The following is a 56,015-nucleotide window of genomic DNA, read 5'->3' as shown; positions in this document are numbered from 1 at the left end:
TAAATGCATATAAGAAAATAAATAATGAAGTGAAACTTCTATCAGTGGATCAATAAGTTAGAAAAGGAAGGGTGTGGAATATGCCAGATTTAGTGAGTGATGTAAGCCATTATATGAATTATTTAGTGACGAAACGAAATACGGTTTCTAGTAATATTGCAAATGCGAATACACCTGGCTATAAAGCACAAGATGTAACATTTGCTGAGCAGATGAATAAAAGTAGTGCATTATATAAAAACAATGCGGCTGATTTAAAGAGTAATCCAGATTTATATCAAACGAATGAAATGCACTTGCCGACAGTAAATACGAAAAATACATATGCAAAGATTCAAACAAAATCAATGCAAACGAATAAAGACGGAAATAGTGTGGATGTAACGACAGAAATGCTAGATTTAATGAAAGCAAATCAGTTATACGGTATTTCAGTTAACGCAATTAATACACAATATGCAATTAACCAAGCGGCACGCGGACGTTAAAAGTAGAAGGAGAGACAACGGATGTTTCAGGCAATTAATGCAAGTGGCTCAGGGCTAACAACAGCGAGAAAGTGGATGGAAGTTACTTCTAACAATATTGTAAATGCAAATACGACGGCGGCTCCGGGGGCAGATTTATATGAGCGTCGTAGTGTGGTGCTAGAATCAAACAATAGTTTTGCAAGTATGTTAGATGGGGCTCCTACTAACGGAGTAAAAATAAAAAGTATTGAAGCAGACAAAACGGAAAATTTAGTGTATGATCCGACGCATCCGCACGCAAATGAAGAAGGATATGTACGTTATCCCAATATTGATGTAACTGCTGAAATGACGAATGTAATGGTTGCTCAAAAAATGTATGAAGCGAATACGAGTGTATTAAATGCGAATAAAAAAATGCTTGATAAAGATTTAGAAATCGGCCGAGGATAAGGGGGAAGATAGTAATATGAAAATTCAACCAATGTTACATACACAACCATTTGGAGCAATTCAGTCAATTGGTGCACCGAAAACTTCTCAAACATCTGTAGTTGAGGGGAAAAAGTTTATTGATTTATTGGAAGATATGAATCAAACGCAAAACAATGCGCAAACAGCAGTATATGATTTACTAACTAAAGGGGTAGGAGAAACACATGACGTTTTAATTCAGCAAAAGAAAGCTGAGTCTCAAATGAAAACAGCTGCTCTCGTACGTGATAATCTTATTGAAAATTATAAGTCACTAATTAATATGCAAATTTAGGAAAGTGGACGGGTGTGTTTAAATGGAAAAGATGAAAAATGTTATCCAATCGTTAAAAACGTGGCATAAGTTAGTAATCGGTGCTGCGCTTTTAGCGATTGTAACAGGAGCACTTTTATACTTCACCTTGCCAGATAAATATGTTGTTGTATATCAAAATTTAAATGATGCAGATAAACAAGAGATTACAGCAGAATTATCGAAGTTAGGTGTCGATTACCAATTAGCGGCCGATGGTTCAATTCGTGTGCAAAAGAATGATGCTCCATGGGTTCGAAAAGAAATGAATGGGATGGGCTTACCGTTTAATTCGAAAAGCGGTGAAGAAATTTTATTAGAAAGCTCTCTCGGTTCAAGTGAACAAGATAAAAAAATGAAGCAAATTGTCGGTACGAAGAAGCAATTGGAGCAAGATATTGTAAGAAACTTTGCGACAGTTGAAACGGCAAATGTTCAAATTACATTGCCTGAAAAAGAGACAATTTTTGATGAAGAAAAAGCAAAAGGAACAGCGGCGATTACGGTTGGAGTGAAACGTGGCCAATTGTTAACAGCTGATCAAGTTGCAGGTATACAGCAAATGATTAGTGCAGCAGTTCCTGGTGTGAAGGCAGAAGAAGTAAGTGTTATTGATAGTAAAAAAGGTGTTATCTCAAAAGGAGCAGATGAAGCACATTCTAGTAGTTCCTCTTCTTACGAGAAAGAAGTAGAGATGCAGCACCAACTTGAAGGTAAATTAAAGCAAGATATTGATGCAACGTTAATGACGATGTTTAAACCGAATGAATATAAAGTGAATACGAAAGTATCTGTAAACTACGATGAAGTTACACGTCAGTCAGAAAAGTATGGTGATAAAGGTGTACTTCGTAGTAAACAAGAGCAAGAGGAAAGCTCTACTGCGCAAGAAGGGGCAGATACGAAGCAAGGTGCTGGTATTACAGCGAACGGTGAAGTGCCAAACTACGGTACGAACAATAATCAAAATGGTAAAGTTGTCTATGATAATAAAAATGGTAACAAAATCGAAAACTATGAAATAGATAAAACAGTTGAAACAATTAAGAAACACCCAGAATTAACGAAAACAAATGTTGTTGTATGGGTAGATAATGATACGCTAGTAAAACGTAGAATTGATATGACAACTTTTAAAGAAGCAATCGGAACAGCGGCAGGACTTCAAGCTGATCCGAACGGTAACTTTATAAATGGTCAAGTTAACGTTGTAACTGTTCAGTTCGATCAGCCGAAAGCCGAAAAAGAGAAAGAGCCAGAAAAAAGTGGTATGAACTGGTGGTTATTCGGTGGAATTACAGCTGGCTTATTAGCGATTGGTGGCCTAGTATGGTTCTTATTAGCAAGACGTAAGAGAAAGAAAGAAGAAGAGGAGGAATATGAAGAATACTTAGCAGAAGAGGAAATTGCTGCAAGTAATGAAAGTATCTTGGAAATTCCTGAAGAAAAAATAGTGCCAGAGCCAAAACCTGAACCAGAAGAACCGAAAGAACCAACGTTAGATGAACAAGTGCAGGATGCTACGAAAGAACATGTAGAAGGAACTGCAAAAGTAATTAAAAAATGGTTAAACGGACAGTAAGGGAGGAACAACGATGTTAGATGAAATCTCCTCCAAAGAAAAAGCTGCCATCCTTATTCGTACATTAGAAGAAGGGGTGGCAGCAAAAGTCATTGAATATATGACAGCTGAGGAAAAAGAAGTATTACTTCGTGAAATCGCAAAGTTTCGTGTATACAAACCAGAAACGTTAGAAAATGTACTAGGAGAGTTCTTATATGAACTAAATGTAAAAGAATTGAACTTAGTCACTCCAGATAAAGAATACATTCGTCGCATATTTAAAAACATGCCAGAAGACGAACTGGAAAAATTATTGGAAGATCTTTGGTATAACAAAGATAATCCGTTTGAGTTCTTAAATTCACTTACAGATTTAGAGCCACTTCTTACAGTGCTTAATGATGAGTCACCACAAACAATTGCAATTATCGCTTCTTATATTAAACCGCAACTTGCGTCTCAATTAATTGAGAGATTGCCAGATCATAAGCGCGTTGAAACGGTAATGGGTATAGCGAAACTAGAACAAGTTGATGGTGAGTTAATTAATCAAATTGGTGAGTTGTTAAAATCGAAATTAAATAATATGGCATTTAGTGCAATTAATAAAACTGATGGCTTGAAAACAATCGTAAATATTTTAAATAATGTTTCACGAGGTGTTGAAAAAACAGTCTTTCAAAAGCTGGATGAAGTCGATTATGAGTTATCTGAGAAAATTAAAGAAAATATGTTTGTCTTTGAAGACTTACTTGGTCTTGAAGATCTTGCGCTTCGCCGTGTATTAGAAGAAATTACAGATAACGGTGTTCTTGCGAAAGCACTTAAAATTGCAAAAGAAGAAATTAAAGAGAAATTATTTACATGTATGTCTTCAAACCGTAAAGAGATGATTCTAGAAGAATTAGATGGCTTAGGACCGCTTAAGATGACGGATGCTGAAAAAGCGCAGCAAACGATCACTGGTACAGTGAAAAAGCTAGAGAAAGAAGGAAGAATTATCGTTCAAAGAGGTGAAGAGGATGTCCTTATTTAAAAACAGAATTCCGAAGAATTCTGTTTCTTTTTCTGAAGAAACGTATGAATTACAATTTCCAAAACCAGCTTCAGTTCAAATAGAAGAGGAAGAATTACAAGCTGATCATGCAGAACTTCGCGCCCAGCAAGAATCATTACATATGGAAATGAGTCAGCTAAGGCAAGAGAAGCAAATGCTAGAACGAGAGCGGCAGCAGTTATTACAAGATAAAGAACAATTTCAAATGCATATTCATGAGCAAATGGAACAGATGGAAGCAGCGCGTGTGCAATTTCAAAAAGAACAACAAGAAACAGCATATGAATGGACAGAGTTATTATGGGATCAATCTTTTCATCTAGCAGAAAAAATCGTGAATCAAGCGGTAGATTCACGATTGCTTGATGTGTTACCTATTTTAACTGGCATCGTGCAAACATTGCCAACTTCGTTTGAAAAATTAATCATTACAGTACATCCAGAAACGTTTGAACGTATTCAAGAAGAGAAGGAGAATACGAAAGAATATTGGTTACTACAATTAGTAGAATGGAAATATGATTTCTCCTTGCAGTTTGGTGAATTTGTTCTGGAAGAAGAGAAAGAGTTCTTTGAATTTAAATTTGCACCTATATTTGCAAAACTTCGTCAGAAATGGGAAGAAGAGAAGTTATTTGAGGAGCAAAATGTATGAGCCGCCTGTTAATGAATGAGAACGAAAAATGGAATAAGTTTATTAAAACACCGCTGTATACGAAAGTAGGCAAAGTTCATAGTGTACAAGAACAGTTTTTCGTAGCAAAAGGGCCGAAAGCGAAGATTGGAGATGTTTGCTTCGTTGGAGAACATAACGTCTTATGTGAAGTGATTGCCATTGAAAAAGAAAATAATATGCTACTTCCATTTGAACAGACAGAAAAAGTATGTTATGGAGATTCAGTGACATTAGTTTCAGAAGATGTTGTTGTACCACGTGGTAATCACTTGCTCGGAAAAGTGTTAAGTGCAAATGGTGAAGTGTTAAATGAGGAAGCTGAAAACATTCCATTACAGAAAATAAAACTAGATGCACCACCTATACATGCATTTGAACGTGAAGAGATTACCGATGTATTTGAAACAGGAATAAAATCAATTGATTCTATGCTAACAATTGGTATCGGTCAAAAGATTGGTATTTTTGCTGGGTCAGGTGTTGGTAAATCAACTTTACTTGGAATGATAGCAAAAAATGCAAAAGCTGATATAAATGTTATTAGTTTAGTAGGGGAACGTGGCCGGGAAGTAAAAGACTTTATTCGAAAAGAGTTAGGCGAGGAAGGTATGCGAAAAAGCGTCGTTGTTGTAGCGACGTCAGATGAAAGTCATCTTATGCAACTTCGTGCAGCGAAACTCGCAACGTCTATTGCTGAATACTTCCGTGATCAAGGTAATAACGTATTACTTATGATGGACTCTGTTACTCGTTTTGCCGATGCACGAAGAAGTGTTGATATTGCTGTTAAAGAGTTACCGATTGGTGGTAAAACACTGTTAATGGAAAGTTATATGAAGAAGTTGTTAGAGCGGTCCGGAAAAACACAAAAGGGATCTATAACAGGTATTTATACGGTGCTTGTTGATGGGGATGATTTAAATGGTCCTGTACCAGATTTAGCACGTGGTATTTTAGATGGACATATCGTATTAAAGCGTGAGCTTGCAACGCTTAGTCATTATCCTGCAATTTCAGTATTAGATTCAGTAAGTAGGATTATGGAAGAAATTGTTTCGCCACATCATTGGCAACTTGCAAATGAAATGAGAAGGATTTTATCAATTTATAAAGAAAATGAATTGTATTTTAAGCTAGGAACGATTCAAGAAAATGAAGAAAATGCTTATATTTTTGAATGTAAAAATAAAGTAGAAGGCATAAATACATTTTTAAAGCAAGGTCGATCGGATAGTTTCCAATTTGATGATATCGTTGAAGCGATACAGCATATAGTATAAGGCCTCTGCCCAAGAGGTCTTATTTTTTTGTTTTTTAATATTTCACAGATTTTTTTGGAAAAAAACTATATAATAGAAAAAGAGAACGTTATAATAGAAAGGGGCTATGAAAACAGGTGGATAAACAGCAGTACGACACAATAAAATTGCAAATAAACCAAGAAAAAGAACATATTTTAAAAGAAGTGTATGAATTAACAGCTGAAAAAAGAAAAATAGAACAAAAAAAAGAATATGATTTATATGTTGTGAAATCGCGTAGTAAAGTCGTACAAACTGGGCAGCGTATTATGGCTGGCATGCTTTCTTCACATACGTTTTCACCTGAAAGAATAGAAGAATGGAATCGAAAAATTAAAAAAACGGAAGGTTTTATTCAAAAAAATGAAAGCCTTTTAGAGCAAGTAAAAGAAAAAGAACGTGTCATTGATGAGATGTATCAAGAAGATTGCAAAAAGCTTGCGAAAGCACAAGAAAAGCTGGAAGAAAAAATGCTTCTGGATTTGAAAATGTGTATGAATGGATGAGGTGAATGTAGTGATACAGTCTGTATTACCGGTGCAACAAAGTTTACCTCCGCAAAAAGAAAAAGGGCTAGAAGTACAATCAAAAAATGAAGATTCTTCATTCGATCGTACGATGAGAATGGAAAATAAAAAACAGCCGCAAACGGAGAAAACGAACCGAGAAGAAGCACCAAAAGAAGAGAAAAAAGAATATAACCTTTCTAAACCATCGGTAACGAAAGAAGAACCAATTGTAAAGAAAGAAGAAAAAAAAGAGACAGAACAGTTGTTATTAGCTGTATCTGAGCAAATGGTTGCAATTGAGCAATTACATGTGCAGCCGGAATTGTTATATCAATACATACAAAAAATACAAGAGCTATATAAAGAATATGGCAATATTAAACTTAATGAATTACCTGTAGCTGAATTACAACAATTACAAGAACTTCTTTCAAATATGAATATCAAAAATGCTATATGTTTAGAAGATACAATGCAAATGGTATTAGACAAAATGAAGATGCCAGAGCAAGCGATGCAAGCATTGAAGGCTGTAGAAACAGAAACTTGTAATATTGCAAAGAAACAAGAAGAGTTTAAAGACGTAGATCTTCCGAAAGCTGAGAGCGATGATGCAAAGATAGAGTTGCCAGAAGTTGATGCATTAAACGATTCGAGCTCTGCAGGTGCAGAATTATTAAATAAAACAACGAGTACCGAACAAATAGGGAAATCAAATAGTGGTGCTGAGAAAGTTTCATTACCTGACTTAGGAAAGAAAATGGAAGCGCAAGTAGAAGCGCTGCAAAAATTTGTAGTGAAACAAGAACGTGTTTTATTTCAGTTAAATCCAGAAAAACTTGGTACATTAACAGTGTTTATGAAAAAACACGGAGATCAAATTGACGTTCACGTAGAAATGGAAAAACACGATGCGAAAAAACGTGTTGAAATCATTTTTGATGAATTGAGATTAAAGTTAAAAGAAAAAGAAATCAATATTCAAATTAGCTATTCAGATAAAGATGAAAATCGTAAAGAACAGCGAGAACAAGAGCAAAGGCAAAAACAGAAATTAGCAAATACAAATCATGAAAAACAACAATCAACAGAATTTGCGGGATTATTGGAGGAATAAAGCGTGCCAACAGTTGGATTAAATACAACGAGTACAAATCATATTCCGTTACAAGCAGGAGCGCAAAAAAGTAATGTACCTGTTAATGGTGTACAATCGCCAGTGCAACAAAGTAATGGAGTTTCAGCAGGAGCGCAAAAGACTCCTGGGGTAATGGGGAAAGATGATTTCTTAAAATTGTTTTTATCAAGTTTCCAACAACAAGATCCATTTAATGCGATGGATATGAATCAAATGATGAATCAGACAGCGCAGTTATCTCTTATGGAACAAGTACAGAATATGACGAAAGCAGTAGATAAGCTGCAATCAACGATGTATTCAACAGCACTTGATGGTGGAATGAAGTTTTTAGGGAAATACGTAAGAGGTGTTGACGGTGACGGAAACAAAGTAACCGGTCAAGTAGAAACAGTTCGTCTTGCGGAAAATAACGATGTACAGCTCGTTATTAATAATAAAGTTGTCTCTCTTCGTTTCGTTGAGAGAGTGTCTGATAAACCGATTGGGGAAACGAACCCAGAAGACGCAAAGAAAGACGATCAAAAAGTAACTGAAGAAGTAAAAAATACAAATTCATAAGGAGTGTCCATACGTTATGATTAAAGCGTTATATACAAGTATTACAGGGATGAATGCAACACAAAATGCATTAAGTGTAACTTCAAATAATATTGCCAATGCACAAACAGTAGGTTATAAAAAACAAAAAGCAATGTTTGATGATTTACTATATAACAATTCGATTGGTGCAAAAGCCGATGATAAATATGCTGGAACAAACCCAAAAAGTATCGGTAACGGTGTAAAATTGAGCGGAACGGTTACCGATTATAGTGATGGTACAATTACGTTAACAGGTGGTAAAACACAAGCAGCAATGGAAGGTAATGGTTTCTTCGTTGTAGGTGATTCAAAAGGCGGAAATATGGAATTTACTCGTAAAGGTACGTTTGGGATATCTTCAGATTACTATATTACGAATACTGAAGGTCAATACGTATTTGCATACCCTGCAAATGAGGCAACTGGTGAAGTTGATTTATCTGGAATTCCAGGACCGTTGCAAATTCCAATGGGAACGGCAATTGGTGGTATTCGAACATCAAAAGGTGTAGTTGGAGGGAATATTCCAGCTGATGCAAAAGCAATCTCACAAGAGATACCTATATATGATAATGCTGGTAACACTTGGACGATGCGTGTGGAGTTTACACAAACGAGCGAACATAATTATTCATATAAAGTACAGATGCGCAATGATTCGAAAAAAGAAGGGTTTAAGGATGTTGAAGGTGCAGGCGGTAATATGGCATTTGATGCTGTTGGAAATCCAAGTCCGAAAGAGCAAGCAGCTAATATTCCATTTAATGGCGGCAATATAAAACTAGACTTAAGTAATTTAACGAATCATCCAACAGATAAAACATTATCAGTAACAGGCGTAGATGGTAGAGCGGCGGCGACTGTTAAAGATTGCTTCATTGCTGATGGTGGATATGTGATGGTAAAATATTCTGATGGAAGCATGAAAGCTGCTGGCCAATTAGCTGTTGCGATGTTCCCGAACGAAGGCGGACTAATGAAAACTGGTAATGGTAACTATACAGCGACGAATACGACGGGTATTTTAGCTCTTGGTGCATCTGGACAAAATGGAGCAGGAAAAGTACGTGGTAGTGCACAAGAAGGTGCAAACGTAGATTTATCTGTAGAATTTGTTGACTTAATGTTATACCAACGCGGATTCCAAGGAAATGCGAAAGTAATTAAAGTTTCAGATGAAGTATTAAATGAAGTTGTAAACTTAATTCGATAATATATCGCATGGAAAAAATGTAATGGAGTAGAAAGGGTTTTTTATTCGTATGACAAGACAAGAGCGAATTTTACAATTGCCTTTTTTCGAAAATAAACGTGAACTTGCCGAGCAAGTATTAAAAATAGAACGAGAAGAGCATGTATATTTACCAGATCAATTTGAAATTAAGCAAGTGCCTCCGTATTCATTTGGCGAAAAACAAGCGATCATTGGCCGTATCCATGAGTTTTATTTCATAAGTGTTGGTAGCGATAGTGTTTGGAAGTATCAACTGTTTAAGGATGAGATGAAGTGTCGTGAGTTTTTTGTTATGTTGCCAAATATTACGGATCAGCAAATAGCGTTTTGGTTTAATAACATAGAGTTATTGAAAGGTTCTTAAAAGCACTTTTTAGGTTTTGAGAGAGGACCTGGCGATGTTTTGGAGCGGTTAGTGCCTAATAGAGTCCCGACCGATGTGTAAGACCAGAGATATGTAGCGTTACTAGAGTAGTGTGGTAGTGTAAGAAGTGGTAATATAAAATAGTTTTAAATTAATTTAAGGTAGTTGTATATACAATTAGACTGAATTTCTATAAAAGGAGAGGTGAGGAGGATGGCGCAAAATAAGTATCGCGTTACATTCATTTCGCCGAGTGAGGTTGAGCAGCGGACTGTAATGGCGGCGAATAGTTTGCCAGATTTAATTCGTAAAGTAGAGAGTATTATCGCAGATCCAAACGGTTATTTTGTGAATGATAAAAAAAATAATTGTTATTTTAAAGTGATTAAAGAAAATGTTACGTTTATTCAATATGAGTTACTATTTTCGGATAAGGAAATTCATATTGAAAAATTAAAACATATAGCACCGGTGGTATTAAAACGATTATTCGAAAAAATAAATGATCCGGAATTATATGCACTCGCGCTACTTGATGTTGATATAGCAACGAAAGAATATGTGCTAGCAGAAATGAATTCTGAACTGAGAATAAGAGTAGAGACAGAGCTTTCGAAAAAATGGGAAGCAATGCCGACGGAAATTGTAGGTGCACAAGAAGTTTTATTAGAGGCACTTGCTTCGTTTATACAAGATTAATTGTTTTTTAATAAAATGAATCGTTCGACTATCTATATTTTTTATATAGGTAGTTGACTTTTTCTCTTTTATAAAGCTTAATAATTAGATATACGGAATTAATGGAAGGGGAGCGACACCTTTATGTCACAAGCACAAAGTATTTTATTAGAAAGCGGAACAAATGAATTAGAGATTGTTACGTACACTGTTGGTGAAAACCTATTTAGTATTAATGTAATGAAAGTACGTGAAATCATTAATCCATTTCCTGTTACAACTGTGCCAGAATCTCATCATGCAGTTGAAGGTGTTGTTCAAGTACGTGGTGAAATTTTACCTGTTATTAACTTGGCAATGGCTCTTAATTTAAAGTCAACAAAGCCACTTGATCAAACGAAATTTATCATCTCAGAATTAAACCAAATGAAAGTTATTTTCCGCGTTGATGAAGTGCATCGTATTCAACGTATTTCGTGGGAACAAATTGATGAACCAGCTTCATTATCTATGGGACTAGAAGAAACGACATCTGGTATTGTAAAACTAGATGGAAAAATCATCTTATTATTAGATTATGAAAAAATTGTATGTGAAATTAGCGGCACTGGTTATGACAATAAATCAATTGCAGGGTTAGAACAAAAAACAGATCGAGCTGAAAAAGTAATTTATATTGCAGAAGATTCAGCGATGCTTCGCCAAATATTAGAAGAAACATTATCATCAGCTGGATATACGAAAATGAACTTCTTCAGCAATGGTGCAGAAGCGTTAGCGCAAATTGAAAAATTAGCGAAAGAGCAAGGCGAAAAAATGTTTGAGCATATTCACTTGCTAATTACGGATATTGAAATGCCAAAAATGGATGGACATCATTTAACGAAAGTGGTTAAGGATAGTGAAGTAATGAATCGTTTACCAGTCATTATTTTCTCTTCATTAATTACAAATGAATTATTCCATAAAGGTGAAGCTGTAGGAGCAAATGCTCAAGTAAGTAAGCCAGATATTCAAGAGCTAATTGGTTTAGTTGATAAGTTAGTGTTGTAAGAAAAGTACTTTTTTAGCTGGAATAGAGGAACTAGCTATGTGTGGCAGCGGTCAGTGCCAAATAGAGACCCATGCGATGTAAGACCAGAGATATGGAGTGTTTTTTTGGTAAATGGGACGAGAGAGCCGCCGAGATAGCTTTAGAAGAAGCGAAACTTCGATTGAGGATTTGAAGACTGGGTTTATAACTCTATTTTGTTAGAGAGAGGAAGGAATTAGCCATGTGTAGTATTGGCTAGTTCCTTTTTAGTATTATATACTTTAAATTGGTAGAAAAATGAAAGGTTTCTTGGGTGTTTGTCGCTGTATGTGTGAATAATCTTTATTTAGAGATTTTTAATTTAAAAATATGAGTGAACGTATTTTTTGGATTACTTTAGTAACATTTCGTGGTAACGCAAATTTTTTCGGTGAAAAAATATTCAAAATACCATATAATATAATTAAATGTAATTAATATGCAATTTTGCATATTAATAAAAAACATTTTCCAAATTTTTATACTTTCTATACATTTTTGTATGTTTATTATTTGACAGATAATTTCGAACTGTTATAATATGGATATGTAAAAATTGCTATTTTCTTAAAAGACATGGGAGTCAGATGAGAATTGTGAAAGGATGAGGGGGAGTGGCACAGATTATGTATCACCACACAGCAATTAATGTATTAGGTCTTTTACAAAACATGTCAAATAATAAAATGAACGATATGCAACTAGAGGTGGAATTAAAAAAAATAGAAAAAGAATTCCAAGTAAAGTATGAAGAATTAGTTGATTTACATAATAGAATGGTATTATTTCAAATAGATATAGAAAAAAATGGCGGGATGCGAGCATATGAAAAATCAGCAATTACATGGCTGAAGTCTGAACTAGAGCTACTGTATGAAGTGTATCAATTTTGTCAACGTCACGGGTTAAACATTTTAAATATTTCAAAATACGTAAGTAAAAATGAACTAAATCTTTTTCCAAAAACAGAAAGTCAATTGCAAAATACGTATTATAAATTGAAAAAACGTGAAATACCGTTTGAAAATATTGAAAAACAAAAACCAGGACGAAAGCGAAAATATATACCAGTAAAAGAGACAATCGTTGCAAGAAAACAAGAAAATGAGTACGAATTAAAAGAAGAAATCCAGCATAAAGAGGATGAAAAAAATCTTGTAACAGTTATATCTGGTATCGTTGATAATTTTGAAACAATTAATCAGTGTAGTGAAAGGAAAGAAGACGAACTACATCAGTTTATGGAAGGTATTTATAAGCTTTCTAGCATGGCAGCAGGGCGTTCTAGGGAAGCAAAGAATACACGTAGTCTAGAAGGTGAATTGCAGTCGTTACAACTAGAAAATGAAAGGCTAAAACGAGAGAAAGAAGAGCTTGTACAAGATATTAAAGGTATGACGCAGCTTTTAATTCATTTCATTACAAGTTCTGATATTGATCAAATTCGTAAATTACCAACTTTCGTACAAGATTGTAAAATGGAATTACATAAACTTGGGCTATATAATGCACAAGACGGAAAAATGAAAATAATGGTTGACCGTAGCGGACAAGTTATGACGGTAACACAGTAATAAAATTTGGGTACAAAATAAAAGGGAGATACATAGTTTATATGTATTTCCCTTTTGTTTTGTATGGAATCGTTCCAAAGATGGAAGATTAATTTTTAAGATTGTAGTAGTTTAGAGACCATTTTCGGAATTTGGTTCGCTTGTGAAACCATACTAATTGCAACTTCAGTCAATAATTTGAACTTTAAAAAATCACTCATCTCCTGCGCCATGTCTGCATCTTCAATTCGAGATGCAGCATCTGTTAACGCTATACTTTGGCTATTTAAATTTTCAATATTAAATTTTAAACGATTTATCATAGCACCAAGGTCGGCACGATGAAGTGACACACTTTGCAAAGCCTCTTCAATTTTACGGATTGCCGCTCTTGCTTCTTGTTCTGTTGAAATCTTGATGTCGTGTTGTGTAGGGGAAGGGGGAATATGTTTCGTCATATTTATTGTATGACCGATATCGTCTAATGTAATAGGGCGGTTTTGACCGTCAAATACAGATAAATCATTAAACTCGGTAGTCTCGCCAATATAGCCAATTTGTTCTGTTAAAGATTGAAACTCTTTATTCAGCGAATGACAGTTTTTATTTGAATTTGTACCGTTTGAGGATTGAACGGCTAAATCACGCATACGCTGTAAAATATTTGTCACAGTTTGAAGGGCAGCTTCCGCCGTGCGAAGCATCGATATTGCATCCTCATTATTACGAATCGCCACGCGCATACCACTTGCTCTCGCATGCATTCGAGTCACAATTGCAACATTAGCGGGATTATCAGAAGCATGGTTTAACTTCTTACCAGTCGCCAAATGCTCCATTGACACATTCATACGTTTCTCATTCTCATACAACGACTGCCTAGCATTCATACTTAAAACATTCGTACCAATACGCATAATAGACACTCCTTATAGATTGATATAGTTAGTGTTTTAAAGCCAATAAACAGCTATGAAAAGAAAAAGAGACTTATGCTTATTTTCTATTTTTGTTTTTACATGGGAGGAATCTAGATAGGCATTGACCGCTTCTACACATCATAGATGCCCTTTTCTATCTAAAAAAAGAAAGGTTTTACAAATAATTCATCTATATAGAAAAAATAAACCTCTCTGCAAGCAGAGAGGTTTATTCAGGAAACTAACTCAAATGGCTTATTGTAATAATTTAGAAACCATTTGTGGAGTTTGGTTTGCTTGAGAAAGCATGCTGATACCAGCTTCGTTCAAGATTTTGAACTTAGTCATCTCAGACATTTCTTTCGCCATGTCAGCGTCTTCGATTTGAGAAGCAGCTGAAGCCATAGAAGAAGATTGGCTCTTAAGGTTGTTTACGTTAAAGTCAAGACGGTTTAATGTAGCACCTAGAGTTGCACGGTTAGAAGCGATTGTGTCAAGAGCTGCGTCAATTGATTTAATTGCCGCTGAAGCGTTTGAGTTCATAGCAACTTTTTCAATTTCACCAGCTACAGGAGCGTTAAATGCAGTTGTGATTTCTTTTGCTTTGGCAAAATCAGTTGGAGCTGCTTCATAAGCTTTGATTTTATTTTCGACAGCTGTAATATCTGAGTCACTCATAATGTCTTTAACTTTAGCGAACTCTTGTTTAAATGCATCAACAGCACCTTTAATTTGAGTTTCAGTAGGAGTACCAGTTAACGCTGAAATTGCGTCTGCTGCCTTTTTCGCACCATCACCAGCTGCTGTAATCTGTGCATCTGTTACTGTGATTTTCTCTGTTTTTCCAGTAGCATCAGCAGTTTTACCACTAATTGTTAAAGTATCAATATTTAATGCTTTAGTAGAAGAATCTGCTAAGTTGATATTGATTTGCTTGCTTGTATCAGCATTATCTAGTGTTTGGATAGCGATAGTTTTATTATCACCATTTAACAATTTCTTATCATTAAACTCTGTGTTTTTAGAAATGTAATCAATTTGATCTTTTAAAGCTGTAAATTCTTTATCTAGCGCTTTTTGGTTATCGTCAGTGTTCGTACCGTTTGCAGATTGGTTAGCGATGTCACGCATACGAAGTAAGATGTTAGATACTGAGTTTAAAGCTGAGTCAGCTGTACGGATTAAAGACATACCGTCTTGTGTGTTGTTAGCTGCAACACCTAATCCGCTTTCACGAGCACGCATACGAGTTGCGATTGCAAGACCTGCTGCATCGTCAGAAGCGTTGTTGATACGTTTACCGCTTGATAAACGGTCCATAGCGTTGCTCATTTTAGCTTGGTTTTGGCGCATGTACTCTTGAGTACGCATGCTGTTAATGTTTGTATTAATTCTCATGTTAAGAAACCCCCATTTTTTTATATTGACTTTTCTGCAAATTGAAAAACGGTAATATGCGAAAAAATCAATTTCGAGATTTATTGTAATCCCTGTCATAGCGGGTGTCAACTAAAAATTCGAATTAATAAATATAAAAAAATAACAGTTTAACAATATATTCATTTTTTTATTACATAATTATTAAAAGGATTATTGCAAACTTTAAAAAAAAACTCTAATATTAGATTATCTTTGTTTACCGAAAAGGTGATATTATGATAGTTGGAAATATAGTAAAAGAAGTGCTTGCATATAAGAAAGGGCTAATTCAGCAAAAGCTAAGTAGTCCACAAGCATTCGTTAGTAGTCATTTTCAAGAGAAGTTGCAGAGTGAACCTGCGAAGGAGACGAAGGCTACTACGCAGCCGGCAAACATAGAAGATATGAGTCAGCCGGTACAATCTACGAAAATAGAAGCGGTTGTTAATAAACCCGTAGAAACTATTAATAAAGTAGAGGAAGCGAGTAAGCTTGAAGAAAAGGCTGAAACGAAGAAAGCAGATGAAGTGCAAGTTGCGCAAAAAGAGTTTGAACGACGTTTCCCAGAAACGAAAAATGAGGCTGCTGATACGTGGGAATTAACGAAGAAGTATAATATTCAAAAAATACGTTCTTCCAATGAAGGGAAGTATGAGGATATTATTGATCGTGTAAGTCGTACATATGGAATTCCGAAAACGTTAATTCAAAAAATGATTGAAGTAGAGTCTAATTTTAATCCGAAAACGGTGTCACATGCAGGTGCGATGGGACTTATGCAGCTTATGCCAGCGAATGTGAAGGAGATGGGTGTGAAGAATCCCTTTTCACCAGCTGAAAGTATTGAAGGTGGCGTGAAAGAGTTAAGCGGTTATTTAAAGAAAAATAACGGCGACTTAGTATTGGCACTTGCTTCTTACAATGCTGGTCCTGGTAATGTGAGAAAGTACGGAGGCGTACCGCCATTTAAAGAAACGCAAGGATATATTAAAAAAATATTAAATATCGACGTTTCAAAATAAGAAGTTTCATATATAGAGAGAACATGAAATTTTCGTGAACATGATATGGGAGTTGGCTAGATTTGAAATTACAAGATGATATTCCGTTAACAATTTATTTTGAAATCGGAAATACGAAAAAGAAAATTGAAGATCTGCTTCATATTACGAAAGGTACATTGTATCGTCTTGAAAATTCAACGAAAAATACGGTGCGTCTTATGCTTGAGAATGAAGAGATTGGAACCGGAAAGATTTTGACGAAGAATGGGAAGATGTACGTTGAAATTGTTGAATTGAAAAGGTAGGGAAGGGGATTGTCATGAGTGGCGAAAAATTGAGCCAAGAGCAAATTGATGCCCTGCTGAAGGCGGTAAATGAAGGCGAGGAAATGCCAGCTTTCGCACAAGAAGCAGGAAAGCAAGAGAAATTTCAAGAGTATGATTTTAATAGACCAGAGAAGTTCGGTGTTGAGCATTTACGTAGTTTGCAAGCGATTGCTTCTACGTTTGGAAAACAGACGTCACAGACGTTATCAGCGCGTATGCGTATTCCAATTGAACTAGAGCCTTCAACAGTTGAGCAAGTTCCATTTACGAGTGAGTATGTGGAGAAAATGCCGAAAGATTATTATTTATATTGCGTAATTGATCTCGGTTTACCAGAGCTTGGAGAAATTGTTATTGAGATTGATTTAGCATTCGTTATTTATATTCATGAATGTTGGCTTGGCGGAGATAGTAAGCGTAACTTTACGATGCGCAGACCGTTAACAGCGTTTGAGTTTTTAACGCTTGATAATATATTCTTGCTTCTTTGTAAAAATTTAGAGCAATCATTTGAAAGTGTTGTTGCGATTGAACCGAAATTTGTAACGACGGAAACAGATCCGAATGCACTAAAGATTACGACAGCGAGCGATATCATTTCATTACTTAATGTAAATATGAAAACAGATTTTTGGAATACGACGGTGCGTATCGGGATTCCGTTCTTATCTGTTGAAGAAATTATGGATAAGTTAACGTCTGAAAATATTGTCGAACATTCTTCGGACAAACGTAGGAAGTATACGTCTGAAGTGGAAGTGAAAGTAAATCAAGTGTACAAACCTGTTCACGTTGCGATTGGTGAGCAGAAAATGACAATGAGTGAGATTGAACAAATTGAAGAAGGCGATATTATTCCGCTTCATACGAAAGTTTCGGATGAATTACTTGGTTATGTAGATGGAAAGCATAAATTTAATTGTTTTATTGGAAAAGATGGAACGCGTAAGGCGCTCCTATTTAAAAGTTTTGTAGAGTAGGAGGATCCATATGAAGCATGAAGTATCTCCTGTGTCATTAATGGGATTAGAAGATTTTGCAGGAAAGCGAAATGAAGCAGGTAAAGCACATATTGATACTGTTTCAGATATTTCGATTGAACTTGGTGTAAAGCTTGGAAAGTCATCTATTACACTTGGTGATGTAAAGCAGTTAAAAGTTGGCGATGTTCTTGAAGTAGAGAAAAACTTAGGACATAAAGTAGATGTGTATTTAAGTAATATGAAAGTCGGCATCGGTGAAGCAATCGTAATGGACGAGAAATTCGGTATTATCATTTCTGAAATTGAAGCTGATAAGAAACAAGCGGCGCTTATGAAAGCGCAAAGTCAAATGCAAGATAAAGAGTAGAGGAGGAGTCATATGTCGTATATGACGACCTTATTTCAAGTCGTTTTACTGTTTGGTGCGCTCGGTTACGGTGCATATTATATGACGAAAAAGACGCGCAAACAGCAGTTTTTTAAGCAGGGTGAAAATGGCCATATTCAAGTAAAAGACGGCGTTTATTTAAATCATCAAACGAGTGCCTTTTTATTTGAAGTGGACGGAAAGCAAGTGTTCACTGTTATTAGTAATAACGGTGTGCAGTCTGTGCAATTAACCGGAACAGGAAATCAGTTTCAACAAGCACTAGAAGACGCGGTGAAGAGTGAAACGAAAAAAGTAGAGGATCCATCATGAGAATAAAGAAACAGTTATCATTATTAGCCGTTATTTTCGTATTTTCTATCGTTTTTTCAATTATTTTTGTAAATCCAGCGTATGCGGCCCCGAACGGTTTTATTAATTTCGAAAATGGAAAAGAGTTTACGAGTAATTCAAGTGTACAACTATTTGCGCTCGTTACCCTTTTATCATTATCTTCTTCTATCGTTCTATTATTTACACATTTTACTTATTTTATGATCGTTCTTGGGATTACACGTCAAGGACTTGGGGTAATGAATTTACCACCAAACCAAGTGCTTGTTGGACTTGCATTATTTTTATCACTCTTTACGATGCAGCCTGTACTCGGGCAACTGAAGAGCGATGTGTGGGATCCGATGACGAAAGAGAAAATAACAGTAAGTCAAGCTGCGGAAACGACAGCTCCTATTATGAAAGAATATATGTCAAAACATACGTATAAGCATGATTTAAAAATGATGCTGAAAGTACGCGGAGAAGAGTTGCCGAAAGATTTAAAGGATCTTTCACTATTTACGCTCGTACCATCCTTTACGTTAACGCAAATTCAAAAAGGTTTACTAACAGGGATGTTCATTTATTTAGCGTTTGTATTTATAGATTTGATTATTAGTACACTTTTAATGTACCTCGGGATGATGATGGTACCGCCGATGATTTTAAGTTTACCGTTTAAAATACTCGTTTTCGTATATTTAGGTGGATATACAAAAATCGTCGACATTATGTTTAAAACGGTCGCCTGAAGCGTTTGATGCTATGTGATAGGAGTCATATAAATGAATACGTCACCAATTATAGATATTTTTCAAACCTTTTTTTATAAAGGGGTTATGATTTTAATGCCGGTTGCCGGCGTAAGTATGATTGTCGTTATTATCATCGCTGTCATTATGGCGATGATGCAAATTCAAGAGCAAACGCTGACGTTTTTACCGAAAATGGCGAGTATTGTCCTCGTTATTATCATTTTAGGTCCGTGGATGTTCCAAGAGTTAACGACGCTTATTTTAGATTTATTTGATAAAATCCCATCGCTATTGCGTTCGTACTAAGATAGGTGAACTGAAATGAATATGGAATTATGGGCGGCAACGTTTTTTGCGTTTTGCCGCATTACTTCATTTTTATATTTTTTACCGTTTTTCTCAGGACGATCCATTCCAGCAATGGCGAAGGTTACAGTTGGACTTGCTCTTTCAATTACAGTGGCTGATCAAGTGGATGTCTCTCACATCAAGACAGTTTGGGACGTTGCAGCTTATGCAGGAACGCAAATTGTAATTGGATTATCACTTTCAAAAATTGTAGAAATGCTGTGGAACATTCCGAAAATGGCTGGGCATATTTTAGACTTTGATATCGGTTTATCACAAGCAAGTTTGTTTGATGTAAATGCGGGCTCACAGTCTACTTTACTATCAACAATTTTTGATATATTTTTTCTCATTATTTTTATTTCACTTGGCGGCATTAATTATTTCGTTGCCACGATTTTAAAGTCGTTTCAATATACAGAGGCGATTTCAAAATTGTTGACGACTAGTTTCTTAGATAGTCTACTCGCAACGCTATTATTTGCGATCACATCAGCGGTTGAAATTGCTCTGCCGCTGATGGGAAGTTTATTCATCATTAACTTTGTTCTAATTTTAATTGCAAAAAACGCTCCGCAATTAAACGTTTTTATGAATGCATATGTAATTAAAATTACATGTGGTATTTTATTTATTGCGATGAGTGTACCGATGCTCGGTTATGTGTTTAAAAATATGACGGATGTATTACTTGAAGAATATACGAAACTATTTAACTTTTTCTTAACGAAGTAGGGGGACGCGCATGGCAAAGGATAATAAAACAGAAAAGGCCACCCCGCAGAAGCGTAAAAAATCGCGTGAAGAAGGGAATATTGCCCGGAGTAAAGATTTAAATAATTTATTTTCCATTCTCGTATTAGCAGTTGTCGTTTATTTCTTCGGAGATTGGCTAGGGTATGAGATTGCAAATTCCGTAGCGGTGCTGTTTGATCAAATTGGAAAAAATACAGATTCAACCGAGTATTTTTATTTAATGGGGATTTTATTACTGAAAGTATCGGCTCCGATATTAATACTCGTATACGCTTTTCATTTATTCAATTATATGATTCAAGTCGGCTTCCTATTTTCTTCTAAAGTCATTAAACCGAAAGCATCACGTATTAATCCGAAAAACTATTTCACGAGACTGTTTAGTCGTAAAAGTTTAGTAGATATTTTGAAATCACTATTTTATATGGGATTAATCGGTTACGTCGCTTACGTTCTCTTTAAAAAGAATTTAGAGAAAATTGTCAGTATGATTGGATTTAACTGGACTGCATCACTTACTGAAATTATTAGGGAAATTAAATTTATTTTCTTAGCAATTTTAATTATTTTAATCGTTCTTTCTATTATTGATTTTATTTATCAAAAATGGGAGTACGAACAAGATATTAAGATGAAAAAAGAAGAAGTGAAACAAGAGCATAAAGATAATGAAGGGGACCCGCAAGTAAAAGGGAAACGAAAAAACTTTATGCATGCAATCTTGCAAGGAACAATTGCGAAGAAGATGGATGGCGCAACGTTTATTGTAAACAACCCGACTCATATTTCGGTCGTACTTCGTTACAATAAACACGTTGATGCAGCACCAATTGTCGTTGCAAAAGGGGAAGATGAGCTCGCGTTATATATACGAACGCTTGCCCGTGAACAAGAAATACCAATGGTGGAAAACCGTCCGCTTGCTCGTTCTTTATATTATCAAGTCGAGGAAGATATGGCGATTCCAGAAGATTTATATGTAGCTGTAATTGAAGTTATGCGCTATTTAATTCAGACGAATGAACTTGAAGTATAATAGCGCGTTTGGAGGAGATCTCTTTGTTTAAGATAGATTCTGCAAGAACCTATTTTTCTATCTTTTTAGCAGCGTCATTCGTAGTGGCGCTCTTAATTCCACTTCCACCATTTATACTTGATATCATTATCGTTTTTCTACTAAGTATGTCAGTACTTATTTATATGCGAGCGACAAGTATTAACGAGTGGGATGAATTAAAGTCATTTCCGACGATGTTGTTATTAATCGGGATTTTCCGCGTATCGATTAACGTTTCGACGACGCGAGCGATTTTGACAGACGGAAATGCCGGTCATGTTATTGAAGAGTTCGGCCAGTTCGTAATTGGCGGAAACTTATTAATTGGTATCGTTATTTTTACAGTATTAATCATATTCCAGTTTATCGTTGCAAACGGTGCATCGCGTACAGCTGAAGTAGCAGCTCGTTTTACACTTGATTCTTTACCAGGGAAACAAATGTCTATCGATGCTGATTTAAACCAGCGTATTATTTCAGAAAAAGATGCACAAGCAAAACGAAAAAAATTAAATATGGAAACAGAGTTTTACGGAGCGATGGATGGTGCCGGGAAGTTCATTAAAGGGGACGTTATTTTCGGGATTGTCATTTTATTCGTAAACATTATTTTCGGTTTAATTGTCGGAATGATGCAGCAAGGAATGAGCTTTGCAGATGCGGCTCTTCATTATACACAGTTAACTGTCGGTGACGGAATCGTAAACCAAATCGGTTCGTTAATGCTTGCGATTTCAACAGGTATTATCGTAACGCGTGTATTTGATGGTTCACCGGATACGGTAACGGAAGGAATCTTTAAAGAGTTATTAGCACATGAAGTTGTTGTATATGCGCTCGGTGGTTTGTTTATCGCAATGGGTATTTTTACTCCGCTACCGTTTCTACCATTCGCACTCGTTGGCGGAACGATTATCTTCTTGGGCATTCGTAATAAAAATCGAATAAAGAAAGAAAAAGAAGACGAGCTTCAAAAAGAAATAGAAATGATTCAAGGCGAAGATGAGCAACTGCAACAAGTGGAAGATTCATTTGGAGTATTTACGGATAAATATCCAATTATAGTAGAACTCGGTTTAGATTTAGCAGCACTTGTAAAGCAGAAAATTAACGGGGAAACAGCTCGTGATAAAGTTGTTCTTATGAGGAAGTCGATTATTACTGACCTCGGTATTAATGTTCCTGGAATTAACTTTAAAGATAATACGAGTTTTAGACCACGCGGACGTTACATTATTCGTATTAAAGGTGCGAAGGCGGCTGAGGGTGTTTTAAAATCAGGTTATTTATTAGCATTGAAAACGCCAAACGTAATGGCTGATTTAGATGCAGAGCCAGCGAAAGATCCAATTTTCGGTGAAGATGGATATTGGATTTTAGAGCATATGGTGCAAGATGCACAAATGAAAGGCTATCAAGTGTTAGAGCCACTTAGCATATTAATTACACATTTGGATGTTGTCGTTAGACGTAATCTTCACGAATTAATTCAGCGCCAACATGTAAAAGATTTAATTAATTCGCTTGAAAATGATAATGGCGTTCTATTAGAAGAGATTAAGAAGAAAGAAATTGATTTATCACTCGTTCAAAATGTTATTAAACAACTTCTAAAAGAAGGTATTTCTATTCGTGATTTACCAACAATTATTGAAGGTATTATTGACGGCAAAGAAATTTATCAAAACCACGTTGACGGTGTGACATCATTTGTTCGTGAATGTATTTCAAAAGTTATTTGTGAAAATGCGAAAAATCCAGACGGAAAAATATATGCAGCGCTCTTCTCTGATTCAATCGAGTTAGATGCGGATGTTGTGAATAATTCATATCAAGGTTACTTATTAAACTGGGATTTAGATTTAGAAACACGTGTCGTTGAGCAAGTGCAGCGCGTCTTTAAACAAGCACGTTTAATGGGAAGAGAACCAGTGTTATTAACACGTAGAAAAGATTTTAGATTTGCGATTGTAAGACTGCTAGAACGTTATCAAGTGGAAGCACAAGTACTTTGTATTAGCGAATTAGCACCAGAAATTGTTGTGGATCAAATTGCCTATATTGAATAGTAGGGGGTGAAGTAATGGAAAGTACAGAAAAGAAAGAAGCGTTAATGCGAATAAAAGCAGCTTCGAAAAATGAATTGTATCGAAAGTTATTTGACCAATATGGTACAGATTATTATTACGTTGTCGATGAAAGTGTAAAACGAAATATACCGTTTTTTTGGAAAAAGGATTATGAAATGTTAGTTGCTTTTCCAGAAGAAAAACAGGAAGAAGTGAATGAAGGTACAGCTCAATTTCATGAACAGTTAATGGATGTTGTGAATGATCCTTCAGAACAAATTGTGAAGGCGAATGGAATTCAATCAGTACTGCACAATTTAGAAAATGTAACGACTCCTATGTCATACGCGGCGATGCAAACAGGAAATAGTGAAGAATGGGCAAGAAAAAAAGAGAAACTATTAAAGCTGTTTGAAAAAGGAATTGTTGTGGTGAAACAGACGAAAGAAACGGAAGTAACGAAAAAGAAAAAAGTTGTGAAACAAGTCGTTCCACTAAAGAAAGAAGAAGTGGTTACAAAGAAAGAAAACCAAGAATCTGTACCGTTTATTATTCAAAAAGTAATTCGGATGCTAGAACAAAACGATGTGGAACAATATTTCATTCATGCATATGCTGAAAAGTTAAAAATAAAGTTTGAAAATGCAACGATGATTACGGAAGAAGAAGTTATCAGGTACATATTGGAAGATATGAAATCTCATTTCAATACGGAAAACGTCTTTGAAAAAGAAGTACAAACAATTGCATTAATCGGTCCAACTGGCGTTGGTAAAACGACGACACTGGCGAAAATGGCATGGCAATTTCACGGTAAGAACAAAACAGTTGGTTTTATAACGACAGATCATTCGCGCATAGGGACAGTGCAGCAATTGCAAGATAACGTAAAGACAATTGGATCGGAAGTAATTGCTGTACGTGATGAAGCTGCAATGACAAGAGCGCTTACGTATTTTAAAGAAGAAGCACGCGTCGATTATATTTTAATTGATACAGCAGGGAAAAATTATCGTACGTCAGAAACAGTGGAAGAAATGATTGAAACGATGGGACAAGTAGAACCAGATTATATTTGTTTAACGTTATCAGCTTCAATGAAAAGTAAAGATATGATTGAAATTATTACAAACTTTAAAGATATTCATATAGATGGTATTGTGTTTACGAAATTTGATGAAACAGCAAGTAGTGGCGAATTGTTGAAAATTCCAGCAGTATCATCAGCTCCTATTGTATTAATGACAGATGGCCAAGACATAAAGAAAAATATACATATCGCTACAGCTGAACATTTAGCAAAACAAATGTTACAAACATCGTAGAAAAGAGGTGAAGAATAAGGCGCTTGCCTTATTCAAACGAATATGAACGGTCTTTATATAGGTTCTATGGGCATGATGAATTACATGCAGCGCATTAATGTTCATTCGAATAACGTTGCAAATGCTCAAACGACAGGATTTAAAGCAGAAAATATGACGTCTAAAGTATTTGATGTACAAGACACATATCGCCGCGGAGATGGGGCGGTAACAAATATCGGTTCGGTCGATTACGCTGTAGTACCAGCTGCAACGCATGTGAATTTAGTACAAGGAAATATACAAATGACAAATAGCGCTACAGATTTCTTTTTAGATGACGGCGCGGCCGGTACAACATCATTTTTTGTTACTTCTAAAAATGATGAAACGTTTTTAACGAGAGATGGTAGTTTCACATTAAATAGTGATCGATATTTACAAACATCTTCAGGTGCTTTCGTAATGGGAGAGAATAATGAGCGTATTCGTATTCCAGAAGGAGCAAAGGTTGCTGTACAAGCAGACGGTACATTATATGATGAAGTAACACAAAATAATATTGCTCGTTTGCAAACAAAAACAGTAGATGCAGAAACGAATGCACGTCTCGTGCAACGTGAAAACAAAAGCTTTACACTAGCAGAAGGAAACATTGCTAATTTACCGAACGGAACAGGAATAGTAAAAAATCATATGCTAGAAAATTCAAATGTAGATATGACGAAAGAGATGGCAGATCTTATGACAGATCAAAAGATGATTCAAGCATCACAGCGCGTTATGACTTCATTTGATAAAATTTATGAAAAAGAAGCGAATGAAATATTGAGATAGTGGACTCCTAATAAAGGAGTCTTTTATTAATTTTAAATTTCAGAATTATCATTTGACTTTAAGGAGCTTCTTTTTTATATTAGTAGGTATAACTATAACTACTAAAGAGGTGAGAGTATGACAACGGCATTATATTTAGAAGATGCATACAAAACGAGTTGCGAAACAGAAGTGATAAAAGTAGAAGGGAATAAAGTATTTGTAAAGGAAACAGTTTTTTATCCAACTGGTGGAGGGCAAGAATGTGATACGGGTGTCATTGTACAAGATGGGTCTGTATTTGAAGTTGAAAAAGTAAAGAAGGAGCAAGGAGAAATAGTTCACTATATAAAAGACGAAGCACAAGTAAAGTTAGGTCCAGTTAAATTAGAGATAAATTGGGAAAGACGTCATAATTTAATGCGTCATCACTCTTTACTGCATCTTATCGGAGCTGTTGTTTATGAAAAGTATGGAGCTCTATGCACTGGAAATCAAATTTATCCTGATAAAGCACGTATCGATTTTAATGAGTTACAAGAGTTATCGAGCGTGGAAGTAGAAGAAATTGTTGAGGAAGTGAATAAACTTATTAAGCAAAATAAAGAAATTTCCACTCGTTATATGAGCCGCGAAGAAGCAGAAAATGCTGTAGGAATGATTAAAACAGCAATAAATCTCCTACCAACTACCATCCAAGAAATCCGCATTGTTACAATTGAAAATTTAGACGAACAAGCTTGTGGAGGCACACATGTGAAAAATACGAGTGAAATAGGAACACTTGTTATTGATAAAGTAAAAAGTAAAGGGAAGCAAAATCGTCGTTTTGAAGTAAGGGCGATTTAGATTGTGAGGGGTTACCGATGGATAAAATTATAAAGGAATTACAAAAGTTAGGATTTTCCCAGTATGAATGTAAAGCGTATATTGGACTACTAAAACATTCCCCAGTAACAGGCTATGAAGTGAGTAAACAAACAGGAGTACCTCGTTCTATGATTTACGAGGTACTCGGTAAGTTAATGGATAAAGGAGCAGTGCATATTGTACCTTCTGAACCAGTTAAATATGTACCAGTACCAGCTACCGAATTAATGAATCGAATGCGAAAAGACTTTGAAAAGTCCTTTGAATTTTTAGATGAGAAATTAAATTGTTTAGAACAAGAGCGACAAATAGATGTAATTTCGCATATTCGTTCAAATGATCGTGTTTTGAAAGAAATATGCAATATAATTAGTAGAGCTAAGGAAGAGTTATGGGTTTCTGTATGGGAAGAACAAGTGCATGAAATTGAATCATACATTCATCAAAAGGAAGAGGAAGGCGTACATATATTTTCAATCTTATTTGGAGCTCCAGAAACAAAAATAGGAGCGACATTTCACCATAATTATATGACGCCCCACGTTGTTGAAAAGAGAATGGGTGGTCATTTAACTGTTATTGCTCGTGATGGAGAGGAAGTATTAATTGCGAACTTCTCAAATGATAGCACTTCATGGGCCGTTACAACGTATGACCCAGCGCTAGTTCTCGTTGCTACAGAGTATGTGCGGCACGATATTATGGTTGAAGAAATCACAAAGGAATTTGGAGCTGATAAGTTAGATACGTTATGGCGTGAAAATATAGATTTAGTTCATGTCGTAACAGGAAAACGAACTTTAGAAGGAATGGAGGATGATAGAGATGAGTAAAGCTCAGGCACATGTAGCTTTGCAGAGCGATGATACATTTCAGCAAGGAGTAAAAGATTGTTTACCAACTGTATTTGGTTATTTGAGCATCGGTATAGCAGCTGGTGTAATTGCAAAAACAGCAGGTTTTTCTATCATTGAAATTGCATTTATGTCGACTTTAATTTATGCAGGTTCTGCCCAATTTATATTAGCTGGTATGTATGCAGCCGGTGCTCCTGCTTCCGCAATTATTTTTACTGTGTTTTTTGTTAATTTACGCCATTTATTAATGAGTGCTGCCCTCGCGCCGTACTTTACGAAACTACCTCTATTAAAAAACGTCATTATTGGTTCGCAAATTACAGATGAAACTTTCGGCGTCGCAGTGCAGCATGCAGCGCAAAAAGGATATTTAGGCGAAAGATGGATGATTGGGCTAAATGTAACGGCTTATTTAAACTGGATTCTTGCTACTATCATTGGCGGGCTATTTGGTGAGTGGATACCAGATCCACATACATACGGGATGGATTATGCATTACCAGCGATGTTTATCGGATTATTTGTACTTCAGCTCATAAGTAGTAAACCAAAGCTAGCAATTCATTTAAGTGTTGCAATTGTAGCGATTATACTTGCATACGTTTCACACTTAATTATGCCAGATAGTATAGCGGTTATTATCGCAACATTACTAGCTGCGACGATTGGAGTGGTGATTGAAAAATGGAAATGAGATTAGATGTATTATTACTTTTACTAGCAGCAGGAGCTGTTACACTCGTGCCACGTATTTTACCTCTACTCGTATTTAGCAAACTACAAATTCCAGACTGGGGTTTAAAATGGTTAAATTACATACCAATTGCAATATTAGCAGCACTTTTAGCACAAGTTTTATTTATGCACGAGACGATGCAGTGGGATTATCTTATTGCAGCAATTCCAACATTTCTTGTAGCGATATATACTCGTAGTTTATTAGGTACAGTATTAACGGGAGTGGTTGTGATTATTTTGTTACGTTTCTTTTTCTAAAAAGGATTACACTCATATAATAGCGAAAAGTGTAATAACATGAAAAATATAGGGGTGGTGTTATGATACTTTTAACGATAGGAGCAATTTTGTTAACGTTGTTTATTTTCTTTACTATCGGTTTCGTTACGTTTATGATGTTTGTTGATAAGGCGACACCTCAAATATATTATACACCTTGTGAATCAGTGACAGTGAAAACTAAAGGTAAACATAGAAGGAAGAAAAGTTGAAAGTTGGCTTTTCTTCCTTCTTCTATTACATCCCCGAAAGAACTAACAAAAACAGCCCAAATAAAAAACTAATAAAGGAAAGAAAACCGATACATATGGAGAACACACGATTGTTTCTCCATTCGCGCCAGAAAGTGATAAAACCTAATATACAAAGGAAAAACCAAATGGGTAGGAATAGGAACTCACTAATCTTTTCGGGAAGTAACGCATAAAAAGTTGATAAATATAAAATCCAATTTGTAAAAAATAAAATGCAAACGATAATAGATTGTAAGTAGGGCCGTTTGGAAAACTCCCCCTTTTTTACGGTTACGAAAATAATAGTTAGCACTGAGAAAAAGGCAATGAATATGAAAATAAGTAAGAGTAATGTAAGTGTCATTTACATCTCCTTTATAAGAGTGTTTTTTACAAGAAATGAATCTATTACATTATATGCTTGTTTTGTAGAGTGCCCGTTATATTTTTCAGTGTACGGATTTAGAAATCCATGTTCACCGTGTAGTTGTTTGATTTCTAATAAAGGATTCTTTTGTTGCTGCAATGTGTGAATGAAAGAGGATACTGAAAAACTAGATTCTTTTTCTGGGAATATAAGTAATGTAGCGCATGTAGGCTTTATGTGAACATAGTCGCGTATACGAGAACCGTAACATCCGATAATAAAATCTATTTTCGGATTGTTACTACATAGCCATGAGATGGTAGCTCCAACACTAAAGCCGATAAGTCCAATATGTGTATAACTACTAGAAAGATGAGAAATGAATTCTTCAATTTGCTTTTTTCCATCATCAAATCCAATATGATTTACAAAATGTTCATATGCTTTTTCTTCATCACGATAATGAAATGCGTGTTGTGATTGTAGAAGATTAGGACAGAATACATCTATATGAGATGAAGTAAAGTGCTGGGTAACGTGATGCATATGGTCGTTCACACCATATATTTCATGAACAATAACGAGAGCTAATTTTTCCTTCATAGTTATAAAGTACCTCTATGAAACTTAAATTCTTTCTCAACAAGGCAAATACGCAGATGGAAGTTTTCATACCATTGCTCACGACCTCTTTTTTTCGCTTCTTTATGTAAGGTGTTCTTCTTCCAATTTTCAATCGCATCAAGTGATTCCCAATAAGAAATTGTTATTCCGAGTCCAGAATTACCTCTTGCACTTTCTACACCTAAAAATCCAGGTTGTTGCTTTGCAAGTTTCTCCATTTCTTCGGCAACGGTATTATAGTCTGTTGTATCATTTGATAAATTAGAAGTGAATATAACTGCATAATAAGGCTTGTTTTTTTCTAAAGTAGATGCCATTATTTTTCCTCCTTAATGTATAGTACGAATAATTAATCCATAGTTTGTATTTTAGCAGGTCACAAAAAGAAAAGAAGTAGAAAATTCTTATTTTTTCAGCTCATGTAAAATAAAGGGTTGAAGAAATTTATAGTAAGTAATCTGAAAGAAGAAAAATGCCACTTCAAAAGAGAAGTGGCATTTCTTATATTTCCTCTAAGCTATTAACTGGAACAGTTAATTCGCGTTCTGGGTTTTTTACTTCATATATGCGGGCGGTTTCATTGCTTTCATCGACGTGTTGAATCATAACAGGCATGCCTTGAAAACTGACATTGGCTTGCTCTGCTGACACAGAAAGCTCTATTGCACGTTGTATATTCATTTATATTCCTCCCATCATTATTATCTTTGCTAAAAAAGAGGAATAATATACCATTTAGAGACATTCTTAAAGTTTTTGTATTATTTGTAATGTTTCTTTAATAAATGAAGAAAAGATGGAATCAGGATAACCATCTATCGTTTGAACTGCTTCTTTTGCTTCTTTCAGAGCAGCTGGTTTATCTTGAAGTTTTATATGACACAGGGCACGATAAGAGCCAGCTGTTAATAACCATGACTGATCAAGTGGATGACTCATATAATCTGGAATATTAGCACGTTTTAATGTTTCCAAAGCTTCCTCGTAACGTTTTAAACCATACAGAGATTTTCCTTTTTCAAGATAATACAATCCATCTTCTTGAAAAATCGGTACATCTTTTAGTTTTTCTCGGAATTGTTCTAAATGTTCTAATGCAATTGTATATTCATTTGTAACGGTATTGTAGTAATAAGCTTTTAATATATCTATATTTGCAGCGGATAGAGTATCTTCTGTAAAAATGGCAAATTGCTCCGATTTTTTTATGTAATATAAATATCGTTCTTTATCGGTTGTAATGATTTTTTGATAAGATAAAATACGGTAAAATTCATCTGTTTTATAATACACTTGATGTTTTTTTGAAAATGCAAGTGCATCTAAAATGATTTTTTCACATTTTTCATAATTACCGTATGCGAGTAAAATAATTGCTTCTTTTAAATATAATTGTATATGTGTAATAAGATCCATTTCTAAATTCTTCGTTTTATATTCATCGCGAATTTTGGTAATCAACTGTAAACATTCTTTATATTTTTTCCGTTTGTAGAGCATATAGTAAAACAGTAGTTTCGTTTCAGTACTTTCACGATACAAAGTATATTTTTCAAATATAGAAACAGCTGTTTCAACGTAATATTCAATATTGTAATCGTTCATAATGGCCGCTCCAGTTATGAACTGTTTATATAAACGTGCTGTGTTTAAAGTAAGGGGTAGTTCTTTTTGAACGATAGGTAGTAAAGTCTTGTATACTTCATCGCATTTATTTGATTTTATTAATGGCTCCATTTTTTGAATGAGTTCCACAATTTCTTCTTCATCTTCTTCTAATAAAAAGCTCGTTTCACATTCAAGTTTTTCCGCAATATATTGTAATGTTTTCATAGAAGGTGTAGCTTTTCCATTTTCAATTTGACTAAGCATACTTTTTGTCAGTTCCGAACCTGCCAGTGCTGTTTGCGTAAGCTTTTTTTCTTTTCGTAATGCTTTAATTTTTTCACCGAGAGTTGCCATATTATTGCTCCTTTATATTTAAAAAGTTTAATTATATTTAACTTTTGTTGTGAAAATTGGAAAGTTGATTATATAATAAGTTTAACACAATTTAACTTTTAAGGGGAGAGAGTCAAAAATGGGAGATATAAGTATAGGAAAACATGATTCAAGAATGAAGATTGCAACTAGAAATATCATTTTAATGATGATTGGAAAAATGACGTCTTTATTAGGCGCAGGTATTTATACGTTCGCAATGGGATTATATGTATTAAAGACTACTGGTTCAGGGATGGGTTTTGCAATTACGCTCGTTTGCGGATCACTTCCAAGGATGATCTGTGGCCCAATTGCTGGTGCTGTAGCAGACCGTGTGAATCGAAAATGGCTTGTCATTGGTACTGATTTATTAAGTAGTTTAACGATGCTTAGTATGTTTATTCTTGCTACTATATTTGGGCCATCACTTCTTTTTATTTATATTTCAGCAGCATTATTATCAATTTGTGCAAGTTTTTATTCTGTTGCATTAACTTCGTCTATTCCGAGTTTAGTAGATGAAGGACGTATTCAAAAAGCGAGTGCTTTAAATCAAACGGCGGCTTCTTTATCAAATATTTTAGGCCCGATTATTGGCGGAGTTGTATATGGTTTCTTTTCAATTAAATCGTTTTTCCTATTAAATAGCATTACGTTCTTTTTAGCGGTTATTTTGCAATTATTTATCGTATTTGATTTATATAAAAAAGAAGTGGCTGAAAGTACAGAGCATTTCTTGACGAGTATAAAAGAAGGTTTTTTATATGTAAAAAGACAACGTGAAATATATGGTCTAATGAAAATAGCATTGTGGGTAAACTTTTTTGCGTGTGGTCTAACAGTTGCACTTCCGTACATTATCGTCCATACATTGCATTTATCTTCAAAGCAACTCGGTACTGTAGAGGGAATGTTAGCAGTCGGGATGCTAATGGGAGCGATTGCTTTATCAGTGCGTAAAGAAGTGAATAATCCGTTTCGTTCTATTTATACTGGACTGTTTTTGTTTGCAGGTTTAAGTTTATGTACAGCCTTTCCGTTGTTAGTTATCATTCCAAAAGTAGCAAGTTTTATTTACTATATTGCTTTTATGATGTTAACTGGTATAGCAATTATGATTGTAAACATTCCAATGCAAGTACATATGCAAAAAACGACAGATCCGAGCTACCTAGGGCGTGTGTTTGGCCTACTTGAAACAATTGCGACTGCAATCGCACCGCTTGGTATGATTGTATATGGACTACTATTAGATATGTTGCCAACTAGCATTGTTATGATGACAATAGGTGGAGGGTTATTGTTAGTTGTATTAGTTGGAGTAAAGCAACATATGGCGAAAAAACAAGTAGATGTGTCCGCTTAAAAATAAGAAAATAATAAAAATTTGACTTATCATTATAAAAATGACTAAATTAGTATTTTAGTTTTTGAAACTCTTTTTCATGTATGTTAAAGTAAAGTGAGCTTGCAAAGAAAAGGAGACAACAGCATGAAAAAATTAAGTTTTGTTATGCTTTTTCTATTAGTCGTAATGGCTGGATGTAGCAATTATGACACATATATTGAAACAGGTATGCAATCATTGAAAGATGAAAAGTATAGTGATGCAACAATGTGGTTCGAAAAAGCAGAAAAAGAAAAATCAGGAAACGAAGCGAAATCATATAAAGAAGTTGCTGAGAAAATGGATCATGGAGCAACAGCATTAAAAGACGGTAAGTATTTAGAAGCGAAAGACATTGCAAATGAAGTGTTACAAAAGAAAAAAGATGATGAACTTGAAAAAGCTGTAACATCAAATGCAGAGAATATGCTTCAAAAAGCAAAAGATGTGGAAGAGAAAGTAAATGAAAGAGTGGCAAAGCGTAGAAAGGTAGAAGAAGAAGGAATCGATAAACTTATTAAAGCTGTCGATAGTATAGATGAAGTGAAAGAAAAAGAGAAGAAAGTATCAGAAGCATTAGATAAGGCTGAAGAGGCGCAAGCAAAAATTGAGGCAAAGAAAAATAAATAGATTTATAGTTTAAAAGGCTGTCGTGCATAACGACAGCCTTTTAATTTTTTGTTGTAAATGAAGTGATGCTTTGTAGTAAAAAAGAAATGATTTTAGAATTCCATCTGTCCTCATGATGAATCGTATAAATATTACGCTGAAATTCAAATTCAGGGATTGGTATATAGCATAGCTCATTTCGTTGTATTTCTTGCTCGATAGCAAGTTTAGAAATAAAGGCAATTCCATTACCATATTTTAAAATTTGTTTCATCGTTTCTAATGAGTCTAATTCAATTTCAGATTGGAATGTAATGTTGTGCGCCAACGTCCATTGTGTAAGTAAATCTCTCGTTGTAGATGGATTACGATGCAATAGTATACGTTCCTTTTCGATATTTTGTAACGATACATTGTCTTTCTTTGAAAAATGATGTTCTTTGGAAAAGGCAAGAACAAGTGTATCGGGCATTATATTCGTTTGTTTTAAAAGTGGTTCATCAAATGGAGCAGCGGAAATTATCCCAAGATCGATTTCGTGATTTTGTAGCATCATTCGAATTTCAGGGGCTGTTTTCACTAGTAGCGTTATTTTTATATTGGGAAATTCGCATTGAAATTGATGAACGACTTCTGGCAAAAGATAAGTCGCTGGTACATAACTAGCGCCGATTGTTATAGCACCTTTATGAAAATCTTTAAACTCTTGCGTGACACGTCTAGCTTCTTTCATAAGCGCATCTATTTTACAAGCATAATGGTGCAAAGCCTCACCAGCCTCTGTTAAGAAATACCTTCCAGAACGTAATTCAAATAAAGACACACCGAGTTCTTCTTCTAAGCTTTTTATATGAAATGTAATAGTTGGTTGTTTAACGCCAAGTTTTTCTGCAACGATTGTAAGCTTTTTGTATTTCTTAATAAGTACTACAATTTCTAATTTTAAGAGATTCATTATGAATTGCCGCCTTTTTTATTTTAAATATAGAAAAAATCTATAGAAATAAATAGTTTATTAGAAGTTTTTTAATTTAATCTTTACAGTACATTAACATTCAGTATAAATCTTCCATATAGAATGAAAGCAGGTTAAGAATGAGGGGAGAGAGGTGAAGCAATGGATATTAAAATTAGTGGATTAGAAAAGACATTTGGAAAAACACAGGCGTTAAAGCCGTTGCAGATTGTAATGAAACAAGGGGAATTTACTACACTTTTAGGGCCTTCGGGGTGTGGGAAAACGACTTTACTTAGAATGATAGCAGGGCTTGAGGAACCGGATAAGGGAGAAATATATTTTGGAGACCAGTGCATGTATTCTGCTGCAAAAAAGATAAAGACATCTCCTCATGAACGGAATATCGGTATGGTATTTCAAGATTTTGCTTTATGGCCGCACATGACTGTTTTTGAAAATGTTGCATTTGGTTTAAGGGCTACAAAGCAAACGAATCATTTACGAGAAAAAGTAGAAGATGCGATAAAGCGAGTTCGCCTGCAAGGTATGGAGAAACGGTATCCACACGAACTTTCTGGTGGACAGCAACAACGTGTCGCATTCGCTAGAGCAATTGTAACAAAACCTCATTTTATTTTGTTTGATGAACCGCTAAGTGCACTCGATGCAATTTTGCGAGAAGAAATGAGAATAGAGCTTATGGATATCGTTCATTCCATTGGTTTAACTGCACTGTATGTCACTCACGACCAAACAGAAGCAATGTCAATGTCAGATCAAATTATTGTCATGAAACAAGGAGAAGTATTACAAAAAGGAACACCGGAAGATATTTATGTGAAACCGTCTCATGAATTTGTTGCCAAATTTGTTGGTAAGGCGAATTGGCTTGTAGAGGGTGAAAAAATGATTCGTCCAGAGCATGTGAGTTGGACAAAAAATGATGTGTGCGAAATGTATACAGGTGAAATTCAGCACGTTACATATGTAGGAGAACGTTATGAAGTGAAAGTAAATATGGGGACTTTAGGCATCTGGACAGCCTATCACAATAGTAAGCTAAGCATCGGTAAACCAGTATCGTTATATGTGCCAAAAAAATGTATTCATCATATAGGGGGAGAATCGTATGAAGAAATTCAGTTCGCTTAAGTCTTTATTTGTATGTACTTTATTATTTTCGGCTGTAGTAACAGGGTGTAGTTCAAAGACAGGCAATGCAGATGCGAAAAGTAAAAATACGACTGAAAAGAAAATTGTTGTATATAGTGCAGGGCCAAAAGGGTTAGCAGAAAAAATTCAAAAAGACTTTGAAAAGAAAACTGGTATAAAGGTGGAAATGTTTCAAGGGACAACTGGTAAAATTTTAGCGAGAATGGAAGCTGAAAAGAAAAATCCAGTCGTTGATGTAGTCGTACTTGCATCATTACCAGCGATGGAAGGATTAAAGAAAGAGGGTCAAACGTTAGCTTATAAAGAAGCGAAACAAGCTGATAAGCTGCGTTCTGAATGGTCAGATGATAAAGGACATTATTTCGGGTATAGTGCTTCAGCATTAGGGATTGTGTACAATACAAAAAATGTGAAGACAGCGCCTGAAGATTGGAGCGATATAACGAAAGGAGAATGGAAAGGGAAAGTGAATCTTCCAGATCCAGCACTTTCAGGTTCAGCTTTAGACTTTGTAACAGGATACGTGAAAAAGAATGGACAAGATGGATGGAATTTATTTGAGCAGCTTAAGAAAAATGAAGTTACAGTAGCAGGAGCAAATCAGGAAGCGTTAGACCCAGTTGTAACAGGTGCGAAAGATATGGTCATTGCGGGTGTTGATTATATGACGTATAGCGCAAAAGCAAAGGGTGAACCTGTTGATATTGTATATCCAAAAAGCGGAACAGTTATTAGCCCACGTGCAGCTGGGATTATGAAGGATAGTAAAAATGTTGAAGGTGCAAAAGAGTTTATTGATTATTTATTATCCGATGATGTACAAAAACAAGTTTCTAAAGCGTATTTATTGCCTGGTAGAACAGATATAAAAGCTGAAAATAGACCAAATGTAGAAGAGATTCCAGTATTAAATATTGATTGGAAAACAGTTGAGAAAGAGCAAGATGAAATAGGAAAACAATTTAAGAAAGTATTTCAATAAGATGGTGATTCCATGGTAAATCGATTCGTATCAGTAAGACAAGTTGGAATGACGGTAGCATTATTACTTGTGGCGATGTTAATCGTCATTCCACTTTTTCTTATTTTATTTTCTAGTGTATATGAAAATAGCAGTTGGAATTTTTTAAAGCCTTTTGAAGTGATACAGAGTGGTGGATTAGCTGGGATTTTTCTAAATTCGATGCTTCTAGGTGTACTCGTTGTAATAGGAGCTACAATATTTGCATTTCCATTGGCATTTATTATGAGCAAAACAGATGTAGGAAAGTATAGTAAGTTAGATATTGTTTTTATGATTCCATTTATGACACCGCCGTATATTGGATCGATGGGCTGGATTTTGTTCATGCAACCTAACGGCTATTTTGAACAATTTTTTCCTATGCTAAAGACAGTTTCATCATCGTTTTTTAGTTTAGGAGGTATGGTCTTAATTATGAGTCTGCATTTATTCCCATTTCTTTATTTCATGCTGAAAAACACGTTACTTCAGATTGGGAGTAGTAAAGAAGAAGCTGCAGCAGTTCATGGCGGAAGTTTTTTCTATCGTTTAAGAAAAATAATATTACCGTTATTAGTATCAAGTTATGTAATGGGTGCTTTACTCATTTTCGTAAAGACGATTGCTGAATTTGGAACACCGGCTACATTCGGACGTAGAATAGGATTCCACGTGTTAACATCAGAAATCCATAAATTTATTTCGAGTTGGCCAATTGATTTTAGTAGTGCAACAGCATTATCTTCTTTATTACTTAGTGCTTGTATGCTTATTTGGTATATGCAAAATGTATTGAATCGAAAGTATTCATATGCAATAGTTAGTGGAAAAGGTGTGAAATCTAAAAGATATACTTTGTCTATATTTACGCGCGTTGTAGCATGGATGTATGTAATTGGTTTATTAATCGTATCAATTGGAATTCCATACTTTTCTATACTTATTGCTTCTTTGTCAAAATTAAGAGGCGGCGGTTTACATGTAAATAACTTTACAACAAGCCATTATGAGGCATTGTTTACAATGGGATCTCCGGGATTAGAGGCTTTATGGAATAGTTTTCTTTTTTCACTCGTAACAGCGATTATAGCGGTAATGATTGGAGTCTTTTTGGCACTTATGATTCGAAAGGGGAAAAAAACCTCTGAAAAATGGCTTGATATGTGCGGTATGTTACCGAATATGGTACCAGGAATCGTTATGGTTGTAGGTCTTATTCTATTTTGGAATTCACCATATATGCCTATGTCAATTTACAATACACCAGTCATGGTTATCGTAACGTATGTTGTGCTGTTTTTACCTTACACGGTGCAATATGTAAAATCATCACTCGGACAAATTGATGATTCTCTCATGCAGGCAGGAAGTGTTTTTTCTGGAAATTATATTTATATTTTTAGAAAAATAATATTGCCTCTTATTATCCCAGGCATTCTTGCTGGATGGGCGATGACATTTACAATTTCGATAAGAGAGTTAGTAGCATCGCTTCTCGTATTACCTCCATCAGTAGAAACGTCAGCAACGTTTATTTTTGCTCAATTTGAACAGGGTGAAGTATCTATAGGCATGGCGATGGCCGTTGTTTCTGTTGGACTTACAACAATATGCTTATTACTGCTACAACATATGGAGCAAAAACGAAAAGGGGTAGCATGATGAGAGTGGAAGTATGGGGAGGAGCAGGAGAATACGGTCGCTCCTGCTATTTTGTAAAAAATAAAGAGACGAAAATATTATTTGATTGTGGTATTAATCGATCTTATGAGGATAGTTATCCAAAAATAGAGAGAGAAGCTGTTCCATTTTTAGATGCGGTATTTTTATCACATATTCATGAAGATCATACGATGGGTTTACCTTTATTAGCGAAGTATGGCTATAAGAAAAAAATTTGGACGACTCGTTATACGAAGGAGCAACTGCCGTTATATTATGAAAAATGGAGAAACTATAATGTGCTGCAAGGGTGGAATTTACCTTATAGCGACCAACATATAAAAGATTTAAATTATGTATGTATTGATGAGATTAGCAATCCAAATAAATGGGTACAAATTACTCCTACACTGCGGTTTCAATGGGGATATAGTGGCCATGTATTGGGAGCTGTTTGGTTTTTAGTTGATATGTGTAATACATACGTATTTTATTCAGGTGACTATTCAGCAGAGTCTAATATACTACGAGCTAATTTACCTGAGAAATTGGGCCACAATATAAAAATCGCAATTGTGGATGCCGCTTATCACACAGATGATGTTTCGCAAAATGAACGTGTAAACGAACTATGTGCAGAAATTGAACGAGTTATGCAAAATAAAGGAATAGCATTATTACCGCTTCCACAACTTGGTAGGGCGCAAGATATAGTATTGTATTTATATGAACGATATAAAGAATTTCCGCTTATAGTAGATAAAGAAATTTTGGCTGGATTTGAAGAGATGTTCGTATATAAAGATTGGATAAAAAATAATGAAGAATTTAAATGGATTATGGAGAGTTTAAAAAGAAACATAATAGTGATGGATAATGACATTAGTATGCAAAATAGTTACGGAATAGTTGTAATGAGTGATGCGAATATGCAAACGAAACGAGCGCAGTTATATTATGAACAACTTCGGAATGAAAAGCGAAATGCCGTTATTTTTACTGGGCATATTGCGAAAGGGAGTTTTGCAGAAAAAGTTATGAAAGAGTATGTAGGTAAAGAATGTAGGGTGAAGCGAGTTCCATATAAAGTTCACCAAAGTATAAGAGACGTTAAAGAGATGTTAAATACATTATTACCAGAACATACGGTGCTAGTGCACGCTTTGAAAGAGGATACGGATCGATTACAACAAAAGCTAAGTTCAGCAGGATATGAAAATGTATATTCACTTGCAATGGAACGTATAGAAGTCATTTAACATGCAAAGGGGATAGGTATATGAAAAAAGTATTTGTATTCGTAAGCATTTTCTTTTGTTGTTTCCTTTATAACGTTAAGGAAGGGTTTGCTGCTAGTCCAATGAAACCTAGTTTTGAAGTAAAGTTATTATTGAAGCCAGAACAAGTATTAGGTGATAACAAAGAGATGAAGCAAGAGGTGTTAGAACATTTCCAGGCTGGTACAAAATATGAAAGAATACAAGTGCAATTTTTAGATACTGCGAATAAAAGTTTAAGCGAGGAAGGTTGGTTTGCTAGAATTCGAAAGAAAGAATTTAGTAAAGATTTTGAACTAACATATAAAAAAAGATATCCTATTCCAAATGGTGTAATTCAAGATGCACTAGAAGTAGCTAAAAAAGAAGGATTCGATAGTAATACGGATAGTTATGAGGCGGAAATAGATTGGGGATTTGAGAAGAAAACATTAAGCATTTCAAATAAGAAAAGTTACAGTGCTAAAGGATATGGAATACTTGATTTACCAAATAAACAAGCTGCTCAAAACATGTTAATAGAAAAATTACCAGGGAAAATGAACAAATGGTTGTATACAAATTGGGGAGAAGAGATGTTAAAGAATTCCCATATTTACGGTCCTGTATTAATGAAACGATATACAGGAGATTTTGAAAACATAAAAGCAAATATTGAAATTTGGCCATTAAGTAATACCGGAAAATTAGAAGATGACTTCGTAATAGAAGTGTCATTTAAAACAAATGAAGAAAGTATTGCGACAAAGCAAAGGGAATTATTAATGGCGAATTTAGAGAAAAAAGGCTGGTTGTTACCGAAAGATAGTTTGAAGACAGAGCTTATTTTTCAGTAAATGAGAAAAAAGGAATCCATATTTCGTGGATTCCTTTTTCAAATATATGAGTATTAAGCTAAGTCAGCTGACACGAACATATCACTATTTTGAAGGTTTTTAGAGCGTAAACTATAAGCAACTACCTTCTTTTTATATTGTTTTACAACATCAACATGCTCCTCGTGACTATAAATATAAAATGTGAAATCTTTTTTGCCACGTTTTGCATTGATAATTAAAGGCGTACCCTCATTGTGTGGTGGTGCATAATAGCGATCTAAAAATAAACCTTCGTTAAAATCATGAATAATTTTTGATTTCTGTTCGCCTTCTACGTTATTTCCGTGAATTGTAATAGTCACATTCTCTTCTTCAAGTTGTGGATGTGTTTCGTACTTGCTAATAATGGATTCAATAACAGTGTTAGGAAGGCTAGAAACGATAATTTTAAATGCTCCAAATACAACTAACATTACAATAAACCAAGTCGTCATAGTATATCATCCCCTTTATTCTATTTAATAATATAACTCATATGGTAATAGTACATATGGTGAAGTTTTGTATAATTTGTGAAAAATATGCCATTTTCACGAACGAAATGTTAGAAAAATCAATTTTGTTACAAAAAGTTGAAATCGAAGTATTTTAAAAGAAAAAGGTTTATAATAAAAATATAACTAATAACCACATTACTAATTATAAGGAAGTGTAACTATGAGTACTGTAGCAATCGTATATGGTATTATTCTTTCCACAATTATTGTTTTGTTTTTCGTTGGGGTTTCACGTTATATTCATAAATGGAAAGAAGGCGTTGCGAAATTAAATCACATTGAAGAAGAACTTAGTGATTTAATGTTACATCATGGTAAGTAAACATTTATTTTTTAACTAAACAATGTGAAGAATATCACAAAACGTGCTTTCCTAATGAAGGCATGTTTTTTTTGTTGTTTAAGAAAAGAAGTATTTTTGTATAAATAATCTAATTATTACTTAAAAAGGGAAATTTATTTAGTATAATATATAATATGTTTATTTTAGGGGGAGTATCATGAGGGGATTAAAAGTTGTTGGAATTATAGCTGGAATTACTATAGTAGGCTGTATAGCTTTCTTTTCAGTGAAGGAATATGTCAATTCCAAAGAAGACTCTAATTATGTGCTAAATTACATAAAAGAACATAAGGATGATAAAACAACTTCTTTAATTGTTAAAAGAAATGGTGAAACATTGACATCAATAAATGAAAAAGAAAAATTACCGCTAGCAAGTATGTCGAAAATCGTTATAGCAATTGAATATGCTAAGCAAGTAGCTGAAGGGAAAATAAGAAAAGACGAGAAAATTTCATTGAAAGAATTAGAAAAATACTATGTGAAAAATACTGATGGTGGTGCACACCCTGCATGGCTAGATGATGTAAAAGGTAAAGAGTTAGTGAAGGGTGGTCAAACTTCTTTAGAAGAAGTAGTGAAAGGAATGATCCATTATAGTTCGAATGCGAATGCATCATATTTATTGGACAAGCTTGGAGCAGCGCGGATAAATGAAAGTTTGAAAGAGTTAGGCTTAAATAGTCACGATGAATTTTATCCAACGTATACAGGGGCATTATATATGAGGGGCTATGTTGAAAAAGAACTGCATATTCCTCAAAATAAAGCATTGGACAAGCTACGTAATATGTCTAATGATGAATATGTTAAGCATGTATGGCAAATACATGAATGGATGAAAGACGAGAAAGAATGGACAAAACGCGAGATATCGTTAAAAGCCGATATGGATTTTCAGCGTATTTGGTCAGATCGGTTTATAGGTGCAAATGCGAAGGATTACATGAGTTTACTGGAAAAGATAAATAGCAGAAATTATTTTACACCACAAATGCAAGGTGAGATTGAGAATATATTTAAAGGAACCGTAGGAGAGGGTATGTTCGAATTTGCTGGACAGAAAGGTGGTTCTACTGCATTTGTATTAACAAATAGTTTCTATGGTACTGATAAAAAAGGGAATAAGATTGAGATTGTCTTTATGATGAACAATTTGAGTGAAAAAGCATTTGAAAAGCTTCTAAGTAATATGGATTACTTTATTCGAGATATTGTCATAAGTGAGGAATTCAGAAATAAATTATAATGAAATAATTTTATTATGTAAACAAAGGGGCACTTATGAAAAGTGCTCTTTTGTAATACAGGATTTTCCAATCTTATTATTGAATATAAATTGAAAATAAGAAAGGAGGTTGAAAAATGACAACAATATATTTCGTTCGCCATGCCCATTCTACATATACAAAAGAAGAACGGGAACGACCTTTATCTGAAAAAGGGCACTGTGATGCAGAGAATGTAACACATTTATTAAAAGATAAACATATTGATGTTGTTATTTCTAGTCCGTACAAAAGAGCAATCCAAACTGTACAAGGAATTGCGAATACATATAAATTATCAATACAAACAGAAGAAGATTTGCGTGAAAGATTATTGAGCACAGAGCCAGTACCAAATTTTAATGATGCTATGCAGAATGTGTGGGAAGATTGGAGTTTTGCATACGAAGGCGGAGAATCGAATGATATCGCACAAAAGCGCGCTGTAATATGTATGCAAAATATATTAAAACAATATGAAGGTAAGAATATTGTAATAGGTACGCATGGAAATATTATGGTATTACTCATGAATTATTTTAATTCGAAATATGATTTTGAGTTTTGGAAAACACTTCATATGCCTGATGTGTATAAATTAAATTTTGATAAAAATCGTTTCATTTCTGCTGAAAGAATAGAGAAAACAGGTCATCGGTTAAATATTTTGTAAAAGTTTATCAAAAAAAGAGGAAAGAGAGAAGTTATTGTAGAAGTATGACTTTGTAACATAAAAAATATATGTTAAAGGAGGCTGTTTACATGTTTGAGAAAGAGAAAGAAGGGCTTATTGAAGTTCAAAACGTATATGAAATTGCACCAGAAGATGGAACAATCATTGGTATGGCAACGGAAGAAGAAATGGAAATTGCTGCTGAACTAGAGTTACAGTACTATGCCCATTCTCGTTTGTTAGAAGCAAATATTCAGTTAGACGGTTCCTCCTACAAAGAGTTGCTTCAGGAGTTCCAGGAGTACGAAAGAAAATCAATGAGCTTTTGGCGAGCGATACATAAACGTTTAGCTGTGCCATGGGCGTGGGTACTACGTATTGATGTTGCGAATGGCCCTATATATGTAAGTAATGGAAGTTCATATTACGAAGAAATCGATGATGAAGAAGATTATGAATAGATAAGTAAGGAAGCAGCTTTAGTTGCTTCCTTTTTTTATTTGTAAGAAATGAATCGCCTCAATAATAATATCTGGTCGATCATTTTCTATACCGTGACTAGCATGTTCGGCAAGAATATATTGGCTGTTAGTTGAGAGGTGTAATTGTTCGTGAATTAGTTCTTGCCACATTGCTTCAAGTTGTGTTGCTTCCTCTTTTGGCATGCCACCATTAGTCAATTGAGTAATAGAATATTGAGGATCTCTACCGATAACGATTAATGGTATTTCTAATGTTTTACATAGCTCTTTTAGTGAGAGAGCACAGTTTTTCCACTCCGATAGTTCAGAAGCTGTCGCTTTATATAATGAAGGCGAGGTAGAGAATTCAATTTGCTGTTTTGATTGATCGGTGAGAATAGGTTTTAGTTCGTTATAAAGTGTGTCTACATCCATTTTTGAATACATATTATATTTTTGAAACCAAACATCATCAGAATCAGTTTGATCAGAAATTGGTAAATGAAGTTCATCTAAACGGTGTAAGTTCATCGAAGTAGAATCAACTAAAATAAGTGCTTGCAGCTTATCTTCATGTAACATCGCAAAATGTTGTGCACATAATCCTCCATAGGAATGACCGATTAGAATAAATGGTTCTTGAATAGCTAGTTTGTTTAGTAACATATGTAGCTCTTTTGTAACTTGCCTTATTGTACGCGGCTGATTGCCTAAATCACTTTTTCCGTAACCTGGGCGATGGTATGAAACAACTGTAAAGTGCTCTGAAAGCTTTTCTATAATAGGAAACCAATCATAAAATGAGCAAGTCATTCCGGTTTGAATGACTACAGTTTGTTTACCATCTCCTTTTATATGTACTTCTATATTTTGCCCCATTATTTCTACAAATTTATGAATGTTAATTCCTCCTAAGCTTGAAATAATTTTTGACAAGCAAAAACGATACACCAAACACCTATACCAAGTAGGACAGATGTACTAAGTGTAAATGAATTTTTTAAACCAATATAGACCATAAATAATAGTAGTGCTGATGCGGGGAATCCATATAATACCCCTAAAGCAAATTGACTCAATTCTTGTTTATTTCCGCCTTCGAATGAAATCCAAAATAAACTAAGTAAACTCACGAGAGGAAGGGCAGCAATAAAGCCACCTATCGTACTGTAATGTTTAGCGACTTCAGTGATAACGCCGATAATAAGTGCCGAAACGATTATTTTAACGAGGAAATGCATATTTTGCCTCCTTCGCTAATAAGGAAAATGCTTTTTCAATTAATTGTTGTTCTTCTGTTGATAACTGTGATTCTAATATTTTTATCTTTTCTTTATCTAGTAAAGTATGTTTTTCTAATACTTCAATTCCTTCAATTGTTAATGTAAGGTTTACCACTCTTTCATCTTTTTTATTTCTCTCTTTAACGATGAAACCCTTTTGAATAAGGCGTTTTATATGTTCAGATGCTGTGTTATGAGAAAGACTAAGCTCAGTAGCGACTTTTCCAATTGTTATATCTTTCTCACGAGAAACGATTTGTAAAATACGAATTGCTTGGTGGGAAAGGTTGTCCTCGTATTCGTATCGTAAGTGATAATAAATGCTCTCCCAATGTTGATTAATGTTGTACATAATAATAAATCTCCTTTTTATATCGTATAGTAAGATATATTCGTGATTTCAGAAATAAAACCCTTTTATTTGGATAAAAAATGTTGAAAAAGTTTATTTTTATTGAAATATAAGGTAATCTATGTGTAAAGGTATACATTTAGCAAGAGAGAGGATGATAGCTGTGAATACATTCAAATGGATTAGTCATGAACAGATGTATGTAGATGAAATACATGTTGAAAAATGTGGTCCTCTTTCAGTCGGCGTATATGGGGGAAATCAAGAGAGTGATGCATATGAACGAGGAGATGCGGTGCTGGCTTGGTGGGATCCTGAATTACAATTTGAATTTGTTATGATTTTTGATACACATCACAAAACAAAAAATATAGATTATATAATAGAAGCGATTTCGGAAAGAAAAGAAAAACTAAAAGAGTTATTCTCATATCCAATACATTTAGCTTTCCATCATACACATATGTACTTATTAGCGTTATTTACAGATGAGTTATTTATTAAAAAGTGTGATCAAGATGATGAGGAACTCGCTTGCTTAATTTGTTTACGAAAAGGCGAATTTTTATATTGGTTATCAGTTGGTGATTGTTTCGCGTATTTATTCCATTCTGAGAAAACGAAAAATGGAAAAGGACGATTAAATAAACGGAAGAATTACGAATATATTGGCAGGAAAAATATTTTTGCAGCAAATACACCTTGCTTTACGTCAGGTGTAAGAGGATTAGAAAAAGGAATGAATCACATTGTAATGGCAACGGACGGTATTTTAGAGTGTGACAAACGAAGGTTTGATGATGATCAATCTTTAGTAGAAATATTACACGACGGAAATAGCTTGCAGATTGAGCCCGTATTAACAAATGTACTGCAGTGGAAAGGTAGAGACTGTGCCACGATTATTGGATGGTCTATTGATACTGATAATAAACAATGTGCTAATTAATATAAAAGGAGTTCAAGGTTTTTATCCTTGAACTCCTTTTTGTTAAGCAATATGGATGTGATATGTTTTTAACCATTCATTTACTTGTAGCATATACTCCATGGCACTTCTTGCTTCAAAATTGTTAATCTCTTTATTACTTTGATCAGCAATTGAAAGTAAGATGGAATGGTTAATAAGTGAGAAAATAGGATTGTTTTTATTGCTACACATATCAAGTGTTAAATTACCGATTGTTTGTAAGTAGTGTGGATCTTGTGAAGTTGGATAAGCGCTTTTTCTTCTATTACGTACATCGTCAGGTAAAGCTGGTTGTAGTGCTCTACGTAAAATGCCTTTTTCAATATTATCAATACTTTTTATGTTGAAAGGAACATTCCATAAATATTCAACTAATCTATAATCGCAAAACGGTACACGAACTTCAAATCCAACAGCCATACTCATACGATCTTTACGGTCAAGTAAGAAAGGAAGGAATCGTGTTAAAAATAAATAAAACATTTGGCGTTGTTTCGCGGATTTTTTACTTTCTCCTTCAAGAGTAGGTACTTCAAGTATCGCTTCTTGGAATCGTGTATCAATATAGTTTTCTAGATTACATTGGTTACTTACTTCATTTAGTAGAAGAGGAGATGTATTTTTCCAATTTGTTAGCCAAGGAAACTTATCTACATATAGTAATTCTTCTTGATGAAACCAAGGGTATCCACCGAATACTTCATCAGCCGATTCACCGGATAAAGCTACGGTCGCATCTTTTTTCATTTCGCAAAATAGTAAATATAGTGAAGTTTCCATTTCACCAGCACTCGGTAAATCTTTCGCATGAAGGGGAACGAATAAGTGATTTGCTAATTCTTCAGCATTCACAATAATATCATGATGCGCTGTCCCTACATGTTCAGAAACGCGTTTTACCCAAGGAGCGTCTAAACCAGTGCGAGCAAATGTCAGCTCGAAATCTTTTGCACTATTTACAAAGTCAACGGAATACGTATGAAGTGTTTTATTTTCCGCAGCAAATTCTTTACCCGCAAGTGCAGTAATACCGCTAGAGTCTAATCCGCCTGATAACATACAAACGAGAGGAACATCGGCAATTAATTGTCTTTTTACTGTATCTTGTAAAATAGATAAAATATGCGAAGATGTATCTTCTATAGAGTCTGTATGGAACTTACTTTCTAAATTCCAATACTTCGTAACTACTTTTTTATGACGTGTAAATGTTATAGAATGTCCAGCACGTACTTCTTGAATATGTTTAAAGACGCCACATCCTGGAGTGCGAAATAAGCCTAATCCAAATATTTCATTTATTCCACCCGCATCAAGTTCAGCAGGGACAGATGGATGCGCTAATAATGCTTTAATTTCAGAGCCGAAAATAATACTGTCATTTCTTTCTGTGTAAAAGAGTGGTTTTACACCTAAATGATCTCGTGCTAAAAACAATTGTTGCTTCTGATCATCCCATAAGGCAAAAGCGAAAATTCCGTTTAAATATCGCACGCAGTCTTCTTTCCATTCTAAATAAGCATGTAGTAATACTTCTGTATCTGAATGGGTTTCAAATGCATGCCCACATTTTTGAAGCTGCTCTTTAAGTTCACGGAAATTATAAATTTCTCCATTATAGGTAAGAGCATACGTATAATCACCAGCACGGAATGTCTTCGGCTGTGTCCCGCCTTCTGGATCAATTACAATTAAACGCCGGTGTGCAAAGGCCGCATGAGGTGAAAACCAAAATCCTTCAGCATCTGGACCACGATGCTCAATACTATTTGCCATCTTTTTTAAAATAACATGTTGATTTGAAAGGTCTTCCTTCCAATCTACCCAACCTGTAATTCCACACATACACATCTCATCTCCTAAATTAAAATAGTAGATTAACGAAATAAAATGTACACTAAGTTAAAAAGTGACTATATAAATAGTGTACTACATGAATTAAATTACAGACTTGAGAAAATTTTCTTTGAACGCATAGTTATGTGAGACAATGGCTAAGGGAAAGTATTCCATTACATACAAAAAATAAAAAGATGAGAGAAAAAATTTTCTCAGACGTTATATAGGGTGTAAAAGCTTTTACAAAACAATAAGGGGAATCGCTACATGAAATCAAATGAGAAAAATTTTATAAAAAGATTACAGCGGCAAAAAGAAGACGCGTTAGAATTTGTTGTCGATACATACTTACCACTCATAAAGGGGATCACGCATAAAGTTCTACTTCCCATTCAAAATGATGGACTCATAGAGGAATGTATAAACGATATATTTCTTTCCATTTGGAATAACGCAAATAAATTTCATGGAGAGCCGAGTGATTTTAAAAAGTGGATTGCAGCGATTGCAAAGTTTAAAGCAATTGATTATTACCGGAAATCGACTAAAACGGTAGAAATCATTTCAGATGAGTTTCATATCAGTACAGAAAAATCAGCAGAAGACGAATTAATCGTTATGGAAGATAGGGAAGAATTATTGAAGCTCATTAATCAATTAGAACCGCTAGATCAAAAGGTGTTCATTATGAAATATTTATTTGGTATGAAGACAGAGGAAATAGGTGACAAGTTAGGATTAACTCGGGCAGCAATTGATAATCGAGTGTACCGTGGGAAAAAGAAACTACAACAAAATGCTACGAATATTAGTTTTGGAGGTAGTGCAATATGAAAGACATTTATGAACTATTAAATGATATTGATATAGACGAAAAAGAACTAGAAGAAATTGAGGCTTCTGAAATTGAAAAGGAAAAAGTAAAACGAAATGTAAAACAATCGATACGTACGAAGAAAAAGATGAAAAGTTGGAAAAAAGGTGTGGCTGCTGCATCTATTTTAGTAGGATTATCAGTTGCAACACTCGGTATCGGATTTCCTACATATGCGGGGGGATTGCCAATTGTAGGGGACATATTCCGATTTTTAGATAATGGTAGAACAGGGTTATATGAAAACTCTAAAACTGACGCAGGGAAGATAATGGAGCCTCATTATAATTATAAACAATACACTACAGTACTAAATATGACAAAAGAAAGCAAGGGAATAAAGATAACGATTAATGATGCCATTTTTGATGGGAAGACAGTATCAATAAACTATTCTATAGAAAGTAACAGAGATCTAGGCGAAAATCCAAGTACGTTGGATTTTTTAACTATTAAAGGAGCAGGTACCCAATCAGGTAGCAATAAAATTACTAAAGTCGCAGATAGAAAATATACAGGTTTAATAAAAACAAGTAGCGATCTAGTTGGTAGTAAAGAAACTATAGTGAATGTTGAATGGAATGTACAAAGTATAGCCATTTTAGAAACTGAAGAAGAGATAAAAGGGGATTGGAATTTTAATATTAATCTAAAAGGAATAGAAAATAAAGAGACATTGATTGGAGGTAGTACAGAAAAAGATGGTGTCAAAGTAAATATGGAGAGAATGGAAATAACACCAATTTCGTTTATTCTATATTACAACCAAGAAGTATCTCAAAAGATAAGGGGTGTATGGGATGGAGTGGATGTCGATTTAGAAGTGAGAGATGATTTAGGTAATCAGTATTATGGAGAAGGAAATGGAGGTTCAGGTGAAGATTCTTATAATTTTAATTGGAGTAAAACATTCCAACAACTTAATGAGAACGCTACTAAGTTAATAATAACACCTCACGTTAATTTAAGAATCCACACTCCTGAAAATTATGGATCGGTAACAATAGTTGAAGGACAAGTAAAGGAGCGTTTTGTACCTCGAAGATTGGGAGGCAATAAGGGTATTGTATTAGATGATATTGTCATTGATTTAAAGAAATAAAAGAGAGACTGCCTAAAATCATTTAGGCAGTCTTTTTTCGTTAAGAACTAGTGACGAGTAGTGCATGCGGATGCTGCGTTTTATATTCATCTTTCCACGGAATGTTTAGTTGTTCCCACGATTCGCCGCTATCATTGGATTGAAAGACACCATTGTTATTTAACGTGTAAAACGTATGTGGTTCTACCTTGTTTGTAGCAAACATCGAAATGACTGTACCGATTGCAGATGGTAGTCCTTGTTGTACTTGCTGGAAAGGAGTATCTTTCGTTTTTCGATAAATATAAGATTCATAAGGGATACGATGATGAGCGAGATCAGCACTTGGCGCGGCAGAAACGAGAATCGTATCACAATCAGCTGGATCAATTGCCATGCTGTATAAATAATGATGTTCAAGTCCTTCACTACATGAGATCCAGCTGTTTCCATTGTTATAACTTTCAAGATATGCACGATCAGGTCCGCCCATAAATCCGTCACCACATGATGCATAAAGGCGATTTGGTGCTTCAGGGTGCATAAGTAATTGATGTGCATCGATAGGGGCACCGAATTTTTTATCAATCCATGTATGCCCTTTATCGTTACTTTGAATAACAGCACCAGCTTCGATTGAAACGTGTATTGTATTAGGGTTGTTTGGATCAACTGTAATCCAGCGTACGTGATGGGTAAAAGGTCTAGGCGGGAAAGCCCACGTATAAGAAGATAATAATGATTTCATATTTTTAAGTTCAGTCCACGTTTCACCACCATTTTCAGAGTGAAATAAAGCGCTCGGTTCTGTGCCGACATAAACGACACCATATCCGTTAACTTGTTCATTTGAGCTTATTGTTATAGAAGTGATAGAGGAGTGCAAAATACCATCTTCTTTAGGGAAATCAAAGTAACGATAAGAATCTCCAATGGGTCTCCATGAATCCCCGCTATCGTCGCTTAACCATAGACCTCGTCCAAATGTTCCGCAATATACACGGTTTGGGCGGAACGGATCAACAGCGATACAGGTAGGTTGCATATTTTGTAAGTGGTAAGTCGTTTCATAGTTATCATATTGTTCTTTCACTACAACAAGTTCACGTTCCATACAGAGAAATAAACGTTTCATTTTAGTAACCTCCTTAAAAATTCTTTCATTAGTAAACAATATGAAAATAAAAAAGAAGTAGTCTTGTTTTTATTTGAGAAAAAGGGATTGTCTAAAAAGTAGCGAAGTGTGTATACAGAGGAAGCGGGCGTTTACAATCAGTCGATTCGGGATAAAGATGGGGAGTTTGTTTCATACTAACATACAGATATTGTACTTAAAGGAGTATAAGTATGGGACATTCGCATGATCATGGTCATTCAAAAAATAAAAAGGCGTTACTAATTGCCTTCCTACTAACAACAAGTTTTATGATTGCAGAAGTTGTTGGTGGATTTGTAACAAATAGCTTAGCACTACTATCTGACGCGGGGCATATGCTAAGTGATGCAGTATCTTTAGCTTTAAGTTTACTTGCGTTTAAACTCGGAGAAAAAACAGCAACAACTGTGAAAACATATGGATATAAGCGAGTCGAAATGTTAGCAGCATTATGTAACGGTGTCGTTCTTATTGTCATTTCGGTATACATTTTTATTGAAGCAATCCGTCGTTTTAAAGAACCAATTGAGATTGCTAGTAATGGGATGCTCATTATTGCAGTCCTTGGTCTGCTTATTAATATTTTATCAGCTTGGATATTAATGAGAGGCGGAGATGTGAAAGGTAATTTGAATTTAAGAAGTGCTTTCCTGCACGTACTAGGCGATCTATTGGGTTCCGTCGGAGCGATCATTGCTGCGTTACTTATTAAATTTTTCGGATGGACTGCTGCAGATGCGATTGCTAGTATTCTTGTGTCTATTTTAGTCATTATTAGTGGATGGCGTGTAACACGTGATACGGTTCATATATTAATGGAAGGTGCACCACAGCACATAAATGTTGAAGAGGTAAAAAGTACGTTATTAAATATTCCGATTGTCAAAGAAGTTCATGATTTGCACATATGGTCTGTCACATCAGATTTTCAAGTATTAACATGTTATCTTATTATTAAAGGGAATGAAACGCAAAGTGTATTAAAAGAGGCTACGTATGTATTAAAGGAGAAATTTCATGTAGAACATGTCACCATTCAAGTAGAAATAGATGGTGAATTTAATCATGATGAGACAACTTGCAAAGTATGAAAGAAAAAGGATAAGAAAAAGTGTCATAACATTTTTCGCACGGCATACATATATATAATGTGGCCACAAATACTTTGCAAGGTAAATATTTCATGAAATTACTTTACTTATAAAGAGTCATCTTTTATAATCAAAAGTGGTAATTGATAAAGATTATCATTTTCAATGATCGTAGAAAGGAGTTTTTTAAAAGATGAGTAGTCAACTCCGTTTTGCTGTTGAAAATCGTAAGAGGCATTTAATTGATGAGTTAATTGGAGCAGGTGTGTTTAAGATTCGCGACCGACAATTATACGAGCTGTCTTTAGAGGAGTTGGAAAAAGAGTACGAAGATATGGAAGATTATGCAAATGTTCAGGCATAGCTATATAGATTAGTCAAAGGAGAGCTGGTTACGATTTTGTGTAACCAGCTCTCCTTTTATTTCGTAGAAATTATTTTTTGTATTTCTTTCATGGGACGGAGCCAGTTTTGGGTCATTATTTGTTCCATTTGTTTTTCGTCCTGCTTCTGTAATGCTTGAATGATAGAGTGATGTTCTTCAATAGATTGACTTGCTGGAACAAAGTTTTGGAAAAACAAATATTCAAGACGTAAAACGTGAAGTTGCATATTTTCTAGAAAGGGTTCAATATATTGGTTTTTAGCAATAGAAGAAATTGTATTGTGGAATTGTATATCTAATTTTAAAGCTTGTTTTGCGTTTTTTTTCTCTATAGAGTGCTGAAAATGATCATTTATTTCAGAAAGTAGTTGAATATCAGCGTCTGTAATGTTTTGAAGAGCTTGCTTTCCTATAATAGAGTGAAGACCAGCCATCGTTTCATAAATGATAGATACGTCGTCTAACTTAATAGGAGCAATTTTCGTTTTTTGTCCTGGTACCATTTCCACTAATCCAGAAAGCTCTAATATTTGAAGCGCTTCTCTTACAGGTGTTCTGCTTACTCCGAGTGCCTCAGCCAATTCCCCATCATTAATTTTTTCATTGGGCTTCAGTACACCTTCAATAATCCAATTTTGTAGTTGATTTAAAACAAGTGATTTTGCTGAAATTCTTCCTGGTTTTTTATAATTTTGAGGGACAGGCATAGTGAATTCAATCCTTTCATTGTATATTTTCCTTTTTTGCATGAACAAGCTTTAATTTTTGTTTCCCTTCATCCGGTTTTTGGCTTAAGATGAGCACCATTACAATGACACAAAAAGCGCCTAATAACTGAAAAGATTGAAATGGCACGTGCAATATAAGTACAGAAGAAATAATAGCTGCGAGTGGTTCTGTGCAACCAAATAATGTTGTTTCTTTCGGAGTCAGGTATCGTATGCTGTCTAAGTATAAATAAAAGGCAATAAGTGTCCCGAAAATGACGACAAATGTGATGAGCGGTAGGGTACTTAGTTTTACATATTTCATAGTTGATAATAAAATGAATTCGTTTGTAGAAATAAAGTGTACAATCGTTACACCAATACCCCCAATAATCATGCCCCATCCAACGATAACGGAGGAAGACCATTTTTCTAACAATTCCTTTGAATATAAACTATAAAAAGCGAGAGATAATCCAGATAAAATACCCCAAATAATAGCTGGTGTAGAAACAGCCAAGTTATGAACAGACCCGTTTGTTAGTAAGAGAAAAGTGCCTACTAATGAAAGGGTAATTGAAATGAAATCAATTTTTGATGGACGAACGTTCCATTTGAAAAGTAAGTATACAGTGATGAATATAGGAGCTAAATATTGTAATAATGTTGCCACGGCAGCATTTCCTTCTTTAATTGAAGCGAAATACGTATACTGTACAGCAAGCATACCGAATAGACCAAACAAAATCATTTTAATAGCATCAGATTTTTGTTTCCAAATGCCAAATATCTCTTTTTTTCTCGTTCCGAATGAGGAAATAATGAGCAAAATAATTCCAGATATAAGTAAACGGATCGTAACTAACCATTCGGTTGAAACATTGTCATATTGAAAAAGCTGTTGTGCAGCTGTACCAGACAAGCCCCATAAACAAGCACCGATTATGACCATTATAATTCCTTTTAATCGATTTGAATTCATATGATTTAAAATTCTCCTTTCTAAAAATATAAATTGAATACAATATGCAATATATCACAGAATAACTCGTTAATAAACTGAAATTTCTAATTTTATTTTTTTTATGTATAGTAAGATATTGTAGAGGAGGGGGAGTATATGTTAGCTGGATTTTTAGTTTGTTTATTTGTTGGGTTACTTATCATTTTTTTAGGGTATCAAATACATGTGAAAAAGAGGTTGTTTTTGTTAGCAGGATATCAAGAAGAAACGTTTGTTGGAGATAAAAATAAATTAGCGAAGCTTTCAGGAGCATTTTCTTATATAGTTGGAGTTGCTACTATAATATTACCGCTTGGCTTAGAAAAAATAGGGGATGTAGTTGGTATCGTATATGTTATATTAATTGTTTTAGGTACAATTGTATTTATAATTAAAGCAAACCTATTAAATAAGAGTGCTATAAAGTAAAAAGGCTTCATTCTACTGAAGCCTTTTATTAATTATTATGAAGTATAAGTAAAAGCCGGAATAGGATCAATAAATGTATTCCACTTTTGTCCCATTTCCTTTTCTGTTAATAGACAATCATCTAATGATTGTTCAATCACAGAACGATTCATATCAATACCGATAAATACGAGCTCAGTTATTCGATCTCCATATCGCTCGTCCCAGTTTTTTAATACTTCTGGTTCTTCTGCAATCATTTGATTTCTTTCAGTTTCAGGTAATGCGGCTATCCATTCACCGGCTCCTTGAATTGTAATAGAGGAACCTGCTTGAGATAGAAGCCCTATCATATTATTACGAGATGCCAGCCAGAAGAATCCTTTCGCTCTTACAACATCTAAAGGCCATTTTTCTAGCCAATTCATAAGGCGCTCGGGATGGAAAGGATATTTGCGGCGGTAAACAAAGGAATTGATACCGTATTCTTCCGTTTCCGGTGTATGATAGTCACTATTTAATTCTTGTATCCAGCCGGCCGATTGACTGGCTTCTTCATAATTAAATAGATTTGTGTTTAAAATTTCTTGTAATGGTACTTTGCTAAACGAAGATTCAAGAACTTTTGCATTAGGATTTAATTTTTTTAGTAAATGATGAAGCTCTATCACATCTTCTTTTTCTAGCAAATCTATCTTATTAAGAATAATTACGTTTGCAAACTCAATTTGATCTATTAATAAATCAATAACTTCCCGGGTATCATGCTCATCGATTGCTTGTTTTCGGTCTAATAAACTTTCTCCATCTGCAAAATCATCCCAAAATCTGTTTGCATCTACAACTGTAACCATCGTATCGAGGCGACAATTTTTCGTTAAATCAATGTTAAGAACTTCGTCTGTATAAGTAAACGTTTGAGCAACTGGAATAGGCTCGCTTATACCAGAAGATTCAATAATAATATAGTCAATATCACCATTTTCCACAAGACGATTCACTTCTATCATTAAATCTTCTCGTAGTGTACAACAAATACAGCCATTTTGAATTTCTACTAGTTTTTCCTCCGTACGTGAAAAACCACCCTTTTTTATAAGAGATGCATCAATGTTTACTTCGCTCATATCATTAACGATAACAGCTACTTTTAAGTTATTCTTATTAGTCAAAATGTGATGTAGTAAGGTAGTTTTTCCAGATCCTAAAAAACCACTTAATACAGTGATAGGTACTTTTTTCATGAAATGATCTCTCCTTTAAATCGTAATGATTACG

At 34.7% G+C, this 56,015-nt stretch carries 67 protein-coding genes; 50 read left to right on the top strand and 17 right to left on the bottom strand.

Translation table 11 applies throughout. The features are described from left to right. The first annotated feature begins 80 nt into the window (after window positions 1-80). The 15 genes from flgB (at window position 81) to MR107_RS11170 (ending at window position 13,009) form a co-directional block, all read left to right on the top strand. On the top strand, window positions 81-488 hold the full coding sequence (gene flgB / locus MR107_RS11240) for a flagellar basal body rod protein FlgB (protein ID WP_001113109.1): 408 nt from the start codon (window positions 81-83) through the stop codon (window positions 486-488). A 21-nt stretch (window positions 489-509) separates the two neighbouring features. Next, window positions 510-923, top strand: coding sequence for a flagellar basal body rod protein FlgC (flgC, locus tag MR107_RS11235; RefSeq protein ID WP_000484680.1), 414 nt, complete (start codon window positions 510-512; stop codon window positions 921-923). Window positions 924-939: 16 nt separating this feature from the next. Beyond that, on the top strand, window positions 940-1,239 hold the full coding sequence (gene fliE, locus MR107_RS11230) for a flagellar hook-basal body complex protein FliE (protein ID WP_000701672.1): 300 nt from the start codon (window positions 940-942) through the stop codon (window positions 1,237-1,239). Window positions 1,240-1,261: 22 nt separating this feature from the next. Then, the gene (locus MR107_RS11225; RefSeq protein ID WP_242292376.1) at window positions 1,262-2,839 is read left to right on the top strand and encodes a flagellar M-ring protein FliF; all 1,578 of its coding nucleotides are present in this window, start codon (window positions 1,262-1,264) and stop codon (window positions 2,837-2,839) included. Between the two features lie 13 nt (window positions 2,840-2,852). After that, window positions 2,853-3,857 (top strand): flagellar motor switch protein FliG, encoded by a 1,005-nt coding sequence (gene fliG / locus MR107_RS11220; RefSeq protein WP_000883364.1) that lies wholly within the window; start codon window positions 2,853-2,855, stop codon window positions 3,855-3,857. After that, window positions 3,844-4,533 (top strand): FliH/SctL family protein, encoded by a 690-nt coding sequence (locus MR107_RS11215; protein ID WP_074554105.1) that lies wholly within the window; start codon window positions 3,844-3,846, stop codon window positions 4,531-4,533. The genes fliG and MR107_RS11215 overlap by 14 nt, the downstream gene beginning before the upstream one ends. After that, a complete protein-coding gene (gene fliI / locus MR107_RS11210) occupies window positions 4,530-5,834 on the top strand; it encodes a flagellar protein export ATPase FliI (protein ID WP_044796752.1) in 1,305 nt (434 codons plus the stop codon). The genes MR107_RS11215 and fliI overlap by 4 nt, the downstream gene beginning before the upstream one ends. A gap of 116 nt (window positions 5,835-5,950) precedes the next feature. Continuing rightward, on the top strand, window positions 5,951-6,361 hold the full coding sequence (locus tag MR107_RS11205) for a hypothetical protein (RefSeq protein ID WP_000360855.1): 411 nt from the start codon (window positions 5,951-5,953) through the stop codon (window positions 6,359-6,361). Window positions 6,362-6,371: 10 nt separating this feature from the next. Further along, window positions 6,372-7,481: a flagellar hook-length control protein FliK gene (locus MR107_RS11200; protein WP_130055391.1), complete on the top strand. Its 1,110-nt coding sequence runs from the start codon at window positions 6,372-6,374 to the stop codon at window positions 7,479-7,481. A 3-nt stretch (window positions 7,482-7,484) separates the two neighbouring features. Beyond that, window positions 7,485-8,063 (top strand): flagellar hook assembly protein FlgD, encoded by a 579-nt coding sequence (locus tag MR107_RS11195; protein WP_242292375.1) that lies wholly within the window; start codon window positions 7,485-7,487, stop codon window positions 8,061-8,063. 16 nt (window positions 8,064-8,079) lie between these two features. Then, window positions 8,080-9,300, top strand: coding sequence for a flagellar hook protein FlgE (locus MR107_RS11190; protein WP_058839178.1), 1,221 nt, complete (start codon window positions 8,080-8,082; stop codon window positions 9,298-9,300). Between the two features lie 49 nt (window positions 9,301-9,349). After that, the gene (locus tag MR107_RS11185; protein ID WP_000198166.1) at window positions 9,350-9,685 is read left to right on the top strand and encodes a DUF3964 family protein; all 336 of its coding nucleotides are present in this window, start codon (window positions 9,350-9,352) and stop codon (window positions 9,683-9,685) included. Window positions 9,686-9,898: 213 nt separating this feature from the next. Continuing rightward, window positions 9,899-10,384, top strand: coding sequence for a hypothetical protein (locus MR107_RS11180; RefSeq protein ID WP_000068301.1), 486 nt, complete (start codon window positions 9,899-9,901; stop codon window positions 10,382-10,384). 123 nt (window positions 10,385-10,507) lie between these two features. After that, window positions 10,508-11,416, top strand: a complete 909-nt coding sequence (locus MR107_RS11175; protein WP_000075943.1) for a chemotaxis protein — start codon at window positions 10,508-10,510, stop codon at window positions 11,414-11,416. A 645-nt stretch (window positions 11,417-12,061) separates the two neighbouring features. Further along, complete coding sequence (locus MR107_RS11170) at window positions 12,062-13,009, top strand: DNA-binding domain-containing protein (protein WP_136997003.1); 948 nt, start codon at window positions 12,062-12,064, stop codon at window positions 13,007-13,009. A 95-nt stretch (window positions 13,010-13,104) separates the two neighbouring features. Here the strand turns inward: MR107_RS11170 and MR107_RS11165 are convergent, their stop codons facing one another. Then, on the bottom strand, window positions 13,105-13,905 hold the full coding sequence (locus MR107_RS11165; RefSeq protein WP_242292374.1) for a flagellin N-terminal helical domain-containing protein: 801 nt from the start codon (window positions 13,903-13,905) through the stop codon (window positions 13,105-13,107). 258 nt (window positions 13,906-14,163) lie between these two features. After that, complete coding sequence (locus MR107_RS11160) at window positions 14,164-15,306, bottom strand: flagellin N-terminal helical domain-containing protein (RefSeq protein ID WP_242292373.1); 1,143 nt, start codon at window positions 15,304-15,306, stop codon at window positions 14,164-14,166. A gap of 257 nt (window positions 15,307-15,563) precedes the next feature. On the opposite strand from MR107_RS11160, the gene MR107_RS11155 reads away from it, so the two are divergent. From MR107_RS11155 to MR107_RS11075, 17 genes are all read left to right on the top strand, one after another. Next, entirely contained in the window at window positions 15,564-16,349 is a 786-nt protein-coding gene (locus MR107_RS11155) for a transglycosylase SLT domain-containing protein (protein WP_242292372.1), read from the top strand. Between the two features lie 62 nt (window positions 16,350-16,411). Further along, the gene (locus tag MR107_RS11150; RefSeq protein ID WP_000775712.1) at window positions 16,412-16,636 is read left to right on the top strand and encodes a flagellar motor switch protein FliN; all 225 of its coding nucleotides are present in this window, start codon (window positions 16,412-16,414) and stop codon (window positions 16,634-16,636) included. Window positions 16,637-16,650: 14 nt separating this feature from the next. Continuing rightward, window positions 16,651-17,637 carry a flagellar motor switch protein FliM gene (gene fliM, locus MR107_RS11145; protein ID WP_000012361.1) on the top strand — a complete coding sequence of 329 codons (987 nt, stop codon included), beginning with the start codon at window positions 16,651-16,653 and terminating at the stop codon, window positions 17,635-17,637. Window positions 17,638-17,647: 10 nt separating this feature from the next. Then, entirely contained in the window at window positions 17,648-18,007 is a 360-nt protein-coding gene (fliN, locus tag MR107_RS11140) for a flagellar motor switch protein FliN (RefSeq protein WP_000680010.1), read from the top strand. 12 nt (window positions 18,008-18,019) lie between these two features. Continuing rightward, window positions 18,020-18,340, top strand: a complete 321-nt coding sequence (locus MR107_RS11135; protein ID WP_000121176.1) for a hypothetical protein — start codon at window positions 18,020-18,022, stop codon at window positions 18,338-18,340. Next, window positions 18,337-19,095: a flagellar type III secretion system pore protein FliP gene (locus MR107_RS11130; protein ID WP_001220582.1), complete on the top strand. Its 759-nt coding sequence runs from the start codon at window positions 18,337-18,339 to the stop codon at window positions 19,093-19,095. The genes MR107_RS11135 and MR107_RS11130 overlap by 4 nt, the downstream gene beginning before the upstream one ends. A 33-nt stretch (window positions 19,096-19,128) precedes the next feature. After that, window positions 19,129-19,404: a flagellar biosynthetic protein FliQ gene (locus tag MR107_RS11125; RefSeq protein WP_001098085.1), complete on the top strand. Its 276-nt coding sequence runs from the start codon at window positions 19,129-19,131 to the stop codon at window positions 19,402-19,404. 15 nt (window positions 19,405-19,419) lie between these two features. Continuing rightward, window positions 19,420-20,181 carry a flagellar biosynthetic protein FliR gene (locus tag MR107_RS11120; RefSeq protein WP_001055718.1) on the top strand — a complete coding sequence of 254 codons (762 nt, stop codon included), beginning with the start codon at window positions 19,420-19,422 and terminating at the stop codon, window positions 20,179-20,181. A 10-nt stretch (window positions 20,182-20,191) separates the two neighbouring features. Further along, the gene (gene flhB, locus MR107_RS11115; protein ID WP_001040112.1) at window positions 20,192-21,238 is read left to right on the top strand and encodes a flagellar type III secretion system protein FlhB; all 1,047 of its coding nucleotides are present in this window, start codon (window positions 20,192-20,194) and stop codon (window positions 21,236-21,238) included. A gap of 23 nt (window positions 21,239-21,261) precedes the next feature. Then, on the top strand, window positions 21,262-23,328 hold the full coding sequence (gene flhA, locus MR107_RS11110; RefSeq protein WP_000472534.1) for a flagellar biosynthesis protein FlhA: 2,067 nt from the start codon (window positions 21,262-21,264) through the stop codon (window positions 23,326-23,328). A gap of 14 nt (window positions 23,329-23,342) precedes the next feature. Continuing rightward, complete coding sequence (flhF, locus tag MR107_RS11105; RefSeq protein WP_000446167.1) at window positions 23,343-24,653, top strand: flagellar biosynthesis GTPase FlhF; 1,311 nt, start codon at window positions 23,343-23,345, stop codon at window positions 24,651-24,653. 42 nt (window positions 24,654-24,695) lie between these two features. Beyond that, entirely contained in the window at window positions 24,696-25,469 is a 774-nt protein-coding gene (locus MR107_RS11100; RefSeq protein ID WP_001013934.1) for a flagellar basal-body rod protein FlgG, read from the top strand. A gap of 117 nt (window positions 25,470-25,586) precedes the next feature. After that, on the top strand, window positions 25,587-26,297 hold the full coding sequence (locus tag MR107_RS11095; protein WP_000205380.1) for an alanyl-tRNA editing protein: 711 nt from the start codon (window positions 25,587-25,589) through the stop codon (window positions 26,295-26,297). 17 nt (window positions 26,298-26,314) lie between these two features. Further along, complete coding sequence (locus MR107_RS11090) at window positions 26,315-27,151, top strand: TrmB family transcriptional regulator (protein ID WP_242292371.1); 837 nt, start codon at window positions 26,315-26,317, stop codon at window positions 27,149-27,151. Next, window positions 27,144-27,869 (top strand): AzlC family ABC transporter permease, encoded by a 726-nt coding sequence (locus MR107_RS11085; RefSeq protein WP_000030490.1) that lies wholly within the window; start codon window positions 27,144-27,146, stop codon window positions 27,867-27,869. Before MR107_RS11090 ends, MR107_RS11085 begins: the two co-directional genes overlap by 8 nt. Continuing rightward, window positions 27,860-28,171 (top strand): AzlD domain-containing protein, encoded by a 312-nt coding sequence (locus MR107_RS11080; protein ID WP_000425944.1) that lies wholly within the window; start codon window positions 27,860-27,862, stop codon window positions 28,169-28,171. Before MR107_RS11085 ends, MR107_RS11080 begins: the two co-directional genes overlap by 10 nt. A 62-nt stretch (window positions 28,172-28,233) precedes the next feature. Continuing rightward, entirely contained in the window at window positions 28,234-28,404 is a 171-nt protein-coding gene (locus MR107_RS11075) for a DUF3951 domain-containing protein (RefSeq protein WP_000602246.1), read from the top strand. Between the two features lie 25 nt (window positions 28,405-28,429). On the opposite strand, the gene MR107_RS11070 is transcribed toward MR107_RS11075, so the two are convergent. The 5 genes from MR107_RS11070 to MR107_RS11050 form a co-directional block, all read right to left on the bottom strand. After that, window positions 28,430-28,789, bottom strand: a complete 360-nt coding sequence (locus tag MR107_RS11070) for a hypothetical protein (RefSeq protein ID WP_002164581.1) — start codon at window positions 28,787-28,789, stop codon at window positions 28,430-28,432. After that, complete coding sequence (locus tag MR107_RS11065; RefSeq protein WP_063246151.1) at window positions 28,790-29,395, bottom strand: dienelactone hydrolase family protein; 606 nt, start codon at window positions 29,393-29,395, stop codon at window positions 28,790-28,792. It abuts the gene before it with no gap. Between the two features lie 2 nt (window positions 29,396-29,397). Further along, the gene (locus MR107_RS11060; protein WP_000168851.1) at window positions 29,398-29,733 is read right to left on the bottom strand and encodes an antibiotic biosynthesis monooxygenase family protein; all 336 of its coding nucleotides are present in this window, start codon (window positions 29,731-29,733) and stop codon (window positions 29,398-29,400) included. 184 nt (window positions 29,734-29,917) lie between these two features. Continuing rightward, on the bottom strand, window positions 29,918-30,097 hold the full coding sequence (locus tag MR107_RS11055; protein WP_001025733.1) for an H-type small acid-soluble spore protein: 180 nt from the start codon (window positions 30,095-30,097) through the stop codon (window positions 29,918-29,920). Between the two features lie 66 nt (window positions 30,098-30,163). Beyond that, the gene (locus MR107_RS11050) at window positions 30,164-31,378 is read right to left on the bottom strand and encodes a helix-turn-helix domain-containing protein (protein WP_000212348.1); all 1,215 of its coding nucleotides are present in this window, start codon (window positions 31,376-31,378) and stop codon (window positions 30,164-30,166) included. A 118-nt stretch (window positions 31,379-31,496) separates the two neighbouring features. Between MR107_RS11050 and MR107_RS11045 the strand changes: the two genes are divergently transcribed. Next, window positions 31,497-32,765 (top strand): MFS transporter, encoded by a 1,269-nt coding sequence (locus MR107_RS11045; protein ID WP_000502468.1) that lies wholly within the window; start codon window positions 31,497-31,499, stop codon window positions 32,763-32,765. 126 nt (window positions 32,766-32,891) lie between these two features. Next, window positions 32,892-33,416 (top strand): COG3014 family protein, encoded by a 525-nt coding sequence (locus MR107_RS11040; RefSeq protein ID WP_000736438.1) that lies wholly within the window; start codon window positions 32,892-32,894, stop codon window positions 33,414-33,416. Between the two features lie 40 nt (window positions 33,417-33,456). Here MR107_RS11040 and MR107_RS11035 read toward each other — a convergent pair whose 3' ends face one another. Continuing rightward, on the bottom strand, window positions 33,457-34,350 hold the full coding sequence (locus MR107_RS11035; protein ID WP_001050612.1) for a LysR family transcriptional regulator: 894 nt from the start codon (window positions 34,348-34,350) through the stop codon (window positions 33,457-33,459). A gap of 162 nt (window positions 34,351-34,512) precedes the next feature. Here MR107_RS11035 and MR107_RS11030 point away from each other — a divergent pair, with 162 nt between their 5' ends. From MR107_RS11030 to MR107_RS11010, 5 genes are read left to right on the top strand one after another with little or no spacing between them, the layout of a single operon-like run. Continuing rightward, window positions 34,513-35,505 carry an ABC transporter ATP-binding protein gene (locus tag MR107_RS11030; RefSeq protein WP_000351829.1) on the top strand — a complete coding sequence of 331 codons (993 nt, stop codon included), beginning with the start codon at window positions 34,513-34,515 and terminating at the stop codon, window positions 35,503-35,505. Then, the gene (locus MR107_RS11025; protein WP_025709170.1) at window positions 35,483-36,508 is read left to right on the top strand and encodes an ABC transporter substrate-binding protein; all 1,026 of its coding nucleotides are present in this window, start codon (window positions 35,483-35,485) and stop codon (window positions 36,506-36,508) included. The genes MR107_RS11030 and MR107_RS11025 overlap by 23 nt, the downstream gene beginning before the upstream one ends. A gap of 12 nt (window positions 36,509-36,520) precedes the next feature. After that, window positions 36,521-38,191 (top strand): ABC transporter permease, encoded by a 1,671-nt coding sequence (locus MR107_RS11020; protein ID WP_063246155.1) that lies wholly within the window; start codon window positions 36,521-36,523, stop codon window positions 38,189-38,191. Then, entirely contained in the window at window positions 38,188-39,450 is a 1,263-nt protein-coding gene (locus tag MR107_RS11015) for an MBL fold metallo-hydrolase (protein WP_242292370.1), read from the top strand. The genes MR107_RS11020 and MR107_RS11015 overlap by 4 nt, the downstream gene beginning before the upstream one ends. 20 nt (window positions 39,451-39,470) lie before the next feature. After that, window positions 39,471-40,304 carry a hypothetical protein gene (locus MR107_RS11010; protein WP_078421024.1) on the top strand — a complete coding sequence of 278 codons (834 nt, stop codon included), beginning with the start codon at window positions 39,471-39,473 and terminating at the stop codon, window positions 40,302-40,304. Window positions 40,305-40,357: 53 nt separating this feature from the next. Here MR107_RS11010 and MR107_RS11005 read toward each other — a convergent pair whose 3' ends face one another. Further along, window positions 40,358-40,780 carry a YfmQ family protein gene (locus tag MR107_RS11005; RefSeq protein WP_000214603.1) on the bottom strand — a complete coding sequence of 141 codons (423 nt, stop codon included), beginning with the start codon at window positions 40,778-40,780 and terminating at the stop codon, window positions 40,358-40,360. Between the two features lie 41 nt (window positions 40,781-40,821). Here MR107_RS11005 and MR107_RS11000 point away from each other — a divergent pair, with 41 nt between their 5' ends. The 5 genes from MR107_RS11000 (at window position 40,822) to MR107_RS10980 (ending at window position 43,588) form a co-directional block, all read left to right on the top strand. Next, window positions 40,822-40,938, top strand: a complete 117-nt coding sequence (locus MR107_RS11000) for a hypothetical protein (RefSeq protein ID WP_001987133.1) — start codon at window positions 40,822-40,824, stop codon at window positions 40,936-40,938. 65 nt (window positions 40,939-41,003) lie between these two features. Further along, a complete protein-coding gene (locus MR107_RS10995) occupies window positions 41,004-41,165 on the top strand; it encodes a hypothetical protein (RefSeq protein WP_000108701.1) in 162 nt (53 codons plus the stop codon). 178 nt (window positions 41,166-41,343) lie between these two features. Then, window positions 41,344-42,435, top strand: coding sequence for a serine hydrolase (locus MR107_RS10990; RefSeq protein ID WP_227078010.1), 1,092 nt, complete (start codon window positions 41,344-41,346; stop codon window positions 42,433-42,435). Between the two features lie 116 nt (window positions 42,436-42,551). Further along, window positions 42,552-43,127: a histidine phosphatase family protein gene (locus MR107_RS10985; RefSeq protein WP_242292369.1), complete on the top strand. Its 576-nt coding sequence runs from the start codon at window positions 42,552-42,554 to the stop codon at window positions 43,125-43,127. 89 nt (window positions 43,128-43,216) lie between these two features. Continuing rightward, window positions 43,217-43,588: a hypothetical protein gene (locus MR107_RS10980; protein WP_000461779.1), complete on the top strand. Its 372-nt coding sequence runs from the start codon at window positions 43,217-43,219 to the stop codon at window positions 43,586-43,588. 18 nt (window positions 43,589-43,606) lie between these two features. On the opposite strand, the gene MR107_RS10975 is transcribed toward MR107_RS10980, so the two are convergent. The 3 genes from MR107_RS10975 to MR107_RS10965 are packed head-to-tail and all read right to left on the bottom strand — an operon-like array spanning window position 43,607 to window position 45,223. Continuing rightward, a complete protein-coding gene (locus MR107_RS10975) occupies window positions 43,607-44,539 on the bottom strand; it encodes an alpha/beta fold hydrolase (RefSeq protein ID WP_002179077.1) in 933 nt (310 codons plus the stop codon). Then, entirely contained in the window at window positions 44,500-44,829 is a 330-nt protein-coding gene (locus tag MR107_RS10970) for a DUF3147 family protein (protein ID WP_242292368.1), read from the bottom strand. The genes MR107_RS10975 and MR107_RS10970 overlap by 40 nt, the downstream gene beginning before the upstream one ends. Then, the gene (locus MR107_RS10965) at window positions 44,813-45,223 is read right to left on the bottom strand and encodes a MarR family winged helix-turn-helix transcriptional regulator (protein WP_000282376.1); all 411 of its coding nucleotides are present in this window, start codon (window positions 45,221-45,223) and stop codon (window positions 44,813-44,815) included. Before MR107_RS10965 ends, MR107_RS10970 begins: the two co-directional genes overlap by 17 nt. A 121-nt stretch (window positions 45,224-45,344) precedes the next feature. Between MR107_RS10965 and MR107_RS10960 the strand changes: the two genes are divergently transcribed. Further along, the gene (locus tag MR107_RS10960) at window positions 45,345-46,172 is read left to right on the top strand and encodes a PP2C family serine/threonine-protein phosphatase (RefSeq protein ID WP_002040904.1); all 828 of its coding nucleotides are present in this window, start codon (window positions 45,345-45,347) and stop codon (window positions 46,170-46,172) included. A 42-nt stretch (window positions 46,173-46,214) separates the two neighbouring features. Here MR107_RS10960 and asnB read toward each other — a convergent pair whose 3' ends face one another. Next, a complete protein-coding gene (gene asnB, locus MR107_RS10955) occupies window positions 46,215-48,038 on the bottom strand; it encodes an asparagine synthase (glutamine-hydrolyzing) (protein ID WP_242292367.1) in 1,824 nt (607 codons plus the stop codon). A 261-nt stretch (window positions 48,039-48,299) separates the two neighbouring features. Between asnB and MR107_RS10950 the strand changes: the two genes are divergently transcribed. Together MR107_RS10950 and MR107_RS10945 are read left to right on the top strand one after the other, a co-directional pair. Further along, window positions 48,300-48,866, top strand: coding sequence for a sigma-70 family RNA polymerase sigma factor (locus MR107_RS10950; RefSeq protein WP_053564809.1), 567 nt, complete (start codon window positions 48,300-48,302; stop codon window positions 48,864-48,866). Next, complete coding sequence (locus MR107_RS10945; RefSeq protein WP_000653121.1) at window positions 48,863-50,008, top strand: DUF4179 domain-containing protein; 1,146 nt, start codon at window positions 48,863-48,865, stop codon at window positions 50,006-50,008. Before MR107_RS10950 ends, MR107_RS10945 begins: the two co-directional genes overlap by 4 nt. Window positions 50,009-50,048: 40 nt before the next feature. Here MR107_RS10945 and MR107_RS10940 read toward each other — a convergent pair whose 3' ends face one another. Then, window positions 50,049-51,122, bottom strand: coding sequence for a WD40/YVTN/BNR-like repeat-containing protein (locus MR107_RS10940; protein WP_078385193.1), 1,074 nt, complete (start codon window positions 51,120-51,122; stop codon window positions 50,049-50,051). A 212-nt stretch (window positions 51,123-51,334) separates the two neighbouring features. On the opposite strand from MR107_RS10940, the gene MR107_RS10935 reads away from it, so the two are divergent. Both MR107_RS10935 and fbpA read left to right on the top strand, forming a co-directional pair. Then, window positions 51,335-52,234 carry a cation diffusion facilitator family transporter gene (locus tag MR107_RS10935; protein WP_242292366.1) on the top strand — a complete coding sequence of 300 codons (900 nt, stop codon included), beginning with the start codon at window positions 51,335-51,337 and terminating at the stop codon, window positions 52,232-52,234. Window positions 52,235-52,427: 193 nt separating this feature from the next. Continuing rightward, window positions 52,428-52,598: a Fur-regulated basic protein FbpA gene (gene fbpA, locus MR107_RS10930; protein ID WP_000098303.1), complete on the top strand. Its 171-nt coding sequence runs from the start codon at window positions 52,428-52,430 to the stop codon at window positions 52,596-52,598. A 56-nt stretch (window positions 52,599-52,654) separates the two neighbouring features. On the opposite strand, the gene MR107_RS10925 is transcribed toward fbpA, so the two are convergent. Together MR107_RS10925 and MR107_RS10920 are read right to left on the bottom strand one after the other, a co-directional pair. Next, window positions 52,655-53,326: a GntR family transcriptional regulator gene (locus MR107_RS10925; RefSeq protein ID WP_088338813.1), complete on the bottom strand. Its 672-nt coding sequence runs from the start codon at window positions 53,324-53,326 to the stop codon at window positions 52,655-52,657. Between the two features lie 16 nt (window positions 53,327-53,342). After that, window positions 53,343-54,308: a DMT family transporter gene (locus MR107_RS10920; RefSeq protein WP_242292365.1), complete on the bottom strand. Its 966-nt coding sequence runs from the start codon at window positions 54,306-54,308 to the stop codon at window positions 53,343-53,345. A gap of 138 nt (window positions 54,309-54,446) precedes the next feature. On the opposite strand from MR107_RS10920, the gene MR107_RS10915 reads away from it, so the two are divergent. After that, entirely contained in the window at window positions 54,447-54,758 is a 312-nt protein-coding gene (locus MR107_RS10915; protein ID WP_017673981.1) for a DUF3784 domain-containing protein, read from the top strand. A 35-nt stretch (window positions 54,759-54,793) separates the two neighbouring features. Here the strand turns inward: MR107_RS10915 and MR107_RS10910 are convergent, their stop codons facing one another. Next, window positions 54,794-55,981, bottom strand: coding sequence for a GTP-binding protein (locus MR107_RS10910; RefSeq protein WP_242292364.1), 1,188 nt, complete (start codon window positions 55,979-55,981; stop codon window positions 54,794-54,796). Window positions 55,982-56,015: the final 34 nt, after the last annotated feature.

This window comes from Bacillus cereus group sp. BfR-BA-01441 (assembly GCF_022663075.1).
In the GTDB taxonomy this organism is placed as follows: Bacteria; Bacillota; Bacilli; order Bacillales; family Bacillaceae_G; genus Bacillus_A; species Bacillus_A cereus.
The sequence above is the reverse complement of the archived record's forward strand: the minus strand, read 5'-3'. Positions and strand labels throughout refer to the sequence as shown.

What these genes read in the sequence shown, in the direction of transcription:
- MR107_RS11120 (WP_001055718.1), top strand. Translation starts at nt 19,420, where the DNA reads ATGAATATGGAATTATGGGCGGCAACGTTTTTTGCGTTTTGCCGCATT.
- MR107_RS11025 (WP_025709170.1), top strand. Translation starts at nt 35,483, where the DNA reads ATGAAGAAATTCAGTTCGCTTAAGTCTTTATTTGTATGTACTTTATTA.
- MR107_RS11005 (WP_000214603.1), bottom strand. Translation starts at nt 40,780, where the DNA reads ATGACGACTTGGTTTATTGTAATGTTAGTTGTATTTGGAGCATTTAAA.
- MR107_RS11035 (WP_001050612.1), bottom strand. Translation starts at nt 34,350, where the DNA reads ATGAATCTCTTAAAATTAGAAATTGTAGTACTTATTAAGAAATACAAA.
- MR107_RS11090 (WP_242292371.1), top strand. Translation starts at nt 26,315, where the DNA reads ATGGATAAAATTATAAAGGAATTACAAAAGTTAGGATTTTCCCAGTAT.
- flhF (WP_000446167.1), top strand. Translation starts at nt 23,343, where the DNA reads ATGGAAAGTACAGAAAAGAAAGAAGCGTTAATGCGAATAAAAGCAGCT.
- MR107_RS11170 (WP_136997003.1), top strand. Translation starts at nt 12,062, where the DNA reads ATGTATCACCACACAGCAATTAATGTATTAGGTCTTTTACAAAACATG.
- MR107_RS11050 (WP_000212348.1), bottom strand. Translation starts at nt 31,378, where the DNA reads ATGGCAACTCTCGGTGAAAAAATTAAAGCATTACGAAAAGAAAAAAAG.
- MR107_RS11185 (WP_000198166.1), top strand. Translation starts at nt 9,350, where the DNA reads ATGACAAGACAAGAGCGAATTTTACAATTGCCTTTTTTCGAAAATAAA.
- MR107_RS11095 (WP_000205380.1), top strand. Translation starts at nt 25,587, where the DNA reads ATGACAACGGCATTATATTTAGAAGATGCATACAAAACGAGTTGCGAA.
- MR107_RS11055 (WP_001025733.1), bottom strand. Translation starts at nt 30,097, where the DNA reads ATGAATATACAACGTGCAATAGAGCTTTCTGTGTCAGCAGAGCAAGCC.
- MR107_RS10910 (WP_242292364.1), bottom strand. Translation starts at nt 55,981, where the DNA reads ATGAAAAAAGTACCTATCACTGTATTAAGTGGTTTTTTAGGATCTGGA.
- fliM (WP_000012361.1), top strand. Translation starts at nt 16,651, where the DNA reads ATGAGTGGCGAAAAATTGAGCCAAGAGCAAATTGATGCCCTGCTGAAG.
- flhB (WP_001040112.1), top strand. Translation starts at nt 20,192, where the DNA reads ATGGCAAAGGATAATAAAACAGAAAAGGCCACCCCGCAGAAGCGTAAA.
- MR107_RS11020 (WP_063246155.1), top strand. Translation starts at nt 36,521, where the DNA reads ATGGTAAATCGATTCGTATCAGTAAGACAAGTTGGAATGACGGTAGCA.
- MR107_RS11130 (WP_001220582.1), top strand. Translation starts at nt 18,337, where the DNA reads ATGAGAATAAAGAAACAGTTATCATTATTAGCCGTTATTTTCGTATTT.
- MR107_RS11225 (WP_242292376.1), top strand. Translation starts at nt 1,262, where the DNA reads ATGGAAAAGATGAAAAATGTTATCCAATCGTTAAAAACGTGGCATAAG.
- fliE (WP_000701672.1), top strand. Translation starts at nt 940, where the DNA reads ATGAAAATTCAACCAATGTTACATACACAACCATTTGGAGCAATTCAG.
- fbpA (WP_000098303.1), top strand. Translation starts at nt 52,428, where the DNA reads ATGAGTAGTCAACTCCGTTTTGCTGTTGAAAATCGTAAGAGGCATTTA.
- MR107_RS11165 (WP_242292374.1), bottom strand. Translation starts at nt 13,905, where the DNA reads ATGCGTATTGGTACGAATGTTTTAAGTATGAATGCTAGGCAGTCGTTG.
- MR107_RS11030 (WP_000351829.1), top strand. Translation starts at nt 34,513, where the DNA reads ATGGATATTAAAATTAGTGGATTAGAAAAGACATTTGGAAAAACACAG.
- MR107_RS10945 (WP_000653121.1), top strand. Translation starts at nt 48,863, where the DNA reads ATGAAAGACATTTATGAACTATTAAATGATATTGATATAGACGAAAAA.
- MR107_RS10980 (WP_000461779.1), top strand. Translation starts at nt 43,217, where the DNA reads ATGTTTGAGAAAGAGAAAGAAGGGCTTATTGAAGTTCAAAACGTATAT.
- MR107_RS11155 (WP_242292372.1), top strand. Translation starts at nt 15,564, where the DNA reads ATGATAGTTGGAAATATAGTAAAAGAAGTGCTTGCATATAAGAAAGGG.
- MR107_RS10995 (WP_000108701.1), top strand. Translation starts at nt 41,004, where the DNA reads ATGAGTACTGTAGCAATCGTATATGGTATTATTCTTTCCACAATTATT.
- fliI (WP_044796752.1), top strand. Translation starts at nt 4,530, where the DNA reads ATGAGCCGCCTGTTAATGAATGAGAACGAAAAATGGAATAAGTTTATT.
- MR107_RS10990 (WP_227078010.1), top strand. Translation starts at nt 41,344, where the DNA reads ATGAGGGGATTAAAAGTTGTTGGAATTATAGCTGGAATTACTATAGTA.
- flgB (WP_001113109.1), top strand. Translation starts at nt 81, where the DNA reads ATGCCAGATTTAGTGAGTGATGTAAGCCATTATATGAATTATTTAGTG.
- MR107_RS11160 (WP_242292373.1), bottom strand. Translation starts at nt 15,306, where the DNA reads ATGAGAATTAATACAAACATTAACAGCATGCGTACTCAAGAGTACATG.
- MR107_RS10970 (WP_242292368.1), bottom strand. Translation starts at nt 44,829, where the DNA reads ATGCATTTCCTCGTTAAAATAATCGTTTCGGCACTTATTATCGGCGTT.
- fliG (WP_000883364.1), top strand. Translation starts at nt 2,853, where the DNA reads ATGTTAGATGAAATCTCCTCCAAAGAAAAAGCTGCCATCCTTATTCGT.
- MR107_RS10950 (WP_053564809.1), top strand. Translation starts at nt 48,300, where the DNA reads ATGAAATCAAATGAGAAAAATTTTATAAAAAGATTACAGCGGCAAAAA.
- MR107_RS10960 (WP_002040904.1), top strand. Translation starts at nt 45,345, where the DNA reads ATGTGTAAAGGTATACATTTAGCAAGAGAGAGGATGATAGCTGTGAAT.
- MR107_RS11135 (WP_000121176.1), top strand. Translation starts at nt 18,020, where the DNA reads ATGTCGTATATGACGACCTTATTTCAAGTCGTTTTACTGTTTGGTGCG.
- MR107_RS11040 (WP_000736438.1), top strand. Translation starts at nt 32,892, where the DNA reads ATGAAAAAATTAAGTTTTGTTATGCTTTTTCTATTAGTCGTAATGGCT.
- MR107_RS11065 (WP_063246151.1), bottom strand. Translation starts at nt 29,395, where the DNA reads ATGAAGGAAAAATTAGCTCTCGTTATTGTTCATGAAATATATGGTGTG.
- MR107_RS11075 (WP_000602246.1), top strand. Translation starts at nt 28,234, where the DNA reads ATGATACTTTTAACGATAGGAGCAATTTTGTTAACGTTGTTTATTTTC.
- MR107_RS11010 (WP_078421024.1), top strand. Translation starts at nt 39,471, where the DNA reads ATGAAAAAAGTATTTGTATTCGTAAGCATTTTCTTTTGTTGTTTCCTT.
- flgC (WP_000484680.1), top strand. Translation starts at nt 510, where the DNA reads ATGTTTCAGGCAATTAATGCAAGTGGCTCAGGGCTAACAACAGCGAGA.
- MR107_RS11060 (WP_000168851.1), bottom strand. Translation starts at nt 29,733, where the DNA reads ATGGCATCTACTTTAGAAAAAAACAAGCCTTATTATGCAGTTATATTC.
- MR107_RS10935 (WP_242292366.1), top strand. Translation starts at nt 51,335, where the DNA reads ATGGGACATTCGCATGATCATGGTCATTCAAAAAATAAAAAGGCGTTA.
- MR107_RS11215 (WP_074554105.1), top strand. Translation starts at nt 3,844, where the DNA reads ATGTCCTTATTTAAAAACAGAATTCCGAAGAATTCTGTTTCTTTTTCT.
- MR107_RS10965 (WP_000282376.1), bottom strand. Translation starts at nt 45,223, where the DNA reads ATGTACAACATTAATCAACATTGGGAGAGCATTTATTATCACTTACGA.
- MR107_RS11080 (WP_000425944.1), top strand. Translation starts at nt 27,860, where the DNA reads ATGGAAATGAGATTAGATGTATTATTACTTTTACTAGCAGCAGGAGCT.
- MR107_RS11070 (WP_002164581.1), bottom strand. Translation starts at nt 28,789, where the DNA reads ATGACACTTACATTACTCTTACTTATTTTCATATTCATTGCCTTTTTC.
- MR107_RS11190 (WP_058839178.1), top strand. Translation starts at nt 8,080, where the DNA reads ATGATTAAAGCGTTATATACAAGTATTACAGGGATGAATGCAACACAA.
- MR107_RS10940 (WP_078385193.1), bottom strand. Translation starts at nt 51,122, where the DNA reads ATGAAACGTTTATTTCTCTGTATGGAACGTGAACTTGTTGTAGTGAAA.
- MR107_RS11180 (WP_000068301.1), top strand. Translation starts at nt 9,899, where the DNA reads ATGGCGCAAAATAAGTATCGCGTTACATTCATTTCGCCGAGTGAGGTT.
- MR107_RS11015 (WP_242292370.1), top strand. Translation starts at nt 38,188, where the DNA reads ATGATGAGAGTGGAAGTATGGGGAGGAGCAGGAGAATACGGTCGCTCC.
- MR107_RS11045 (WP_000502468.1), top strand. Translation starts at nt 31,497, where the DNA reads ATGGGAGATATAAGTATAGGAAAACATGATTCAAGAATGAAGATTGCA.
- MR107_RS10920 (WP_242292365.1), bottom strand. Translation starts at nt 54,308, where the DNA reads ATGAATTCAAATCGATTAAAAGGAATTATAATGGTCATAATCGGTGCT.
- MR107_RS10915 (WP_017673981.1), top strand. Translation starts at nt 54,447, where the DNA reads ATGTTAGCTGGATTTTTAGTTTGTTTATTTGTTGGGTTACTTATCATT.
- fliN (WP_000680010.1), top strand. Translation starts at nt 17,648, where the DNA reads ATGAAGCATGAAGTATCTCCTGTGTCATTAATGGGATTAGAAGATTTT.
- MR107_RS11085 (WP_000030490.1), top strand. Translation starts at nt 27,144, where the DNA reads ATGAGTAAAGCTCAGGCACATGTAGCTTTGCAGAGCGATGATACATTT.
- MR107_RS11175 (WP_000075943.1), top strand. Translation starts at nt 10,508, where the DNA reads ATGTCACAAGCACAAAGTATTTTATTAGAAAGCGGAACAAATGAATTA.
- MR107_RS11125 (WP_001098085.1), top strand. Translation starts at nt 19,129, where the DNA reads ATGAATACGTCACCAATTATAGATATTTTTCAAACCTTTTTTTATAAA.
- MR107_RS11000 (WP_001987133.1), top strand. Translation starts at nt 40,822, where the DNA reads ATGGTAATAGTACATATGGTGAAGTTTTGTATAATTTGTGAAAAATAT.
- asnB (WP_242292367.1), bottom strand. Translation starts at nt 48,038, where the DNA reads ATGTGTGGAATTACAGGTTGGGTAGATTGGAAGGAAGACCTTTCAAAT.
- MR107_RS11100 (WP_001013934.1), top strand. Translation starts at nt 24,696, where the DNA reads ATGAACGGTCTTTATATAGGTTCTATGGGCATGATGAATTACATGCAG.
- MR107_RS10925 (WP_088338813.1), bottom strand. Translation starts at nt 53,326, where the DNA reads ATGCCTGTCCCTCAAAATTATAAAAAACCAGGAAGAATTTCAGCAAAA.
- MR107_RS10985 (WP_242292369.1), top strand. Translation starts at nt 42,552, where the DNA reads ATGACAACAATATATTTCGTTCGCCATGCCCATTCTACATATACAAAA.